The sequence below is a fragment of the Serratia sp. JUb9 genome (genome assembly GCF_014298095.1).
GTDB classification, from domain to species: Bacteria; Pseudomonadota; Gammaproteobacteria; order Enterobacterales; family Enterobacteriaceae; genus Serratia_B; species Serratia_B rhizosphaerae.
Genome location: NZ_CP060416.1, coordinates 4247026 through 4304696, shown reverse-complemented (window position 1 = coordinate 4304696; position 57671 = coordinate 4247026). Strand labels below are relative to the sequence as shown.

The following is a 57671-nucleotide window of genomic DNA, read 5'->3' as shown; positions in this document are numbered from 1 at the left end:
CCGGCGCTATCCAGCGGCCTGACGATCTGGCCGAAGATGATTTCCGCCGCAGCAATCCGCGTTTTCAGGGGGATAATTTCGCCCGTAACCTGGCGCTGGTGGAGAAGGTTAGTGAACTGGCGCAGGCTAAAGGCGTCACGCCGTCGCAGCTGGCATTAGCCTGGGTGATGGCGCAGGGCGAACATATTGTGCCGATTCCGGGCACCAAACGCCGGCGCTATCTGGAGGAGAACGTGGCGGCAGCGTCGCTGGCGCTGAGCGCGCAGGAGCTGGCGGCGATTGAGGCGGTATTCCCGCAGCAGGCAGCGGCCGGAGCGCGTTACGGGCAGGAATCAATGGGCTACGTTAACCGTTGATGCGTGTTATCCCTGACGCCGTGGCGTCAGGGAGATCGGTTGAAGACTTATTTCTTCTTCGGCGCGCGCGGCGGACGACCGACGGTAGCCTGATACACCTTGAAGCGGCCGTTTTGCGCCAGCACTTCGTGGCTGCCGAAGACGGCGTCGAGAATGTCCGGATACGGCAGGAAGGCGTTGGCGACAATGCGCAGCTTACCGCCGATCGGCAGGTGCTTCACCGCGCCGCGGATCAGCGTTTCCGCCGCGGTGAGGCTGGTGGCCAGCCCGTCGTGGAACGGCGGGTTGGAGATGATCATATCGAAACGGCCGTTGATATCGGAGTAGACGTTGCTGACCAGTACCTCGCCCTCGATGCCGTTGGCCGCCAGCGTCGCCCGGCTGGCGGCGACCGCCGCCGCGTTGACGTCGCTCAGCGTCAGTTTCACCTTCGGTGACATCTTCGACATCACGCTGGCGAGTACGCCGGCGCCGCAGCCGATATCCAGCACCTTGCCTTTCATATGCGGTTCCAGCGTGGACAGCAGCAGCGAACTGCCGACGTCCAGACCGTCGCGGCTGAATACGCCCGGCAGCGTTTTCACTTCCAGATCGTGCAGCGCGTAGCTCTGCCACCAGTCGTCGAGGTTAAAGGCCGGCCGGCTGTCGATACGGCCGTGGTACAGACCACAGCGGCGCGCGCTGTCGATTTTAACCAGTTGCACGTGATCGGCGACGGTTTGCTCCGCGCTGCGCACGCCGCTGCGGTTTTCACCGACCACAAACACTTCTGCGCCCACCGGCAGCAGCGCCAGCAGATTGCACAGCTGGAACTGCGCTTCCTGTTTGCTCTTCGGCCAGTAATAAACCAGCGTATCGCAGTCGGCCACGAACCCGGCGTCGACCGTCAGGCCGAACTGCACATTGTCGCCCATCGCCCGGTTTAATAACTGCCAATGATGATATTGCTGGGTATGCACCCGTACGTCTGCGGCCTCGAACTGGGCAGGCAGGCTATCTTGCAGATCGCCGGCAAACAGTACGCGGCGTTCGGTAAATTCATCACTGTGGCGCAGCATTACTTCGCTGGCGGGGGTTAATGCAGACATCAGGTTTCGGCTCCTCAAGATTAAGCGGGGGATTATAGAGCGTTGTGCAGCGATGTTCGATGAATTTATACCCGTTACCCGTCATACTTCGAGCTGCAGATGCGTTGGCTGCGCTCAGTCACCCGAATCACTGACCAGAGTCAGCTCATCGGGATTCCTTCCCTTGCCGCCTTCCTGCAACTCGAATTATTTAGGGTATCTACCCGTCATACTTTAAACAGCAGAGGCGTTGGCTGCGCTCAGTCACCCGAATCACTGACCAGAGTCAGCTCATCGGGATTCCTTCCCTTGCCGCCTTCCTGCAACTCGAATTATTTAGGGTATCTACCCGTCATACTTTAAACAGCAGAGGCGTTGGCTGCGCTCAGTCACCCGAATCACTGACCAGAGTCAGCTCATCGGGATTCTTTCCCTGCCGCCTTCCCGCAACTTGAATTTACCCGTCATGCTGCAAGCTGCAGGTGCGTTGGCCGCGTGGGTTTGTTAGCATAACGCGCTTACGGTAGCTCCTGACAGGAATCGGCATGGCATCTCAACGCGACTGGCTGTTACAACAACTGGGTATTACGCAGTGGACATTGCGCCGCCCGGCCGTGTTGCAGGGCGAAGTGGCGATCGGTCTGCCGGCGGAAACGCGCCTGTTGGTGGTGGCTGCGGCGTTGCCCGCGCCGGATGATGCGCTGTTTTGCGACGTGCTGCGCAGCCTGGGGCTGACGCCGGCGCAAACCTATGGTCTGACGCCGGAACAGGCGGCGATGCTGCCGGAAGACACGGAATGCAACAGTTGGCGGCTGGGCGTCACGGAGCCGCTTGCGGTGGCCGGCGCGCAGCTATACAGCCCGGCGCTGGCCGAGCTTTCTCTCGATGCGGGTGCGAAACGCGCACTCTGGCAGCAGATTTGTCATCATGAACAACATTTCCACCCTGACGGCGGCCGACCTGGCCACCGCCTTCAAGATTGAACAGGCCAGCCACGCCTTTCCCTGGACGCAGGCCACCTTTGCAAGCAACCAGGGCGAACGCTACCTCAACCTGAAACTGGACGCCGACGGTCAGATGGCCGGCTTTGCCATTACCCAGATCGTGCTGGATGAGGCGACGCTGTTCAATATCGCCATCGATCCGCAGCAGCAGCGCCGTGGTTACGGCCGCGCGCTGCTGAGTGCGCTGATCGCCGAGCTGGAAACGCGCGGCGTGGTTACGCTGTGGCTGGAGGTGCGCGCCTCGAACCGCAGCGCGCTGGCGCTGTATAACGATCTGGGCTTCAATGAAGTCACGGTGCGCCGCAACTATTACCCTGCCGCCGGCGGGCGTGAGGATGCGATCGTGATGGCGCTGCTGCTGGGCTGAGCCGTAAATAACTTATTTATTGTTCCCCTCCCTATTTACAACCAATTGATTGTTTTTTGTGACATATACAATAAATAGGTTGTTTTTAACCAGAATTACAACTAATTTGTTGTTTATAGATGAGTAATACAATTAATTCGTTGTTTTGAGGTGAGGGATGCGACAATTATCAGATATATCAAGGATTCTGAAAGAAAAGCGCACCGAGTTGGGCTGGAGTCAAAAAGACTTTTTGATGAAGATTGGTATGACGCAGCAGCAATATCAGCGTATTGAATCCGGCAGTGATATTAGGATGAGCACTCTGCTACGGATATTGGCGGCGATGGATTTGGAATATGTTATCGTGCCGAAAAGGCATGCCGGTGACGTAGAGACGTTACTGCAACAGGAAATGGGTATAACGTCGAAAGCGGATGTGTTGCAGGGGTTTGAAAAAAAGCTGAAAGATCTCGAGGACTAGCGGATGAAGGGGCAACGGCAGGTTGAATCGGTGCAGGCATTAGCTTTGATTTTGCATGGCGTGCGTGTTGGCGTGCTGGCGCATTATAGCGGAGGAAGAAATATCCTCACCTTCGATCCGCAATATATTGCTTTGCCGGAGGATAGTCGTCCGTTGTTTACCCTGAGGCAGCGGGCGCACCCGGGGTATCTTGAACAGGTTTTGCAGTCATCTCAGCGTCTTCCTCCCGTTTTATCCAATTTGTTGCCCGAAGGGGCACTGCGCAGTTGGTTGGCGCAATCGTTGAAAGTGCATGTTGATGAAGAATTTCCTTTGCTGGCATGGGCCGGCGACAACTTGCCGGGCGCGTTGGAAGCACGCGCGCTTGCCGCTAATGCGATCCCTGCCTGGTCGCTGGCGTCGCGCGGCGAGCTGGAAGCGGTACACATTGAAGTGGGACCGGATGCGCAAAAATTTTCTCTGGCAGGCGTGCAGATGAAATTTTCCTCTGTGCGTCAGGATGGTCGCTTCAATATCTCTTCTCAGGTGGGCGCAGACAGCTGGATCATCAAAACGCCCTCTACCGTTCACCGTAACGTTCCGGAAAACGAATATACGGCGATGCGGCTAGCGCAGGCGATAGGCGTGGATATTCCTGATATTGAGCTGGTTGCGTTGGGACAGTTGGATAATTTACCTGATATCCGCCTGGCTGATGAATCTTATGCTTATGCTATCCGTCGTTTCGATCGTAGTGAAAGCGGACGGGTGCATACGGAGGATTTTGCCCAAATCTTCGACCTTTATGCGCACGATAAATATCGTGGAAAAAATTACGAGCAGATAGCGGCCTATCTCTATGCGTGGAGTAGTGAACCCTTACCTGATGTGCAGCAGATGGCGCGACGACTGTTGGCAAACGTTATGCTCGCTAATGGCGATGCCCACCTCAAAAACTGGTCAATTTTTTATCCTCACCAAACCGACGTGCGGCTTTCCCCGGCTTATGACATTGTCAGCACGCGGGTTTATCTCCCGGATGAGTCAGCATCTGCGCTTAATATGGCGAGGGAAAAGCGTTGGCCAATGATTTCAATGCAAACTTTTGAGCGGTGGGCCGAGCGTATCGGTATTCCCTGGCCGGCGATACGGGTGCATCTGGTGGATGCCACCGACAAGGCGCGCACTTTATGGCCGGCGTTATTGAAAGACTTACCGATGGCGGACGGTCACAAAGCGGTGTTGCGCCAGCATTGGACCACGTTGTCGCCAGATTTCCGGCTATAGGCAGAAGGTTTAATCTTGCCGCATCGTATCCATTGATTGTCACCGGTTGGCAAATCAGCGAAAATAACCCGCTATTATATTCATTTCACCGCTTTGCTTTGACGCCCTCAACGGCGTATGACGATGACGCAGGGCGGACTAACCGTAGAAACGTGAAAACATGTCTCCTAGTGAATTTGCCCGCGAAGTGTCGAAAAGAAGAACCTTCGCCATCATCTCGCACCCCGATGCCGGTAAAACCACCATCACCGAAAAGGTGCTGCTGTTCGGACAGGCGATCCAGACCGCCGGTACGGTAAAAGGCCGCGGCTCCAGCCAGCATGCCAAATCCGACTGGATGGAAATGGAAAAGCAGCGCGGCATCTCCATCACCACCTCGGTGATGCAGTTCCCGTACCGCGACAGCCTGGTCAATCTGCTGGATACCCCGGGGCACGAAGACTTCTCCGAGGATACCTACCGCACCCTGACCGCGGTGGACTGCTGCCTGATGGTGATCGACGCCGCGAAAGGCGTTGAGGATCGTACCCGCAAGCTGATGGAAGTCACCCGTCTGCGCGATACGCCGATCCTGACCTTTATGAACAAACTGGACCGCGATATCCGCGATCCGATGGAAGTAATGGATGAAGTCGAGCGCGAACTGAAAATCGCCTGCTCGCCAATCACCTGGCCAATCGGCTGCGGCAAGCTGTTTAAAGGGGTTTACCATCTGTACAAGGATGAAACCTACCTCTATCAGAGCGGCATGGGCCACACCATTCAGGACGTGCGGGTGGTAAAAGGGCTGGATAACCCGGAGCTGGACGAAGCGGTGGGCGAAGAGCTGGCCGCGCAGCTGCGTGAAGAACTGGAGCTGGTGCAGGGCGCGTCGCACGAGTTTGAGCAGGAAGCGTTCCTGGCCGGCGAACTGACCCCGGTGTTCTTCGGTACCGCACTGGGCAACTTCGGCGTCGACCATATGCTCGACGGGCTGGTGTCCTGGGCGCCGACGCCGATGCCGCGTCAGTCCGACAGCCGCGAAGTGAAGGCAACGGAAGAGAAGTTCAGCGGTTTTGTGTTCAAGATTCAGGCCAATATGGACCCGAAACACCGCGACCGCGTGGCGTTTATGCGCGTGGTGTCCGGCCGCTATGAAAAAGGCATGAAGCTGCGTCAGGTGCGCACCGGCAAGGACGTGGTGATTTCGGACGCGCTGACCTTTATGGCCGGCGACCGCTCCCACGTGGAAGAAGCCTACCCGGGCGATATCATCGGCCTGCATAACCACGGCACCATTCAGATCGGCGACACCTTTACTCAGGGTGAAAGCATGAAGTTCACCGGTATTCCGAACTTTGCGCCGGAGCTGTTCCGCCGTATCCGCCTGCGCGATCCGCTGAAGCAAAAGCAACTGCTGAAGGGGTTGGTGCAGCTGTCGGAAGAGGGCGCGGTGCAGGTGTTCCGACCGATCGCCAATAACGATCTGATCGTCGGCGCGGTCGGTGTGCTGCAGTTCGATGTGGTGGTGGCGCGTCTGAAGACCGAATACAACGTGGAAGCGGTGTATGAATCGGTCAACGTTTCTACCGCCCGCTGGGTGGAGTGCGACGACGTGAAGAAGTTCGAAGAGTTCAAGCGTAAGAATGAGCAGAACCTGGCGCTGGACGGCGGCGATAACCTGTCGTATATCGCGCCGACCATGGTAAACCTCAACCTGACGCAGGAGCGTTACCCGGACGTCACCTTCCGCAAAACCCGCGAGCACTGATGTTCGTCGCGGCCCGGCATCCCATCGGTGCCGGGCCGTTGCTATTTATTAACGTCCTTCATCCTTTCCCGTTTTCTCTGTCCCTCAGATTGCTCCGTTTCGTCCGCCGAATTTTATGCGATGCGCTATATTTAGCAGGGCGTAATTGCGCAATGAATAGTCCAAATCTCTGTGATTAGTTAAAAAACCAGCGCCTTATGCGGCAGTGTTGCCAATCGGAGACAATCTGTATTATTTAAAATCAATGGGTTAGCAAGGGTGTCTCTGATGCGTCTGGATGATGTCGTTGATTAGCGACAGTATTTAGCCTGTTTTTTCAGCGATAAATCATATCTTATTGATTTTTAATGGTTGTTTAAAGTTGGCATGGCGGTTGCAATATTCCTGGCGTGGATGGCCGAACGAACAGATATCGTGAAGTATCCCTGAATCAAAGCCGCGCGAATCGCGGCGACAGAATCCGCAGGTATTCGGGATTCACCAACAAAAGGAAGAGATCGATGAAAAAGACCAAGTTTGCACAATCAATGATGGCTGTCGTATTGGGTTCCGTTCTGGTGAGCGGTAGCGCTCTGGCCGAAGGTTCGTTGCTCGATAAGGCATCCAGCGTGGCTGATAGCACTGGCAGCAAAATCGATAGCTCTATGCAAAAAGTCGACAGCTCAATGAAGAAAGTCGACGGCTATATGGATGACAGCGCGATCACCGCAAAAGTGAAAAGCGCGCTGGTGCAGGACAAGACTATTTCTTCCAGCAACGACATTTCGGTGAAAACGGAAAAAGGCGTTGTGACGCTGAGCGGCTTTGTCGCCAGCCAGGCGCTGGCTGAGCAGGCGGTCGCCGTGGCAGGCAAAGTGGAAGGCGTGAAATCCGTCAGCGATAAGCTGCACGTGAAAGATGAAGCCAAGCAGTCGGTGAAATCCTATGCCGGTGATGCCGCTGCCACCACGGAGCTGAAAGCCAAGCTGCTGGCCGATGACATCGTGCCTTCGCGCAATGTGAAAGTGGAAACCACCGACGGCGTGGTGCAGCTGTCTGGTGAAGTGAAGTCGCAGGAACAGTCTGAGCGTGCGGAAAGCATCGCCAAGGCGATTGACGGCGTGAAGAGCGTGAAGAACGATCTGACCGTTAAGCCATAATCAGCCCATCGCGGCGAACTCTGTCAGCAGGGGGCCGGTATCCGGCCCCCTTGATGCGTTTCATCACGGGCGCGCAGGCTGCGCCTCTACGGTAAGGAGAGGCTTATGTTTCGTTGGGGCATTATCTTTTTGGTGGTTGCGCTGATTGCCGCGGCATTGGGCTTTGGCAGTTTGGCGGGCACCGCCGCCTGGGCGGCAAAAGTGGTGTTTGTGGTCGGGATTATTCTGTTCCTGATCAGTCTGTTTACCGGCCGCCGTCGTCCTTAGCCGGTGGGCAAAGTGTAACAAATCTTGAGTCTTTTTCCGGCAGCAGGGGGGCAGATCATGAACAGCGACATTATCCTCGGACGTTGGAAACAGCTCAGAGGCCAGCTGTGGCAGGCCTGGGCTGAACTTTCCGGCAGCGACTGTGCATGGCTGACCGGCAGTAATGACTGCCTCTCCGGCATACTGCAAGAAGATTACGGAAGAGAGCAAGAAGAGGTATCCTCAGAAAAAACACCTTACTGAGGATCCCGGGTTGGGCTACAGAATACCCATCACGCTCGGCAATATTGAGCCGCTGGCGTATAAACCATACCGGCCTGGCAAACTGGCGCTGGTGTGCGAAGGGGGCGGGCAGCGCGGTATTTTCACCGCCGGCGTACTGGATGAGTTCCAGCGTGCCCGCTTCAACCCTTTTGAACTGATGATTGGCACCTCCGCCGGTGCGCAGAACCTTTCCGCCTTTATCTGCGGACAGATGGGTTACGCGCGTCGGGTGATCACCCGCTATACCACCACCGCCGATTTCTTTAATCCCTTGCGCTTTGTGCGCGGTGGCCACCTGATCGACCTCGACTGGCTGGTGAATATCACCTCGCAGCAGCTGCCGCTGGCGATGGACACGGCGGAACAACAGTTCCACGACGGGCGTGAGTTTCTGATGTGCGCCTGCCGCAGCGACGACTTCGAACCGACCTATTTCCCCGCCCGGCGCGCCAGCTGGCTGCCGACGATTAAAGCCTCCAGCGCCATTCCGGGTTTTTACCGTATGGGCGTCGATCTGGACGGCGTCAGCTATCAGGACGGTGGCATCAGCGACGCGATTCCGGTGGAGGAAGCCTACCGTCGCGGCGCGGATACCATCGTGGTGATCCGCACCGTGCCGTCACAGATGTACTATACGCCGCAGTGGATGAAGCGGATGGAGCAGTGGCTGAGCGAAAGCAGCCTGCAGCAGATGGTGCGCATCATGCGTCAGCATGAGCAGAGCTACCACCGTATTCAGCAGTTTATTGAGAAGCCGCCGGGCGACCTGCGTATCTTTGAAATCTTCCCGCCGAAGCCGCTGGCGAGCAATGCGCTTGGCAGTCGCCTGTCGTCGCTTAATCGCGACTATCATCTGGGCCGGCGCTGCGGTCGCTATTTTCTGGCGACCGTCGGCCACTGGCTGCAGGCGGCGGAAGAGGGCGACGGCGTTATGGTGAAACGGCCGCTGTCGCGGCGTTTGCTGCAGCCGGAAAGCCTGAGTATGCCGTCGCCGATCGTCAGTGAAGTGACACAGCCGGCCGCGGCGGCGCCCGCCGAGATGCGTCTGCCGCCGGACGAACTGCCGGGCGGCAAGGGAGAGGCGCTATGAGTCTGCGTTTTACCGATACCCACTGCCACTTTGATTTCCCGCCCTTCAGCGGCCACGAGGCGGAGAGCCTGCGGCGCGCGGCGGCGGCCGGCGTGGAGCGGATTATTGTGCCGTCGGTCACTGCCGATCGCTTTGCGGGCGTGGCGGGACTGGCGGAGAAGTACCCACCGTTGTACGCCGCGCTGGGGCTGCACCCGCTGTATATCGCACAGCACCATGACGCGCAGCTGGAGCAACTGGCCGACTGGCTGGCCGCACGGCCGCCCAAACTGGCGGCGGTGGGGGAAATCGGCCTGGATCTGTATATGGACGAACCGCAGTTTGCGCGTCAGCAGACGCTGCTGCGCGCCCAGCTGCAGCTGGCGAAACGCCATGACTTGCCGGTGATTCTGCATTCACGCCGCAGCCACGATCCGCTGGCCGCCATACTGCGGCGCGCCGACCTGCCGCGTCGCGGCGTGGTGCACGGCTTTGCCGGCAGTCTGTCGCAGGCGCAGGCGTTTGTACGTCTGGGCTATTTTATCGGCGTCGGCGGCACCATCAGCTATCAGCGGGCGCAGAAAACCCGCGCGGTGATGGCGCAGCTGCCGCTCAGCGCGCTGCTGCTGGAAACCGATGCGCCGGATATGCCGCTGGCCGGCCATCAGGGCGAGCCTAACAGGCCGGAACGCGCTGCCGAGGTGTTTCAGGTGCTGTGTCAGCTGCGTTCAGAACCGCCCGAGCAAATTGCCGCTCAACTTCAGCAAAATACCCAATCCCTGTTTGCGCTATAGCCGCCGTTCTGACGGCTAAAGTGTGATTTGAGTCACGTTATAAGATTTTCGTTTGCGCCTGTTTGTATACATTTGTGATGTAAGACGAGTCTGGCGCAATATTGCTCAGTATAATCCCGCCCCGTTACCAATAGTTAGCCCACAATAATGCCGGGCAGAATCTGTTTATTTTTCACCACAGGGATACTTTGCATGCAACTCATCATGAGCCTGATTGGGATGGCGGTGTTAATTGCGATCGCGGTGCTGCTTTCCAGCAACCGGCGGGCGATCAACCTGCGCACCGTGCTCGGCGCCTTTATTATTCAAATCGCGATCGGCGCGCTGGTGCTGTACGTACCGCTGGGCCAGCGCATTCTGGGCGGGATGTCGGAAGGGGTGGCCAATGTGATCGCCTACGGCAACCAGGGTATTTCGTTTATTTTCGGCGGGCTGGTGTCCGACAAGATGTTCGAACTGTTCGGCGGCGGCGGCTTTATCTTTGCGCTGCGCGTGCTGCCGGTGATTGTGTTCTTCTCGTCGCTGATCGCCGTATTGTATTACCTCGGCATTATGCAGCTGGTGATCCGCGTGCTGGGCGGCGGCCTGCAGAAGGTGTTGGGTACTTCTCGCACCGAGTCGCTGTCGGCGACCGCGAATATTTTCGTCGGGCAGACCGAAGCGCCGCTGGTGGTGCGGCCGTATATCGCCACCATGACGCAGTCCGAGCTGTTTGCCGTGATGTGCGGCGGCCTGGCGTCGGTGGCGGGTTCGGTGCTGGCCGGCTACGCGCAGATGGGCGTGCCGCTGGAATACCTGATCGCCGCTTCCTTTATGGCCGCGCCGGGCGGTTTGCTGTTCGCCAAGCTGATGGTGCCGGAAACGGAAAAAACCCATGATACGGACGATGCGACCAAACTGATCGCCGAGGAAGAGCGCCCGGCAAACGTGATTGACGCGGCGGCGTCCGGCGCGGCGTCCGGTATGCAGCTGGCGCTGAACGTCGGCGCGATGCTGCTGGCGTTTATCGCCCTGATCGCGCTGCTGAACGGCATGTTGGGCGGCATCGGCGGCTGGTTCAACTATCCGCAGCTGTCGCTGGAGCTGCTGCTGGGCTGGATCTTCTCGCCAATTGCCTTCCTGATCGGCGTGCCGTGGAGCGAGGCAATGACCGCCGGCTCCTTTATCGGCCAGAAGATTATCGTCAATGAGTTTGTCGCCTTTATGAACTTCGGCGCCTATCTGCGCCCGGATGAGGCGGTGACGGCCGACGGCTTGCAGGTGCTGTCCGCCCACACTAAGGCGATTATTTCGTTTGCGCTGTGTGGTTTCGCTAACCTTTCTTCGGTGGCGATTCTGCTGGGCGGTTTGGGCAGTATGGCGCCGAACCGTCGTCATGATATTGCGCGTCTGGGTCTGAAGGCGGTGGTGGCCGGCACCCTGTCAAACCTGATGAGTGCGACCATCGCCGGGTTCTTCCTGGCGCTGTAAACTATACTTGCGGGGCGCTGTTCTGCTTCTCCGTCGCCACGTTGGCGGCGGGGAAGCAAGCCCGTTAGACAAGGCCAGGAACGCCGCGCCGTGAGGCTTTTGTTATTCTGTGAACAATATCGCGTTATTTTGTGATTATTTTCACATATAATCTCTGACTGTTAGAGCGTTACCCCATTGGATTTTTACACCTGAACGCGGTCGGCGTATTACCGGCGTGTTCTAATCGTTACTACAGGCTGTTTGCACGTCTAGCCTAATGTGCGGTGAGAAGGACCTCAGTTGCCCTCGGGGAAGTGATTACCCCGCGCTATCTTCACGGAACCAAGTCCGCTCGCCAACAGCAAGCAGCTCAAGTTGGAGAGTTTTATGACCGAATTAACCGCCGCAGCGCAACGCGCGCTGAGCCTGATGGATTTAACCACCCTGAACGACGACGACACCGACGAGAAGGTGATCGCCTTGTGCCGTCAGGCGAACAGCCCGGCGGGCCATACCGCCGCCATCTGCATTTATCCGCGCTTTATCCCCATCGCCCGCAAAACGCTGCGCGAGCAGGGCACGCCGGATATCCGCATCGCCACCGTCACCAACTTCCCGCACGGTAACGATGATATCGACATTGCGCTGGCGGAAACCCGCGCGGCGATCGCCTACGGCGCCGACGAAGTCGACGTGGTGTTTCCATACCGCGCGCTGATGGCCGGCAATGAGCAGGTCGGTTTTGAGCTGGTGAAGCAGTGCAAGCAGGCCTGCGCCGAAGCGGATGTGTTGCTGAAAGTGATTATCGAAACCGGCGAACTGAAAGACGCGGCGCTGATCCGCAAGGCGTCTGAAATCTCCATCAACGCCGGGGCGGACTTTATTAAAACCTCCACCGGCAAAGTACCGGTGAACGCCACGTTGGAAAGCGCCGAGCTGATGATGTCGGTGATCCGCGATATGGGCGTCGGCGAGAAGGTGGGCTTCAAGCCGGCCGGCGGCGTGCGCACCGCAGAAGAGGCGCAGCATTATCTGCAACTTGCCGCGCGTATCATGGGCGCAGACTGGGCGGATGCACGGCATTTCCGCTTCGGGGCTTCCAGCCTGTTGGCCAGCCTGCTGACCACGCTGGGCTACAGCGCGCAGACGTCCGGCAGCGGCTACTGATTCTCGCTTTCGTCCCGGCGCGTCCGGGGCGTCTTTGATAACTCTACACACGCAGATTGCAGGAGGATATTTTGTTCCTGGCACAAGAAATTATTCGTAAGAAACGCGACGGTCAGCCGCTGAGCGAAGAAGAGATTCGCTTCTTTATTAACGGTATCCGCGATAACGTCGTCTCCGAAGGGCAGATTGCCGCGCTGGCGATGACCATCTATTTTCATGATATGACCATGCCTGAGCGCGTGGCGCTGACCATGGCGATGCGCGATTCCGGCACGGTGCTGGATTGGAAGAGCCTGGATCTCAACGGCCCGGTGGTGGACAAGCACTCCACCGGCGGCGTGGGCGACGTGACGTCGCTGATGCTCGGCCCGATGGTGGCGGCCTGCGGCGGCTACGTGCCGATGATCTCCGGCCGCGGCCTGGGCCATACCGGCGGCACCCTGGATAAACTGGAGGCCATTCCCGGCTTTAATATCTTCCCGGATGACAGCGCTTTCCGTAAAATCATCAAAGAGGTCGGCGTTGCGATTATCGGCCAGACCAGCTCGCTGGCGCCGGCGGACAAACGCTTCTATGCCACACGCGATATTACCGCCACCGTGGACTCTATTCCGCTGATTACCGGTTCGATCCTGGCCAAGAAACTGGCGGAAGGGCTGGATGCGTTGGTGATGGACGTCAAGGTGGGTTCCGGCGCCTTTATGCCGACCTATGCGCTGTCGGAAGATTTGGCGCAGGCTATCGTCGGCGTCGCCAACGGCGCCGGCTGCAAAACCACGGCGCTGCTGACCGACATGAACCAAGTGCTGGCTTCCAGCGCCGGTAATGCGGTGGAAGTGCGCGAAGCGGTGCGCTTCCTGACCGGCGAGTACCGCAACCCGCGCCTGCTGGAAGTCACCATGGCGCTGTGCGTGGAGATGCTGCTTTCCGGCGGCCTGGCGCAGGATGACGCTGATGCACGCGCCAAACTGCAGGCGGTGCTGGATAACGGCAAAGCGGCGGAAATCTTCGGCCGTATGGTGGCGGCGCAGCAGGGGCCGAGCGACTTTGTCGAGCGTTATGACAGCTATCTGCCGACGGCGACGCTGAGCAAGCCGGTGTACGCTGAGCGTGAAGGTATCGTCAGCGCCATGGATACCCGTGAACTGGGCATGGCGGTGGTGACCCTCGGCGGCGGCCGTCGCCGCGCCACCGACAGCATCGACTACAGCGTTGGCCTGACCGATATGGCGCGTCTGGGCGACCGCATTGACGCCAAACAGCCGCTGGCGGTGATCCATGCCAACGACGAAGAGAGCTGGCAGCAGGCGGCCGAAGCGGTACGCGGTGCGATGACGCTGAGCGACCAGGCGCCGGAAGCTACGCCGGTGGTGTATAAACGCATCACCCAGTAAGGCCATTTATTAATCGAGGCGGCGCGCATTGCGCCGTCAGAGCGTGGAATCACGCGGGAGAAGACAATGAAACGTACATTTATCATGGTTCTGGACTCATTCGGCATCGGCGCCAGCGCCGACGCTGAACGTTTTGGCGACAAAGGCTCGGATACCCTGGGCCACATTGCCGAAATGTGCGCGCGTGGCGAAGCAGACACCGGCCGTAGCGGCCCGTTGACCCTGCCGAACCTCAGCCGCCTTGGTCTGGGCAAAGCGGCGCAGGAGTCCACCGGCACCTTCCCGCCGGGGCTGGACGAAAATGCCGACATCATTGGCGCTTACGGCTATGCCAGCGAACTTTCTTCCGGTAAGGACACGCCATCGGGCCACTGGGAGATCGCCGGGGTGCCGGTACTGTTCGACTGGGGCTACTTTAAAGACGAACACAACAGCTTCCCGCAGGCACTGCTGGACAAGCTGGTGGAGCGCGCCAAGCTGCCGGGCTACCTCGGCAACTGCCATTCCTCCGGTACGGTGATCCTCGATCAGCTCGGCGAAGAACACATGAAGACCGGCAAGCCGATTTTCTACACCTCGGCGGACTCGGTGTTCCAGATTGCCTGTCATGAAGAAACCTTCGGCCTGGAGCGTCTGTATGAGCTGTGCGAAATCGCCCGCGAAGAACTGACCGAAGGCGGCTACAACATCGGCCGCGTGATCGCCCGTCCGTTCGTCGGCGATAAGCCGGGCAACTTCCAGCGCACCGGCAACCGCCACGATCTGGCGGTCGAGCCGCCGGCGCCGACGGTACTGAAAAAACTGGTGGATGAGAAGGGCGGCGACGTGGTGTCCATCGGCAAGATTGCCGATATCTACGCCAACGTTGGCATTACCAAAAAGGTTAAGGCGACCGGGATTGACGCGCTGTTTGACGCCACCGTCAAAGAGATGGCGCAGGCCGGCGACAATACCATCGTGTTCACCAACTTTGTCGATTTCGACTCCTCTTACGGCCACCGCCGCGACGTGGCGGGCTACGCCGCCGCGCTGGAGCTGTTTGACCGCCGTCTGCCGGAGCTGCTGAAGCTGGTGAAAGACGACGATATGATCATCTTCACCGCCGACCACGGCTGCGACCCGACCTGGGGCGGCACCGACCATACGCGCGAGCACATTCCGGTGCTGGTCTACGGCCCGAATGTGAAACCGGGCTCGTTGGGCCACCGCGAAACCTTTGCCGATATTGGCCAGACCGTCGCGAATTATTTTGGTCTGTCGCCAATGGAATATGGCAAGACTATGTTCTAATACGCAGTTGGCGCCGGGGGAATACCCCGGCGCATTTTTATTCATGACGATAGTATAAGGAAAATAATTATGGCAACTCCGCACATTAACGCCGAAATGGGTGATTTCGCAGACGTCGTTCTGATGCCGGGCGACCCGTTACGCGCGAAATATATCGCGGAAACCTTCCTGGAAGATGCGGTGGAAGTGAACAACGTGCGCGGCATGTTGGGCTTCACCGGCACTTACAAAGGCCGCAAAATTTCCGTTATGGGTCATGGCATGGGCATCCCGTCCTGCTCCATCTACGCGCGTGAACTGATTGCGGAGTTCGGCGTGAAGAAACTGATCCGCGTGGGTTCCTGCGGCGCGGTGCGCGACGATATTAAACTGCGCGACGTGGTGATCGGTATGGGCGCCTGCACCGACTCCAAAGTGAACCGTCTGCGTTTTAAAGATCACGACTACGCGGCGATCGCGGATTTCGACATGGTGCGCAACGCGGTTGACGCTGCCGCTGCTCAGAACATCCCGGCGCGCGTCGGCAACATCTTCTCCGCCGATCTGTTCTATACGCCGGATCCGGACATGTTCCAGGTGATGAAAAAGTACGGCATTCTGGGTGTGGAAATGGAAGCGGCCGGCATTTACGGCGTGGTGGCGGAACTGCAGGAAGAGTACGGCTGTAAAGCGCTGACCATCTGCACCGTATCCGACCATATTCTGCGTCATGAGCAGACTACTTCCGCAGAGCGCCAGACCACCTTTAACGAAATGATCGTTATCGCGCTGGAATCTGTGCTGCTGGGCGACAAAGAGTAAGGCGGCCCGTCGGCGGCGTTATTGCCGCCGTGGTGACAATCACGCCGGCGGGTGCGAACCTGGCCGGCGTTTTTTATGCGCGGCAGACGCTATGGCTTGCGCGTCTCGTCGTCGCCGGATGCCGGCGCGGCGCTTTCCTGTTTTTCGTCGTCGTTTTCCGCCAGCGGCGTGTTGGCGGTCAGCAGATAGGGCGACTGCTGCCAGCGGCTGCGGCGGCCCTGCAGCAGGCAGCGCGCCAGAATAATGCCGATGGCCAGCGACAGCAGCATCATCAGCCGCAGCAGGTTGGTGGTGTTATCCACCTGTTTGGCCTCGGTCGCCAGCACGTGGGTGTCCAGGGTGATGCGGATAAAGCCGCACGGGCCGTCTTTACCTTTAATGGCTTCAACCAGTTGATTGTTGAAGTAGCCGCCGGCGCGTTTGCCGTCGAGGGACAGGCGGTCGCGTACGCTGATGGTTTCCCCGGCGTGGGCGATCAGCGTACCGTCCAGTTGGTAGACGCTGGCGTCCAGAATACGGCTGTGGTCGGTCATCTGTGTGAGGATGGCGTCGATGCGCTGATTATCAATATCGCTGTCGTCGTCAAGCAGCGGCGCCAGGCTGAAGGCGACCTGTTTCGTCAGGGTTTGCGCCAGATCCTCCACCTGCTCGGAGCGCGCCAGCTGATGGCTCAGGCTAAAATAGGAGGCGCCCTGCATCAACAGCACCAATAACGCCAGGCAAATCAGAATGATGGCGGTGCGGTGCAGACGAAATTTCAGTTTGGCTGTAGCCATACGGCTTCCTTAATCTCAGAGAGAGTTTATGTTGCCAGAAGCCGGCCCGATAGGATAGCTTGATGGGTTGTTTTGTACCCGTCATATTTCACGTTGCAGGCGTGTTGGCTACGCGCAGCCACCCGAATCACTTACCTGGGTAAGCCCAGCGGGATTCCTTCCCTTGCCGCCTTCCTGCAACGCGAACTATTTAGGGTATATCACGTGTGTTGCCTGTCTTTGCCCGCCGTTGCCGCTTTGGTTTCACGCTGCCGCAACGTAGAATCAGGCGGGTATACCTTATAGCTGCCCCTTCAGGAGTTAATGATGTCGAATAGTCTGACCTATTGTGACCTCCCGGCCGAGATCTCCCAATGGCCGGGTCTTCCCCTTTCACTGAGCGGTGACGAAGTGATGCCGCTGGATTATTGGGCGGGCCACACCGGTTGGCTACTCTACGGCAGAAAACTGGATAAAGAGCGTATCACGCAGTTCCAGCGTCGGCTCGGCGCGGCGATGGTGATCGTCACCGCCTGGCGCGTGGAGGATTACCAGGTGGTGCGTCTGGCCGGTTCGCTGACGGCACGCGCCAAAACGCTGGCGGCGGAGAGCGGGCTGGACGTGGCGCCGCTCGGCAAGATCCCGCATCTGCGTACGCCGGGCCTGCTGGTGATGGATATGGACTCCACCGCGATTGAGATTGAGTGCATTGATGAAATCGCCAAGCTGGCGGGCGTGGGCGAGCAGGTGTCCGAAGTGACCGAGCGGGCGATGCGCGGCGAGCTGGATTTTTCCGCCAGCCTGCGGCAGCGGGTCGGTACGCTGAAGGGCGCCGACGCCAATATCCTCAAACAGGTGCGCGATAACCTGCCGCTGATGCCGGGGCTGGTCAATCTGGTGCGGAAGCTGCAGGCGCTGGACTGGCACGTTGCCATCGCGTCCGGCGGCTTCACCTATTATGCCGAGCACCTGCGCGATACGCTGAAGCTGGTGGCGGTGGCTGCCAATGAGCTGGAAATCCGCGACGGTAAGCTGACCGGCGAAGTGGTGGGACCGATTGTCGATGCTCAGTACAAGGCCGATACGCTGACGCAGCTGGCAGAAAAGCTGGGCATTGAGCCGCAGCAGACCGTGGCGATCGGCGACGGCGCCAACGATGTGAAAATGATGCAGGCGGCGGGGCTGGGCATTGCCTATCACGCCAAGCCGACGGTGTATGACAAGGCTCAGGTGGCGATTCGTCATGCCGATCTGATCGGCGTATTATGCGTGCTGAGCGGCAGCCTGAAACACGAAGTGCGCTAATCGTTGCCCGCCGGCGCGGGCCGAATCATCAGCAAATCAGTATTCTCCAAGAGGTAACACGTGGCAAAAGCAGCGAAACGGGCGTTTGTATGTAATGAGTGCGGGGCGGATTATCCGCGCTGGCAGGGGCAGTGCAGCGCGTGCCAGGCCTGGAATACCATTACCGAGGTCCGTCTGGCCGCCTCGCCTGCGGCGGCGCGCAACGAGCGTTTCAGCGGCTATGCCGGCGAGAACGGCGTCAGCAAGGTGCAGCGGCTGTCGGAGATCAGCCTGGAAGAGCTGCCGCGTTTTTCTACCGGCTTTCTGGAGTTTGACCGCGTGCTCGGCGGCGGCGTGGTGCCGGGCAGCGCGATCCTTATCGGCGGCAGCCCCGGCGCCGGCAAGAGTACCCTGCTGCTGCAAACGCTGTGCAAGCTGTCAGAGCAGATGAAAACGCTGTACGTCACCGGCGAAGAGTCGCTGCAGCAGGTGGCGATGCGCGCGCACCGCCTAGGGCTGCCGACCGGCAACCTGAATATGCTGTCGGAAACCAGCATTGAGCAAATCTGCCTGATCGCCGAGCAGGAACAGCCGAAACTGATGGTGATCGACTCGATTCAGGTGATGCATATGGCGGATATCCAGTCCTCGCCGGGCAGCGTAGCGCAGGTGCGTGAAACCGCCGCTTACCTGACGCGCTTTGCCAAAACCCGCGGCGTGGCGATCGTGATGGTCGGCCACGTCACCAAAGACGGCTCGCTGGCCGGGCCGAAGGTGCTGGAGCACTGCATCGACTGCTCGATTCTGCTCGACGGCGACGCCGATTCCCGCTTCCGCACCCTGCGTAGCCACAAGAACCGCTTCGGCGCGGTCAATGAACTGGGCGTATTCGCCATGACCGAGCAGGGCCTGCGCGAGGTCAGCAACCCGTCGGCGATTTTCCTCAGCCGCGGCGAGGTGACCTCCGGCAGCTCGGTGATGGTGGTGTGGGAAGGTACGCGGCCGCTGCTGGTGGAGATCCAGGCGCTGGTGGATCACTCGATGATGTCCAACCCGCGCCGCGTGGCGGTGGGGCTGGAGCAGAACCGTCTGGCGATTCTGCTGGCGGTGCTGCACCGTCACGGCGGGTTGCAGATGGCGGATCAGGACGTGTTCGTCAACGTAGTCGGCGGTGTGAAGGTGGCGGAAACCAGCGCCGATCTGGCGCTGCTGCTGTCGCTGGTCTCCAGCCTGCGTGACCGCCCGCTGCCGCAGGATTTGGTGGTGTTCGGCGAGGTGGGCCTCGCCGGCGAGATCCGCCCGGTGCCGAGCGGTCAGGAGCGTATTTCGGAAGCGGCCAAACACGGTTTTAAACGCGCCATCGTGCCGCACGCCAACGTGCCGAAAAAAATGCCGGCCAATATGCAGGTGTTCGGCGTGAAAAAGCTGGCGGATGCGCTGGCGGTGCTGGATGAGTTTTAATGGCCGTCAGCGGAAGGAATCTGTGCTAACGTGTTTAGCATATTGAACAGGAGGCGTGATGCGGCAATTTGATTATCTGAAGGCGGCGATTAAGCAGCAGGGGTGCACCCTGCAACAGGTGGCGGACGCCAGCGGCATGACCAAAGGCTATCTCAGCCAGCTGCTTAATGACAAAATCAAGAGTCCCAGCGCGCAGAAACTGGAGGCGCTGCACCGCTTTCTCGGTCTGGAATTTCCGCGTCGGGAGAAAAAGGTCGGCGTGGTGTTTGGTAAATTTTACCCGTTGCACACCGGCCATATTTATCTGATCCAGCGCGCCTGCAGCCAGGTGGATGAGCTGCATGTGATTTTGTGTTACGACGAACCGCGCGATCGCGAGCTGTTCGATAACAGTTCGATGTCGCAGCAGCCGACGGTCAGCGACCGCCTGCGCTGGCTGCTGCAAACCTTCAAATACCAGAAGAATATCCATATCCATGCGTTCGACGAACAGGGCATCGAGCCGTATCCGCACGGCTGGGGCGTGTGGAGCAACGGCATGAAGCAGTTTATGGAACAGCAGGGCATTATGCCGAGCGTGATTTATTCCAGTGAAACGCAGGATGCGCCGCGCTACCGCGAATATCTGGCGACGGAAACCATCCTGATCGATCCTGAACGTTCGTTTATGAAGATCAGCGGCCGGCAGATCCGCCAGGACCCGTTCCGCTACTGGGAATATATTCCCACCGAAGTGAAGCCGTTCTTTGTGCGCACCGTGGCGATACTGGGCGGCGAGTCCAGCGGCAAGTCGACGCTGGTCAACAAGCTGGCCAATATCTTCAATACCACCAGCGCCTGGGAGTACGGCCGCGACTATGTGTTCTCCCATCTGGGCGGCGACGAAATGGCGCTGCAATATTCCGACTACGACAAGATTGCCCTGGGCCAGGCGCAGTACGTGGATTTTGCGGTGAAGTACGCCAACAAGGTGGCGTTTATCGATACCGATTTTGTGACCACGCAGGCGTTCTGCAAAAAGTACGAAGGGCGGGAACACCCCTTTGTGCAGGCGCTGATCGATGAGTATCGCTTCGATCTGGTGATCCTGCTGGAGAACAACACGCCGTGGGTGGCGGACGGTTTGCGCAGCCTGGGCAGCCCCGGCGAGCGCAAGGCGTTCCAGAACCTGCTTGAAGAGATGCTGCACGCCAATAACATTGAGTATGTACGTGTCGAGTCCAGCGACTACGATGAGCGCTTCCTGCGCTGTGTGGAGCTGGTGCAGCAACTGATGGCGGCGGACGTCGGCCGGGTGAAAGACGTGCCGCAGGCGGGCTGATTAGCTGATTGTGCGCTCGCCGCAACGCCGGGCCGCGATATGCGCCGCTGTTTACGTAATGTTCACGCTGTGCTGATTACGTTAGGTTTTTGTCACGATAAAGACAGTAAAAACCATGACGTATCGTTTACTTATTCTGTGGTTACTGGGCTATGCGGCGGCGTGGACGCTGCTCAGCGTTCAGCTCGATCCTACACTGCCCTACGACGCCGTCGAGGCGCTGAACTGGGGCCTGAATGCCGAATGGGGCTCGCCGAAAAATCCCTGGCTGGTGGGCGCGGCCATGTGTCCGGCGATCTGGCTGCCGGGCATACCGTTGAACGTTTACTGGTACGCCGGGCACTTTGCGGCGATCGCTATCGGTATGCTGGGCGTGTGGCTGCTGGCGCGGCGGCTGAGCGGCAGCAGGCGTCTGGCCTGGCTGGCGATGCTGACGCTCAACCTGTCCGGCATTATCAATTTCGACATTATCCCCTATAACGACAACTATCTGCTGGTGATGCTGTGGCCGTGGATGCTGCTGTTTTTCCACCTGGCGATTAGCCGCTCCGCCAACTGGTGGCCGGCCTTTGGCGTCGCAGCCGGTCTGGCGATGATGGCGAAATACTCCACCTTCGCCTTTGTTTATTTCATTGTGTTGTCGACGCTGATGGTGCCGCAGATTCGCCGCTGCTATCGCCAGCCGCAGTTTTATCTGGCGGTGGCGATCTGGCTGGCGCTGGTGCTGCCGAATGTGCTCTGGCTCTGGCACCATGATTTTGCCGCGTTCCGATGGGTGGGCTCACAGACCCGTATGCAGCTTAACGTCGGTGTTCTGCGTTCGTTGTTGCTGGTGTTTTACCCGCTGTTGGTGCTGTGGTGGATCCTGCGGCGCGCCGGCGCGGAGTTGGGCTGTCCGGACACTCGGCCGACGCGGGTGCTGCTGTGGGTGTACCTTTTGCCGCTGGGGATTATCGCCTTCTGGTTCTTCTTCCGCGTCGGCGGCCGGCTGACCGAATGGCTGCAGCCGTTCTTTATCGTGGCGCCGGCGCTGCTGGCCGGTTGCGTACGTCAGCTGCCGACGCGTTCGCTGCGGGCGGCGACGATCGGGCTGCTGTGTGCCGCGCTGGCGGTATACCTGGGCTACGCGGCGGTGATGCTGGGCAATGTGCGCAACGCCGGGCAGAAGATGGTGGGTATCAAGGCGTTCAGCGCCGCGGTGGAGCAGCACTGGCGGCAGCGCTACGGCACCGGACTGCGCTATGTCGGCGGCGCCTATTTATCTCAGTGGATGACGCTATATGCCGATTCTCGCCCGCAGGTCATTACCCGCTGGTCCAATGATCTCCAGCCGAATATCTATAATGCTCACCTTGATGCCGCACAGCTGGCGCGGCACGGCGTGGCGCTGTTCGGGCGGCTGGGGGAGACGTGCGCGCAGAACGATTTTGACGGTGCGCTGGCGCAGTGGCCGTCGCTGCATATCGACCGGCGGCAGGAGATGTCGTTCCGGGCCGATCCGCAGGAGGAGGCCCAGACGCTGTGCGTGGCGTTTGTCCGGCCGAACGGCTGAACGGCAGCACCAATAAAAAGGCCCGCGAGCGCGGGCCTTGGCAAAGAGAAGCGCGCTTATTTGGCGATCTTCTTGTACTTGATGCGGTGCGGCTCCAGCGCGTCGGCGCCCAGCGTACGCTTCTTGTACTCTTCGTATTCGGTAAAGTTGCCTTCGAAGAACTCCACCTTACCCTCATCCTGATAGTCGATGATGTGGGTGGCGATGCGGTCGAGGAACCAACGGTCGTGCGAGATAACCAGCGCACAGCCCGGGAACTCCAGCAGGGCGTTTTCCAGCGCGCGCAGGGTTTCGATATCCAGGTCGTTGGTCGGTTCATCGAGCAGCAGAACGTTGCCGCCAACCTGCAGCAGCTTGGCCAGGTGCAGACGGCCGCGTTCGCCGCCGGACAGTTCGCCGACGCGTTTGCCCTGATCGACGCCTTTGAAGTTAAAGCGGCCGACGTAGGCGCGGCTTGGCATTTCGGTGTTGCCGATGCGCATGATGTCCTGACCGCCGGAGACTTCTTCCCACACGGTTTTCTTGTCGTCCATGCTGTCGCGGAACTGATCGACCGAGGCCAGCTTGACGGTGTCGCCCAGCGTGATGCTGCCGCCGTCCGGCTGTTCCGCGCCGGAAAGCATGCGGAACAGGGTGGATTTACCGGCGCCGTTCGGGCCGATAATGCCGACGATGGCACCCTTCGGCAGTGAGAACGACAGATCGTCGATCAGCACGCGGTCGCCGTAGGATTTATGCAGATTGCTGACTTCGACCACTTTGTCGCCCAGTCGCGCGCCAGGCGGAATGAACAGTTCGTTGGTCTCGTTGCGTTTCTGGTATTCGGTGCTGTTCAGTTCTTCAAAGCGGGCCAGACGGGCCTTGCCTTTTGACTGACGGCCTTTGGCGCCCTGACGCACCCACTCCAGCTCTTTCTCGATCGATTTGCGGCGTGCGGCTTCGGCAGAGGCTTCCTGCGCCAGACGCGCGTCTTTCTGCTCCAGCCAGGAAGAGTAGTTGCCTTCCCACGGGATGCCTTCGCCACGGTCCAGCTCGAGGATCCAGCCGGCGACGTTGTCGAGGAAGTAACGGTCGTGGGTAATCGCCACTACGGTGCCTTCGAAGTCGTGCAGGAAGCGCTCCAGCCAGGCGACGGATTCGGCGTCCAGGTGGTTGGTCGGTTCATCCAGCAGCAGCATGTCCGGCTTTTCCAACAGCAGACGGCACAGCGCCACGCGGCGGCGTTCACCCCCGGACAGGTGCTCAATCTTGGCGTCCCACTCCGGCAGGCGCAGCGCATCGGCGGCGCGCTCCAGCTGGGCGTTGAGGTTGTGACCGTCATGCGCCTGGATGATCTCTTCCAGCCGGCCCTGTTCGGCGGCCAGTTTGTCGAAGTCGGCGTCTTCTTCCGCGTACAGCGCGTACACTTCGTCCAGGCGCTTCAGCGCGCCGACCACTTCCGCCAGCGCCTCTTCCACCGACTCGCGCACGGTGTGCTGCAGATTAAGCTGCGGCTCCTGCGGCAGATAGCCGATTTTGATGCCTGGCTGCGGGCGCGCTTCGCCTTCGATGTCTTTATCGATGCCGGCCATAATGCGCAGCAGGGTAGACTTACCGGCGCCGTTCAGGCCCAGTACGCCGATTTTTGCCCCAGGGAAGAAGCTGAGGGAGATGTTTTTCAGTATATGACGCTTCGGCGGTACTACTTTGCCGACGCGGTGCATGGTATAGACGTATTGAGCCACGTTGCTCGAGCCTCTTAAGTTACAGAAGTTTACGATGTCTCATGCCTGTAATAACACAGCAGATGAGACAGGTAGTTGTGATGGCAAAGTTTAGCTGGTTTTGCTGCGTTATCCCAGCCATCGCTACGTGATCTCATCTTCTCTGGCTCCTTTGCATGTTCTGGTGCGTTGAACATGCTGTGAGAGTGCAAGGTACCAGGTGATTTGGCGTTTTTCCCTCGTATAGAGGTATTGTTAATGGATTTTATTTAATGTTTTTTGTGTTTTTATTATGGACGTTAATGTTGTGAGTGAGGGGTAAACAAGTACTCTGACTTCCTTGAATGACGCGTAATGTTCAACAGACTGATTGACCTATTTATGGTGTTGTAGGGGCAGTGAAGAGAACCAACCGAGTAAACAATGGACTGGCAACCACATACCAGTCTGGCCAAGTATCGTGTTAATGCCCAACAGATACTCGGATGTTGTGCCTTGCCTATTACGTCTATCGCTCCTCCTCTTGGTACTTTGAGAACACTACACTTCTGAATATGTCGAGTCATCAGGAGAATAAAAATGTTTAGTCAGAATACTGATAAAGTAAATCAAGATAATAATCATAATGTTATGTCGGATGTTATTAGCGAATTACGTTCTAATTTTTATACGGCGGAGGAGTTTGGTGCGGTTGGTGACGGTAAAACTGACGATTATACGGCGTTTCAACGTATGTTAGATCAGGTTCCTGCGGGAGCAACCATTATTTTGGATGGAACGAAAACTTATTACAATGCTTTTACTACCTCAGGGCTGAGTGGTTCATGGAAAATAACGAAACCCGTGACTATGTATTGTAACGGTGCAACATTGACTCGTAGAAAAACACAATCATCAGCGGATAACCAATCAGCTATATTTATACTCGAACGTGTCGATGGTGTGAGAATATTTGATGTGTCTATTGATGGCGGGAACCCTATTGGGCAACCGGTAAATAGTACCGGCACGATTGTTAGCACCAAAAAAACGGCATTGTGTCAAGCTATAGATTATGGGGTATATGTTGTCAGTTCATCCAATGTTGTTATTACTGGGGTAATTGAGCGATGTGCTTTTCCCGTGTGGGTAAAATCATCAAATACCTTTCGGTTTTCCGGTAGCGTAAATTATGCCGGTCAGGTGGTGCCTAATGTAACAGTCTCAGATCTTGCATATGGAGCCGGTATTAAATTATCTGAATCTTATAACTTCGATATAAATGTTGATGGTAAAGGGAATGCAAACGCTACTGTTGAGGTTGAACCTGCAAGTTTTAATGGAAGTATTGTTTGTCGGAGTTGGGAGAATATATCTAGCGGAATGACGATTACCGACAGTAGAAGTATTACTTTTAAATCATACGCATTTAACTCCAATACGGGGGTGCAAATCATCCAAACCGCCAGTAAGGATGCGGAGAGACATACACGAAGTATTGTGGGGGAGGCTGTAAATGAAGGTGGTACATGGGGGGCGTCTATCAGCCAACGTTCTGGTGCGGCTCAGAAATTGACAGGGGTGACACTGCGTGTACAGAGTTATCAATGTAAAACTCACGGCCTCTATTTATTGAATCAATCATCAATAGAAATGCGAAATATTGTTATCGATTATAATGGTGTTGATACAGCAAGTGAGTCGTATTTATCGTCGGGTAATGATGTCATCATTACAGGGGATGTCCGGGTTGATCTTAAGATGAAAACGACGGGCTGCTATAATGGACTGGTGATTAATGGCCTACAACACGCTGATTTTCCTCCCCGTGTTGTAGGCGATTTTCGTGAGGCGAATTTTGTCCCGGGTTATGTATTGGGTAAATCTTCAATGGTTGATTTGTCAGGGTCAATTACGCGGGACGATTATATGTTGACAAGCTCGGCTACAAATACAAAAGTTGCCAAAATACTTCCGGGCGGTAACCTTGGGCCATACTCTGGAGTTACCATGGAAACTAATCATTTATATATTCCTGGAGTTCCTGATTCTATGGGATTAAATCATGAGATGTATGCTGGGCAACGGCCAGAGGGGGCTGCTGGGCAAAATTACCTTATGGTAAGAAAAGATAATTAGTTATTCATGTGGATAAGATCTTGCCATGCGGAAACTTTCTATTTTTTACCATCAGGAGTTTCGCGTGAGGCGTGGAGAAAACCACAGGCTTTTATCGGGCTATAGCCGCACTCTGTATTCGATCCCAGCTATCGTATGACGATCGCTAAGTATAATGGGAAATGCGCCAGTAAAGGCGCATTTTACGGCGGTTATGGCGTAACGATGATCGACACGCGGCGGTTTTCGGCGCGGCCTTTGGACGTGCGGTTATCGGCGACCGGGTCGCGTTTGCCCATGCCGCGGGTCTCGATATCGGAGCGCGGAATGCCGACGCTGGCCAACTGATCGGCGACGGTGTTGGCGCGGCGCAGCGACAGCCGATCGTTGTAGCTGTCTTCGCCATAGTTGTCGGTATGACCGTCAAGACGGAATTTAACGATGTTGACGCTCAGCAGCGCCTGCCCCATTTTTTTGACCGTTTCTGCGCTTTCCGGGCTGAGTTTGCCGACGTTATTACCGAACAGCACTTTATCGGACATGCCGAACTCCCAGCCTTTATTGGTCAGCTTGAACCCTTGCGCCTGCAGCAGCGCTATCTGCTCTGCCGTGAGTCCCTGCTTGCTCTGGCAGCCGGCCAGCGCCAATACGGCGATAAACATCATCGCCAGCAGTGAAAAAGGTCGTGTGAAGCGTTGCTTGATCATAATGATTCCCTGTTTTCCTCTTGATCGGTTGGGGGGGCTATTTTTGAATCGCCAGCCGCCAACCTCCGTGATAACGATGCTTCGCCTGGTACATGGCGTCATCGGCTTCGTGCAGCAATCCCTGAGGCGTTGCCGCATGATCGGGGTAGAAGGCAATGCCGATACTGAGTGAGGCGATAACCTGTTGCTGGTTCGGCAATTCCACCGGCTGCGCCATACAGCCGATAATTTTATCGGCGATGTGCGTGACGTCTGACTGCCGGCGCACCGGCGACAGCAGCACGGCGAACTCATCGCCGCCCATACGCGCCACCACGTCGCCGTCGCGCAGCTGCGAGCGGATGCGGCCGGCGATGGTGGTCAGCACCGCGTCGCCCGCGGCGTGGCCGTGGCTGTCGTTGACCTCTTTGAAACGGTCTCCGTCGATAAACAGCACCGCCAGTTTTTCTTCGGGGGAAATATGACTCAGAGCATGGCTGAGCTGGCCTTCAAAAAAGGCGCGGTTCGGCAGACCGGTCAGGCTATCGTGCGTGGCGCGGTGGGTCAGCGAATCATTTTCCTGCTTAAGATGCGCCTGCCAGGCCTCAAGTTCTTCCAGCAGGCCGTTAAAATCTTTGCTCAGCGTGTGCAGCTCGGCTATCGGCGCCGACGGTACGCGCTGGCCGAAGCTGCGATCGCTGCGCACCACGTGGGCGACGTTGGCGATATCATTCAGCGAGCGTACGATGCCGTGTAGCATACGCCGCGACAGAATCAGGGCGCACAGGGTGCTGAGCGCCAGGCAGGCGATAATGCCGGCCAGTCCGCGTAATAAAAAGCGCAGCAGGGTGCCGCCGTGGCCTCTCAGCCAGACTTTACCGACCTGTTTTCCTTCGTGATTGATCGGCAGCTCGATGGCCTCCGGCATCACCCAGCGCGCAACCAACTGCTCCAGCCCGTGCAGCGGGCCGTCTTTGGGGTGGTGCCAGTAGGCCAGCAGTTTGCCGTCCTTGTTCAGTATTTTGGCTTCCGAGACCTCTTCATTGGAGGCGATCAGCATCAGCACTTCGCGCGCGGCGCTGCGATCGTCGAATACCACCGCAGCCTCCACCGTGTAGCTGATAGAGCGGGCAATCAGATGCAGGTTGTGGTTGGCATAGGCGCGCAGCGCAAACAGAGCGACCAGCGTCAGGAAAATGCCGGCGGTGCCGACGGCGATCAGCGCCAGGCTCAGGTTCATGCGCTGCAGCACCTGGCCCAGCGTCGGCCGCGAATGAGCGGCGCGCTTTCTGCGAAACAGCCCGATCATGACGACCCCAGCTTACGCGCCAGTTGCAGGACGTTGGGGTGTACGCGCACGCCGCTGCGCGCCAGCGCATCCAGATTGACTTTAAAACCGATCTGCTCGCCCCGGGGCTGCAGGCAGAAGGCGCTGCCCGCACTGCATTCCGTATCATTTTCGCTGATGACGAGGATTGAATGGCCGGCGATGCGCGGGATCAGCGCCCGGCGCTGTGTATTGCTGATGTCTCCGAGATAGATCACGTCGCACTGCTGCGACAGTTTGCCGCTATCAAGCGGCAGTCGCTGCGTTTTAATCGGATGCGGGGCTTCCAGCAGCAGCGGGCTAAACAGGCCGTCGGCATAGCGCGTTTGCGCGGTAACGCACAGGCGAACAGGGTTAGGCGGCGTAGACCAGCGGGTATAGCTGATAATACCCAGCACCACGGTGGTGACGGCCTGAGTACGCGACTGCGTCAGTTCGCTGCTTTCGGTTGCGGCCTGCGAGCAAAACGGCATCAGCAGGAGCAGCCCGAGGAATAAGGGGCGAGAGAAAAATAAGCTCCGGAAGGAACCCTTGGCGGTGTTGGTTGAGCTGCTGGCGTATTCAGATCTCTTCATGGCTCATTTCGCCTGTTCCTGCAGCTTTACCTGAAAAAATTAATAAAAATCATTGCGAAAAGCGAACAATCGTCAAGCCCTGCGGACATTATCTAACCTATAATTTGCGCGGATTGTATTATAATCAGCCGCCGTTGTGCGGTTTATATGACAGTTTATAAGAATTATCTTACTTGTTTTTGCAAGAAGAAAAAACGCAGCCTGCCGCGCAGGTGCTTTTTCCCGATATGAAAGCTGTACACCGGGCGTGACGGTGGGCAGGAAGCGGGGAGATTCAGAATAATCAGGTGGTTTCCGGTGCCGTGAACGGACAGGGTAGGAGAATGTTTTGGTTGCGGCGCATCGGCAATTTTTGGTGAATGGATAGCGTTTTATGCTGTCTATGATGAGACAACAGCGCTCGGCGCAGCGCCATTCGCCCGCGGTAAGCGGCTTAAGACAAGACAACCAGCGAGGAAAGAATCAGTATGGTCAAGGTGGACAAGTGGCGGCTTCTGGCAATTGGCGTGTGTCTGACGGCTTTCTCGGGCGCGGCGTTGGCTGATTCGCTGGATACCCAGCGCGAGCGTTATCAGCAGATCAAACAGGCATGGGACAATAAGCAAATGGATGTGGTGGCTCAGCTGATGCCGACGCTGCGCGACTACCCGCTTTACCCCTATCTGGAATACCGTCAGCTGACGCAGGATCTCGGCAGCGTCAGCTATCAGCAGGTCGGCGAATTTATTCGCCAGCATCCGACGCTGCCGCCGGCGAAATCGCTGTCGTCGCGTTTCGTTAATGAGCTGGCGCGTCGTGAAGACTGGCGTGGCCTGCTGGCCTTCAGTCCGCAGCCGCCGAAACCTGTTGCCGCGCGTTGCAACTACTATTACGCCGAGTGGGCGACCGGCGAGCGACAGGCCGCCTGGCGCGGGGTGAAAGAGATTTGGCGGTCGGGGAAATCGCTGCCGAACGCCTGCGATAAACTGTTCAGCGTCTGGCAGTCGTCCGGCGAGCAAACGCCGCTGGCGACGCTGGAACGGATGAAGCTGGCGCTGAAAGAGGGCAACGGCGGGCTGGTGACGCACCTGTCACGGCAGCTGCCGGCGGACTATCAGACCATGGGCGATGCGCTGGTAAGCCTGCAAAACGATCCGACCAGCGTGGAAGGGTTTGCGCGCAGCGTCGGCCCGACCGATTTTACCCGCTCGGTCACCCAGATTGCCTTCACCCGCCTGGCGCGTCAGGATGCGGAGAACGCGCGCGCGATGATCCCGACGCTGGCGCGCCTGCAAAAAATGAGTGAAAGCGACCGCCTTGAGCTGGAAGAAACGGTGGCGTGGCGCCTGATGGGCAATGACGCAACCAGCGAGCAGGCGCAGTGGCGCGATAGCGTGATCCTACGCAGCCAGTCGCCGTCGCTGCTGGAGCGGCGGGTGCGCATGGCGCTCGGCACCGGCGACCGCGCCGGGCTGAAAACCTGGCTGGCGCGCCTGCCGGAAGAGTCGCGCAATAAAGACGAATGGCGCTACTGGCGCGCCAGTATGCTGATGGATGAAGGCAACCGTCAGGAAGGCGAAGAGATGCTGCGCCGACTGATGAATGAACGTGGCTTCTATCCGATGGTGGCCGCGCAGAAGCTGAATGAAACTTACCCTATCATGGTGGCGGTGGCCGCCAAGCCGCGCACTTCGCTGGTGAGCGGGCCGGAAGTCGCGCGGGTGCGCGAGCTGATGTACTGGAATATGGACAACCTGGCGCGCGGCGAGTGGAACGCCTATGTGGCCAGCCGCAGCCAGCCGGAACAGGAAGCGCTGGCGCGTTACGCGTTCGAACAGAAATGGGCCGATCTGAGCGTGCAGGCAACCATCGTCGGTAAAATGTGGAACCACCTGGAGGAGCGTTTCCCTATTGCCTGGCCGGATGAATATCGCCGCGCCACCGAGGGGAAAGGCATCACGCAGAGCTATGCGATGGCGATTTCCCGTCAGGAGAGCGCCTGGAACCCGAAGGCGCAGTCGCCGGTCGGGGCCGCGGGGCTGATGCAGGTGATGCCGCGCACCGCGCAGCATACGGTGCAGAAGTTCGGCATTCCGGGTTACAGCAGCGCCAGCCAGCTGTTCGATCCGCAGACCAATATCACCATCGGCACCAGCTATCTGGAGTCGGTGTATCAGCAGTTTGACCGCAACCGCATTCTGTCGTCGGCGGCTTACAACGCCGGCCCGTCGCGGGTGAACACCTGGCTGAACAACAGCGGCGGCCGGATTGATGCGGTGGCGTTTATCGAGAGCATTCCGTTCTCGGAAACGCGCGGTTATGTGAAGAACGTGCTGGCTTATGACGCGTTTTACCGTCATTTCATGCATCAACCGGAAAAAGTGCTGACCGATGCGGAATGGCAGCGGCGTTATTGATTTGTGGAGCGTTATGGTATGCTGCTGTACTAGTTAAATAGTATGGTGGCCGCCATGACGCAATTATCACTGCACGATCCTGCTCTTTCAGAACAAGGCAATGAAGACTGGCAGCGTTTTGTCGCGCTGCTGCAGGGTTCCTTCGATCGGGATCTGCATCAGCCGCTGATGCAGCTGCTGTTGACGCCGGACGAGCGAGCGGCCCTTGGCACGCGCGTTCGGATTATCCAGGAGCTGATGCGTGGCGAGATGAGCCAGCGCGAGCTGAAGAATGAATTGGGCGCCGGGATTGCGACCATTACCCGCGGCTCCAACAGCCTGAAGGCGGCGCCGCCGGCGCTGAAGCAGTGGCTGGAGCAACAGCTGCTGAACGGCGCGCCATAGCGCCGTCCGCAGACGGTTCAGCGTGGCTGATGATGCTGATAAATCGGGTTGAGGAACGGCGCCAGCGCCAGTATCAGCGCCTGATGGTAAACGCTGGTGCGGCTCAGCCGCCCGTTGGTGAAGATAGCGATGGCGCCGCCCTGGCGCTTGATATCGGCGTTGCCGGTAATGGCCGCCATCTCACTGCCCAGCTCACGCCCGGCGTGAACTCCCTGCAGTACGGCTTCCGGCAGCATCAGGCTGGCGGAACGCGATTCGCCGCGGATGTGCGGATTTTCGATAGTCATCCAGGCGAAGGTCATATTGTCTTCGATTCCCGCTTCCACGCCGACCCAAAAGTCGGCTTCCGGCCGTGCCTGACGCGCTTCCGTCACGCGTTGGCGCGCGCCGGTGCGGGTTTCAGCATTGCCGATGGGTTGCGGAGAAACGCCGCTGGCGACGTCGACGGGTTCGACATGGCACCGGCCGGCGCCGTAGGTCTCGTCAAAGGCCAGCTGAATAGCCTTGATCTTTGCCGGGTTGGTAGTTGCAGCAACAACATGGTACATAAACGGGTCTGGCATCCTTATGCTAAGAGCCTATCCAACGTATGGGCGGGCGTCCGCCCTGAAAGATAAACTCAAGTTTCACGCAGTATAACGGAAAAGAAAAATGTTACAGGTATACCTTGTTCGTCACGGCGAAACGGAATGGAATGCGGAACGCCGCATTCAGGGTCAGTCCGACAGCCCGTTAACCGCCATGGGTGAACACCAGGCGCAGCTGGTCGCTAGGCGCGTCAGCCGCGAAGGCATCACGCATGTGATTACCAGTGATTTGGGCCGGACACGCCGCACCGCACAGATTATCGCTGACGCCTGCGGCTGCGAAGTGATTGCTGAGCCGCGCCTGCGCGAGCTGCATATGGGCGTGTTGGAAGAGCGTCTTATCGACGGTCTGACGCCGCAGGAAGAGCAGTGGCGCAAACAGATGGTTGATGGTACGCCCGACGCCCGTATCCCTCAAGGCGAATCAATGAGCGAACTGGCGGAGCGGATGCGCGCGGCGCTGGAGAGCTGTCTGATGCTGCCGGAAGGCAGTAAGCCGCTGATCGTCAGCCACGGTATCGCGCTTGGCTGCCTGATGGGCACCATTCTGGGGCTGCCGGCACATGCCGAGCGTCGTCTACGGCTGCGCAACTGTTCGCTGTCGCGCGTCGATCACCAGCAGAGCCCATGGCTGGCCTCCGGCTGGATCGTCGAAACGGCGGGCGATGTATCGCACCTCGACATGCCCGCGTTGGATGAACTGCAGCGTTAACGGCGAATCGGGATCAGGTATTCGCAGCTGATCTCGGTCGGCGGCTGTGGCGGCAGGCGGCTGCCTTTCGGGTGGAAACGCTCAATGTCGTAGCCTCTGCGGCGCGTCAGCTCCAGCAATGGCAGGCAGGTGCCGTACAGCGTCAGGATAAAATCCTGCAGGCCGGCGCCCGGGCCTTCATAGCGGAACAGCGCGTATTCGCCGCCTTGCAGCGTGATCGGCTGCCCTTCGCTGACGGTATCGGGCACGTGGTGCGGCTCCAGCGCGGTGGTGTACAGCACCTCCTGCTCGTCGTCCTTTTCCTGGCTCGGTCGGGAGTGGTGCAGGCCGTACAACACCGGCGGCAGCGTGGTTGCTTCGCCCAGATAGTGACGCCAGAACTGTGAGCGCAGTTCGGTACGGAAGTTGGAAATCTGCTCCAGCGTGCAGGAGTAGCTCTGTGTCAGGCCGATCATCTGCTGCTCCGGCAGGGTGACAAACTCCGGCTGCGGCAGGGTGAAGGCGCCCAGGCGGATCGGCGGACAGATGCCGAACGCGTTCCAGTCCTCGGCCCGGCGGTACAGCGCAGGCGTCTGGGCAAACTGTTTTTTGAATGCTCGGGTGAAGGTCTGTTGCGAGTCAAAGCGGTATTGCAGGGCGATATCCAGTATTGGGCGGCTGGTCAAACGCAGCGCGACCGCCGCTTTAGACAGTCTCCTTGCCCGGATATAAGCGCCGATGGCGTTACCGGTAATATCTTTGAACATCCGTTGCAGATGCCATTTCGAATATCCCGCCTTGGCCGCCACGTTATCCAGCGCCAAAGGTTGGTCCAAATGGCTTTCCAGCCAGCTAAGCAGATCACGAATGATACCGGCTTGATCCATAGATCGTCCTCGTAGAGCTTTGGGGTCGGAACCCGACTATGTTAATTCATTACGCGGGTGCTGGTGATCAACGGCGAGTTCCCTGCCGTTTAATCCCGGTCTACTTCAAGCTGCATCATGACGGCGTTTGGTCACGCATTCTCACTCGTTTGGCGCTGTGCCGGCGAGCGGGGCGCTGCCTGATACAAGTCGAATTATTTCGGCATGCGTTGCGCGCCTGGCCTCTGGAATAGCGTATTACATGAAACGTTGAGGCTGAGGGCGTCTTTGCAGGCGCAAAGGAATAACGCCGCCGCATAATAACAATTTTTTTCCTCCGAGACTCTCAAAGATTTTTTTCACGCTCTGTGCTACAAAGGCGAAGCGTGACGGAAGGGGCTTATTTTTTTCTTCCAAATCATAAATAAAACTAATAATAATAGTTGGTTTATCGTTCGGGATTTGTTGGAGTTAACTAGATGAAAAAATTATGGATATTATTGTTCTGTCTGGCCGGCGCAACGGCCAATAGCGTACAGGCTGAGCAGATTGGTTCGGTGGATACCGTGTTTAAACTGTTTGGTCCGGACCATAAGATTGTGGTCGAAGCGTTCGACGATCCGGACGTTAAAAATGTAACTTGTTATATCAGCCGCGCCAAAACCGGCGGTATCAAAGGCGGGTTGGGGCTGGCGGAAGATACCGCAGACGCGGCGATTTCCTGCTCCCAGGTCGGGCCGATTGAGCTGAGCGAGAAGATTAAAAACGGCAAGAACAAAGGCAGCGTGGTGTTTCAGAAACGCACGTCGCTGGTGTTCAAAAAACTGCAGGTGGTGCGCTTTTATGACGCCACGCGCAACGCGCTGGTCTACCTGACCTATTCAGACAAAGTGGTGGATGGTTCACCGAAGAATGCGCTGAGCGCCGTGCCGATTATTCCCTGGAATACCGCGCGCTAATCATGTGAAAAAGGGGACAGCTTGCTGTCCCCTTTCATTTGCGTCCGGTAAGAATTACTCTTCCAGCTCGCCGCAGAAGCGGTAGCCTTCGCCGTGGATGGTGGCGATGATTTCCGGCGTATCCGGCGTCGATTCAAAGTGCTTGCGGATGCGGCGGATGGTCACATCGACGGTGCGGTCATGCGGCTTCAGCTCGCGGCCGGTCATTTTCTTCAGCAGTTCGCCGCGCGACTGGATCTTGCCCGGGTTTTCGCAGAAGTGCAGCATGGCGCGGAATTCGCTGCGCGGCAGCTTGTACTGTTCGCCGTTCGGGCCGATCAGCGAGCGGCTGTTGATATCCAGCTCCCAGCCGTTGAATTTGTAGCTTTCAACCTGCTTGCGTTCTTCGCCGACGCTGCCCAGGTTCATGGTGCGTGACAGCAGATTACGTGCACGAATGGTCAGTTCGCGTGGGTTGAACGGCTTGGTGATATAGTCGTCAGCGCCGATTTCGAGGCCAAGGATCTTGTCCACTTCGTTATCGCGCCCGGTCAGGAACATCAACGCGACGCTGACCTGTTCGCGCAGTTCGCGCGCCAGCAGCAGGCCGTTTTTACCCGGCAGGTTGATATCCATAATGACCAGATTAATGTCGTTTTCGGACAGGATGTTGTGCATCTCTGCACCATCATTGGCTTCATGCACGATGTAGCCTTCCGCCTCGAAGATGCTCTTCAGGGTGTTACGAGTGACTAACTCGTCTTCGACAATCAGAATTTGCGGGGTCTGCATATTTGCTACCTAAAATTGCCAACAAAATAGAAAACAGGAAGTACAGAAGCCTTTGTTTTCTCAGAGGAGGGCGGAGATATCGCCACGTTCCCTCATGCCAAATGACTAAAGTACGGAAACTCGTTCTTGATGCACTTTCCATCTTAATGTCAACAAGATCGCTAGCTTGGTGGGGATGCTATTCCCTTTAACCCCAAGGGTGCCAAAACGGCGCATATCCTAACCCTATTAACAGCAATATAACAGTACATGCCGAATTCATCACCCAACAAAACTACGCTTTGTTGACATATATCAAATTCAATTGTAGCACGTTAACAGATTTGTGAAAAACACTTACAGAACTGCCAGCTTAAGTCTCAGCAGGGGAAATTCTGTGAACGATTCAGCATTGCTAACCTCAATAGGTTACAATTTCCGAATGACTGGCAGTGAGACGGCAATAACGCCTTGATAATTAAGTTCGCCAAGAAATAAATTATATTTATATAGATTACATTAAATTTATTTACTCAATCGTCCGTTTTGTTATCTCACAATTAAATGTTGGCGTTTTTGTTGCTGGATTGTAAACATTTTAGTGGTGAGCAAAACAAAACGCGTGATGCAGTTTAACGCCGTGGAGTACTATGCAGTTACATATCATTTTAGTAGCGCCGGCGCGGCCGGAAAACGTCGGCGCCGCAGCGCGTGCAATGAAAACCATGGGCTTTAGCTCGCTGCGCATCGTCGACAGCGATGCGCACTTACAGCCGGCGGCACGCTGGGTGGCGCACGGCGCCGGCGAGATCCTGGACGCGGCGCAGCACTTTGCCACGCTGGAGCAGGCGCTGGCGGATGTCGATTTCACCGTCGCCACCACCGCGCGCAGCCGCGCGCGTTTTCACTATTACAGCACGCCGCAGGAGCTGCTCGGTCAGTTAGAGGAGCGCCGGCAGTGGGCCTCGCAGGCGGCGCTGGTGTTTGGCCGGGAAGATTCCGGGCTGACTAACGAAGAACTGGCGCTGGCCGATCTGCTGACGGGCGTGCCGATGCAGGCCGATTACCCTTCGTTAAACCTGGGGCAGGCGGTGATGGTGTACTGCTATCAGCTCTCCGCTTTGATGAACGTAGCGGCACCGGCGCCGGAAGCGGCCGCCGATACAGGCCAGCTGCAGGCGTTGCGTCAACGCGCCGAGCGGTTGTTGCACCATCTGGAGGTTGAGGACGATCAAAAGCTGCGCGACTGGCTGCAGCAGCGGCTGGGGTCGCTGCCGCGGCGCGACACGATGATGCTGCATACGTTGTTACACGATATTGAAAAAAAATTAACGAAGTGAAGGCCGGCTTATGGCCGGTATATTCAGCGCGATCGTCTGCAATATTGCCGTATGACTGTTTTTTTATGCTGCAGTTTTGCCTTTTTGTCCGTTTCATCCCCCAATTCGCTGCTTGAACGGAAAATGAGCAAAAACAAGAAATAATTTGACTTGGGGTAGGGATTGCTTTAACCAATAGAGGGGACAGAGGATTAAATGAGACAGACAGACGTTATGCGACACATCAGCCTGAACACCACAATTATTACCACCACCGATACCACAGGTAACGGGGCGGGCTGACGCGTACAGGAAACAAGAAGAAAAAAGCCCGCACCTTAGCAGTGCGGGCTTTTTTTTGGCTTAAATTCGGGAGATAACAGAGATGCGAGTGCTGAAATTTGGCGGAACCTCGGTAGCGAATGCGGAACGTTTTCTGCGCGTTGCCGATATTATGGAAAGCAATGCCCGTCAGGGACAGGTAGCGGCGGTATTGTCCGCGCCGGCGAAGATCACCAACCACTTGGTGGCGATGGTTGAAAAAACGCTGGCCGGGCAAGACATTCTGCCAAATATGAGCGACGCGGAGCGTATTTTCGCCGAGCTGCTGCACGGCCTGGCGCAGGCGCTGCCGGGCTTTGCCCACGAACGCCTCAAGGCGCGCGTCGAGCATGAGTTTGCGCAGCTCAAGCAGGTGCTGCACGGCGTGGCGCTGCTGGGTAAATGCCCGGACAGCGTGAACGCCGGCATTATCTGCCGCGGTGAAAAACTGTCGATAGCCATTATGGAAGCGGTATTCCAGGCGAAAGGTTTCCCGGTGACCGTGATCAATCCGGTGGAGAAGCTGCTGGCGCAGGGGCACTATCTGGAATCCACCGTCGATATCGCCGAATCCACACTGCGCATCGCCGCAATGGGCATTCCGGCTGACCATATCGTGCTGATGGCCGGCTTCACCGCCGGGAATGACAAGGGCGAGCTGGTAGTGCTGGGACGCAACGGTTCCGACTACTCCGCCGCGGTGCTGGCGGCCTGCCTGCGCGCCGACTGCTGTGAGATCTGGACCGATGTTGACGGGGTATATACCTGCGATCCGCGCACCGTGCCGGACGCCAGGCTGCTGAAGTCGATGTCGTATCAGGAGGCGATGGAGCTGTCCTATTTCGGCGCCAAAGTTCTCCACCCCCGCACCATTACCCCCATCGCCCAGTTCCAGATCCCCTGCCTGATTAAAAATACCTCCAACCCGCAGGCGCCCGGTACGCTGATCGGCGCCGAGTGCGCGGATGAAGATTCACCGGTGAAAGGTATCACCAACCTGAATAATATGGCGATGATCAACGTCTCCGGCCCGGGCATGAAAGGCATGGTCGGCATGGCGGCGCGGGTGTTTGCCGTGATGTCACGCGCCGGTATCTCGGTGGTGCTGATCACCCAGTCCTCCTCTGAATACAGCATCAGCTTCTGCGTGCCGCAGGGCGAGCTGCTGCGCGCGCGCCGCGCGCTGGGCGACGAGTTTTATCTGGAGCTGAAAGACGGCCTGCTGGAGCCGCTGGATGTGACGGAAAATCTGGCGATTATCTCGGTGGTTGGCGACGGCATGCGCACCCTGCGCGGTATTTCGGCGCGTTTCTTCTCCGCGCTGGCCCGCGCCAATATCAATATCGTCGCTATCGCCCAGGGATCGTCCGAACGCTCCATCTCGGTGGTGGTCAGCAACGATGATGCCACCACCGGCGTACGCGTCAGTCATCAGATGCTGTTCAACACCGACCAGGTGCTGGAAGTCTTTGTTATCGGCACCGGCGGCGTCGGCGGCGCGCTGATCGAGCAGATTCACCGCCAGCAGCAGTGGCTGAAGCAAAAGCATATCGATCTGCGGGTGTGCGGCATTGCCAACTCGCGTGCCATGCTGACCAATGTGCACGGCATTGCGCTGGACAGCTGGCGTGAAGGGCTGGCGGAAGCACAGGAGACCTTCAACCTTGGGCGACTGATTCGTCTGGTGAAGGAGTATCACCTGCTGAACCCGGTGATTGTCGACTGTACTTCCAGCCAGGCGGTGGCCGATCAGTATGTCGACTTCCTGGCCGACGGCTTCCACGTGGTGACGCCGAACAAGAAGGCCAACACCTCGTCGATGAATTTCTATCATCAGCTGCGCGCCGCCGCCGCGGGCTCGCGCCGCAAATTCCTCTATGACACCAACGTTGGCGCCGGGCTGCCGGTGATTGAAAACCTGCAGAACCTGCTGAACGCAGGCGATGAACTGACGCGTTTCTCCGGTATTTTGTCTGGTTCACTGTCGTTTATCTTCGGCAAGCTGGATGAGGGCATGTCGCTGTCGGCGGCGACGCTGCAGGCGAAGAGCAACGGCTATACCGAACCGGACCCGCGCGACGATCTGTCCGGGATGGATGTCGCCCGTAAATTGTTGATTCTGGCGCGTGAAGCGGGTTACAACCTGGAGCTGAGCGATATCGAGGTGCAATCGGTGCTGCCGCCGGAGTTTGATGCCAGCGGCGATACCGACAGCTTCCTGGCGCGTCTGCCGGAGCTGGACGCGGCGTTTAGCCGTCGGGTGGCCGATGCGGCGGAGCAGGGTAAAGTATTGCGCTATGTCGGGGTGATTGAAGAGGGGCGTTGCCAGGTGCGTATTGACGCTGTTGATGGCAACGATCCATTGTATAAAGTGAAAAACGGCGAGAACGCGCTGGCGTTCTACAGCCGCTATTATCAGCCGCTGCCGCTGGTGCTGCGCGGCTATGGCGCCGGTAATGATGTGACGGCAGCGGGGGTATTCGCCGATCTGCTGCGCACGCTGTCATGGAAGTTGGGAGTTTAATATGGTTAAGGTGTATGCGCCGGCTTCGATCGGCAACGTCAGCGTCGGTTTCGACGTGCTGGGCGCCGCCGTTTCGCCGGTTGATGGCACGCTGCTGGGTGATTGCGTCAGCGTCGAGGCCGCGAAGCAATTCAGCCTGGAAAACGCCGGCCGTTTTGTCGGCAAACTGCCGGCCGATCCTAAGGACAATATCGTCTATCAGTGCTGGCAGCGCTTTTGTCAGGCGATCGGCCGCGAGGTGCCGGTGGCGATGCGACTGGAAAAAAACATGCCTATCGGCTCGGGTCTCGGTTCCAGCGCCTGTTCGGTGGTTGCCGGCCTGATGGCGATGAATGAATTTTGCGAGCGTCCGCTGGATGACATGCAGCTGCTGGCGCTGATGGGCGAGCTGGAAGGACGCATCTCCGGCAGCGTGCATTATGACAACGTCGCGCCGTGCTACCTCGGCGGCCTGCAGCTGATGCTGGAGGAAGAGGGGAGCATCAGCCAGCAAGTCCCCTGCTTTGACGAGTGGCTGTGGGTGATGGCGTATCCGGGAATCAAGGTTTCTACCGCTGAAGCGCGCGCCATTCTGCCGGCGCAGTACCGCCGTCAGGACTGCATCAGCCACGGACGCTATCTGGCCGGCTTTATTCATGCCTGCCACACCCAGCAGCCGAAGCTGGCCGCCAAGCTGATGCAGGACGTGATTGCCGAGCCGTACCGCACCCGCCTGCTGCCGGGCTTTGCCGAAGCGCGTAAGGCGGCGCAGGATATCGGCGCCCTGGCCTGCGGCATTTCCGGCTCCGGCCCGACGCTGTTCGCCGTGTGCGACGACGGCGACACCGCCCGGCGGATGGCCGACTGGCTGAAGAATCACTATCTGCAAAACGATGAAGGTTTTGTTCATATTTGCCGTCTGGATACCGCAGGCGCTCGACAACTGGGATAACGCATGAAACTGTACAACCTTAAAGATCACAATGAGCAGGTTAGCTTTGCACAGGCGATCAAGCAGGGGCTGGGTAAACAGCAGGGGCTGTTTTTCCCGCTGGATCTGCCGGAATTTGAACTGACCGAGATTGACCAACTGCTGAAGCTGGATTTCGTGACCCGCAGCGCGCGTATTCTGTCGGCGTTTATTGGTGAGGAAATCAACGAAGAGGCGCTGTACAAGCGCGTGAAGGCGGCGTTTGAGTTCCCGGCGCCGGTAGCGAAGGTTGAGGACGACATCGCCTGCCTGGAGCTGTTCCACGGCCCGACGCTGGCGTTCAAAGACTTCGGCGGCCGCTTTATGGCGCAGATGCTGGCGGAAGTGGCCGGCGATCAGCCGGTCACCATTCTGACGGCGACCTCCGGCGATACCGGCGCGGCGGTGGCGCACGCGTTCTACGGCCTGAAAAACGTGCGCGTGGTGATCCTCTATCCGCAGGGGAAAATCAGCCCGCTGCAGGAAAAACTGTTCTGCACGCTGGGCGGCAATATCCATACCGTGGCGGTAGACGGCGATTTTGACGCCTGCCAGGCGCTGGTGAAGCAGGCGTTTGACGATCGCGAGCTGAAAGAGGCGCTGCATCTGAACTCGGCCAACTCGATCAATATCAGCCGCCTGCTGGCGCAGATCTGCTACTACTTCGAGGCGGTGGCGCAGCTGCCGCAGGAAGCACGCAATCAGCTGGTGATTTCGGTGCCGAGCGGCAACTTCGGCGATCTGACCGCCGGCCTGCTGGCCAAGTCGCTGGGACTGCCGGTGAAACGCTTTATTGCCGCCACCAACGCCAACGATACGGTGCCGCGTTTCCTCGACGACGGTAAATGGCAGCCGCACGCAACGGTGGCGACGCTCTCCAACGCGATGGACGTCAGTCAGCCGAATAACTGGCCGCGGGTGGAAGAGCTGTTCCGCCGCAAAATTTGGCAGTTGAAAGAGTTGGGGCACGGGGCGGTCAGCGATGAAACCACCAAAGAGACGATGAAGGAGCTGGCGGCGTTAGGCTACCTCTCCGAGCCGCATGCGGCTATCGCCTACCGCTTGCTGCGCGATCAGCTGCAGGACGGCGAGTTTGGTCTGTTCCTCGGCACCGCGCATCCGGCGAAGTTTAAAGAGAGCGTGGAGGAGATTTTACAGCAGGAGCTGCCGTTGCCGAAAGCGCTGGCGGTGCGTGCCGAGCTGCCGTTGCTGTCGCACTCGCTGCCGGCTGACTTCGCGCAGCTGCGTCAGTTTATGATGGCGCTGCCCGCCTGATTAACGTGATGTGATGGTTAGGGGCCGGTTATCACCGGCCCTTTTTTCTTACTGTTCGGGACGCTTGAATACCAGTTCGCCCGCCTTGGACGCCGCCTCATCAAAGGCATATCCTTCCAGATTGAAATCAGCCAACTGTTCTGCTTTGGTCAGGCGATTTTTGATAATAAAGCGGCTCATCAGGCCACGCGCTTTTTTCGCGTAGAAGCTGATGACCTTATATTTACCGTTTTTCTCATCCAGGAACACCGGCTTGATCAGCTGCCCGTGCAGCCCGGCCGGCTTCACCGCTTTGAAGTATTCATCCGATGCCAGATTGACCACCACATCGTCCGTCTGTTGCTTCAGCACTTCATTGAGTTTGTCGGTGATGCGATCGCCCCAGAAGCTGTACAAATCTTTGCCGCGCGGGTTGGCCAGCTTGATGCCCATTTCCAGACGGTAAGGCATCATCAGGTCGAGCGGACGCAACACGCCGTATAAGCCGGACAGCATACGCAAATGCTGCTGGGCAAAGTCAAAATCCGCTTCGCTGAAGTCCTGCGCCTGCAGGCCGGTATACACGTCGCCCTTAAAGGCCAGCAGGGCCTGGCGCGCATTATCCGGGGTAAATTGCGGGGTCCATTCGGCAAAGCGGGCGGCGTTCAGTCCGGCCAGCTTGTCGCTGATCTTCATCAGACTGGCGATTTGCGCCGGCGTCAGCTGGCGGCTGATGTTGATAAGTTCTGCAGATTGCTCCAGCAGCTCAGGCTGCGTAAAGCGAGCCGTCGCCAGAGGACTTTCGTAATCAAGCGTTTTGGCAGGTGAGATAATAACGAGCATGGCGCGACATCCTGTTGATCAAAGTGGAGATACTTTAGCAAAAAACGTGAGAAAAAGCGGCGATGGGTCTGATAGGTGCGGGGTAAAAGGCCAAGGCGCGTAGGGATGCGCCTTGGCGGGGAGTACGGGTCAGTCTGGCTTTTGCGGGTTATCCCACACGCCGGGCTCCAGCTGGGATTTCAGCTCAGGGTATTGACTGGCGTCGAAGGTCGGCAGTTTGCCGAGCGCCCGTTGCCGGTTGTAGTCGCGGGCCAGTTTAAAGGCGACGCGTGACAGCAGCAGGATGGCCGTCAGGTTGGTGATCGCCATCAGCGCCATGGCGGTGTCGGCCATTTTCCATACCAGCGGCAGCTCCGCCAGCGCGCCGAACATCACCATGCCCAGCGCAACACAGCGGAAGATTGCCAGCCGCGCCGGATGATTGTGCTCCAGGAAGATCAGGTTGTTTTCGGCGTAGGCGTAGTTGGCGATGATGGAGGTAAAGGCGAAGAAGAAAATCGCCAGCGCCACAAACGGCGAACCCCAGCTGCCGACGGCGCTGGACAGCGCGCGCTGGGTCAGTTCAATGCCGCTGATCTCGCCGGTGGGGTTATCCATCACGCCGGAGGCCAGAATAATGGCGGCGGTGGCGCTGCAGATCACCAGCGTATCGACAAATACGCCGAGCATCTGTACGTAGCCCTGCGACGCCGGGTGAGGCGGATACGGCGAGGCGGAGGCTGCGGCGTTCGGCGCCGAACCCATGCCGGCCTCATTGGAGAACAGCCCGCGCTGGACGCCCTGGGTCATCGCCTGCGAGATGCCGTAGCCGACTGCGCCGGCGGCCGCTTCTTGTAAACCGAACGCGCTTTTGACAATCAGCAGCAAAATGGCCGGCAACTGCTCAATATTCATCGCCAGCACCCAGAAGGCCAGCAGCAGGTAGGCCGCCGCCATGACCGGCACCACCCATTCCGCCACGCGGGCGATGGAGCGGATGCCGCCGAAGATTACGGTGCCGCTCAGCAGCACCAGGCCGATGCCGACGTACAGCGGGTTGAAGTTGAACGCCGCAGCGCTGGCCTGGGCGATGGAGTTGGCCTGCACCGCGTTGAACACCAGGCCGAAGGCGAGGATCAGGAACATGGAGAACAGTACGCCCATCCAGCGCATGCCGAGGCCCTTTTCCATGTAGTAGGCCGGGCCGCCGCGGTAGTTACCCTGATCGTCTTTGGTTTTATACAGCTGGGCCAGGGTGCTTTCGATAAATGACGTGGCCATGCCGATAAATGCCACCACCCACATCCAGAAGATGGCGCCGGGGCCGCCGGCGGTCAGCGCGATGGCGACGCCGGTCAGGTTGCCGGTGCCGACCCGCGCCGCCAGCGTTGTGCATAAAGCCTGAAATGAGGAGATGCCGGAACTGTCGCTTTTATTGCTGTTTTTCAGCACCGAAAACATATGGGTGAAGTGGCGTAACTGGATAAAGCGGGTGCGGATGGTGAAGTAGATGCCGGCACCGATCAGTAAATAAATGAGTACCGATCCCCACAGGATATTGTTAATGAAATTAATCAGATCCGTCACGGATCCCTCCTTGTCAAACAGGCGTAAATACCCGGAGCGATCCTCCGCCCGGAAAATGATTTTGCTCTAATTATTACCAGCGCTTAACGAAAGTCATACGGGGTGAATAAATTAAGATTTTTCGCATTTTATGGCGTTGCCAGCGCTTGGCGTGCTGGGAAGTTAGCACAATTACTTGTTGTTAACTTTCGTTAATGTCTCATTTTCATTTCGGAAATATCGATTGATATGGCGGAAGTGAGGGAAAATTACGCCGAAAAATCGGCGGCGACTTAGGGCCATTTTCGTGCCTTGCGCCGCGCCTTGCGCGTGTTATTATCAAGGCAAGGCAAGATCGAACGATGCCAAAAGTTCATGCACAAACGATGAGACAATGCCAACATGACCGACAAATTAACTTCCCTGCGCCAGCTGACCACGGTGGTTGCGGATACCGGTGATATTGCTGCCATGAAGCTGTATCAGCCGCAAGATGCGACAACCAACCCTTCGCTGATCCTCAATGCAGCCCAGATCCCTGAATATCGCAAGCTGATTGACGAAGCTATCGCATGGGCGCGCGAGCAGAGCGGCGATCGCGAGCAGCAGATCGCCGATGCGGCGGACAAACTGGCGGTGAACATTGGTCTGGAAATTCTGAAGCTGGTGCCGGGCCGCATCTCCACCGAAGTCGATGCGCGCCTCTCTTACGACACCGAAGCCAGCGTCGCCAAGGCCAAGCGTCTGATCAAGCTGTACAACGAGGCCGGCATCAGCAACGATCGTATCCTGATCAAACTGGCCTCTACCTGGCAAGGCATCCGCGCGGCGGAACGCCTGGAGAAAGAGGGCATCAACTGTAACCTGACCCTGCTGTTCTCCTTCGCTCAGGCACGCGCCTGCGCCGAAGCCGGCGTGTACCTGATTTCTCCTTTCGTCGGCCGTATCCTTGACTGGTACAAAGCCAATGGCGACAAGAAAGAGTTCGCGCCGCACGAAGATCCGGGCGTGGTTTCCGTAAGCGAAATCTACCAGTACTACAAACAGCACGGCTATGAAACCGTGGTGATGGGCGCCAGCTTCCGCAACGTCGGCGAGATCATCGAACTGGCGGGCTGTGACCGTCTGACCATCGCGCCGGCGCTGCTGAAAGAGCTGGCGGAAAGCGAAGGCGCGGTTGAGCGTAAGCTCGCCTACAGCGGCGAAGTGAAAGCACGCCCTGCGGCGCTGACCGAACCTGAATTCTACTGGCAGCACAACCAGGATCCGATGGCGGTGGAAAAACTGACCGACGGTATCCGCAAGTTTGCCGTTGACCAGGGCAAGCTGGAAAAAATGATCGCCGATCTGCTGTAAGTTACACAGGTGCAGGATGACAAAAAGGTGGCTCAGGCCACCTTTTTTTATGCCTGTTGCTTCCTGCGACGGGCGGAGGCCGTATACTCTCGGCATTGATAACGGGGCGGGAGATGACGCCGCCCGCATTTCGTCAGGTTGTAGAGGTTAAGCATGGACACATTACGTATTGGTTTGGTTTCGATTTCCGATCGCGCTTCCGGCGGCGTTTACCAGGACAAGGGCATTCCGGCGCTGGAAGCGTGGCTGAGCAGCGCCCTGACGACGCCGTACAAGCTGGAGACGCGCCTGATCCCGGATGAACAAACTCTGATCGAACATACCCTGTGCGAACTGGTGGATGAAACGGGCTGCCACCTGGTGCTGACCACCGGCGGCACCGGCCCGTCACGCCGCGATGTGACGCCGGACGCAACGCTGGCGATTGCCGACCGCGTGATGCCGGGCTTCGGCGAGCAAATGCGCCAAATCAGCCTACACTATGTGCCAACGGCGATTCTTTCACGTCAGATCGGGGCGATTCGCAAGCAGGCGCTGATTATCAACCTGCCGGGCCAGCCGAAGTCGATCAAGGAGACGCTGGAAGGGGTGAAGGACGAGCAGGGTAAGGTGGTGGTGCACGGCATTTTCGCCAGCGTACCGTACTGTATCCAGTTGCTTGAAGGGCCGTATGTGGAAACGGACGATGCGGTGGTCACCGCCTTCCGGCCGAAAAGCGCGCGTCGTGACGCGAACGATTAACGCCAGGCGGCCTCTTGTCAGGCTGGTGTGAAATAAAATTGCCGTTATATACCCTAAATAATTCGAGTTGCAGGAAGGCGGCAAGGGAGGGAATCCCGATGAGCTTACTCAGGTCAGTGATTCGGGTGACTGAGCGTAGCCAACACACCTGCAGCTTGAAGTATGGCGGGTATAGTAAGGATTCATTTACAGCGCGCCACCGAGCGCGCGTGATTTTATCTGCTTCCTCTGACGGTAACCTATGCATCATGACACGCAACGCCGGCTGAACCGGCAAGACTATAAGACTCTGACGCTGGCAGCGCTGGGCGGGGCATTGGAGTTTTATGACTTCATCATTTTCGTCTTCTTCGCCGCCGTAGTCGGCGAGCTGTTCTTCCCGGCTGAGATGCCGGAATGGCTGCGTTTGGTGCAGACCTTCGGCATTTTCGCTGCCGGCTATCTGGCCCGTCCGCTGGGTGGGATCGTGATGGCGCACTTCGGCGACCGGGTCGGGCGCAAGAAAATGTTCAGCCTGAGTATTCTGCTGATGGCGCTGCCCACGCTGGGCATGGGCCTGCTGCCGACTTACGCCAGCATCGGTATCGCCGCACCGCTGTTGCTGTTGCTGATGCGTCTGCTACAGGGCGCCGCCATCGGCGGCGAAGTGCCGGGCGCCTGGGTATTTGTGGCGGAGCATGTGCCGCGTAAACGCGTCGGCCTGGCCTGCGGCACGCTGACCGCCGGCCTTACCGTCGGCATCTTGCTGGGTTCTCTGGTCGCTACCGTCATCAACACCACGCTGAGCGCGCAAAGTATTACAGACGGCGGCTGGCGCGTGCCCTTCCTGCTGGGCGGCATTTTCGGGTTGATCGCCATGTATCTGCGCCGCTGGCTGCAGGAAACGCCGGTGTTTGTCGAAATGCAGGCGCGTAAGGCGCTGGCGGAGGAGCTGCCGCTGAAAACGGTGGTGAAGCAGTATAAGAAAGAGGTGGTGGTTTCGATGCTGCTGACCTGGCTGCTGTCCGCCGGCGTGGTGGTGGTGATCCTGATGACGCCGACCTACCTGCAAAAGCAGTTCGGCATTGCGCCGGCGTTGACGCTGCAGGCCAACAGCATCGCCACCATTATGCTGATTTTCGGCTGTCTGGCCGCCGGGCTGGCGGCCGATCGCTTTGGCGCCAGCAAAACCTTTATCGTCGGCAGCCTGCTGCTGGCCGGCTGCAGCTGGCTGTTTTATCAGACCGTGGCGCAGCATGCGGAAATGCTGTTCGCCTGTTATGCGCTGGTGGGATTCAGCGTCGGCGTCGTGGGGGCGGTACCGTTTGTGATGGTGCGCGCATTTCCACCGGCGGTGCGCTTCAGCGGCATTTCGTTCTCTTATAACCTGTCATACGCCATTTTCGGCGGTCTGACGCCGATTTTCGTCACCTTAATGATGAAGGTGACGCCGCTGGCGCCCGCCTACTATGTGCTGGCGCTGTCGGCGCTCGGGCTGGCGCTGGGGATCTATCTGCACCGCGATCTGGACGGCGACCGTGTGGCGCCGCACGCCGATTCGCTGGCCGATCTGTAACGTATCGCCGGCCAGGGACGGCCGGCCGAACGCGCGATCGCCACGCCGCAAAGAAATTTTTTTACTTTACCCCTTGATGCCGGGCCAGATGCCCCCATCTTATTCTCAACCGCAGTTGCTGATCGTGGTATCACCTTCGCCTTTCACCCGCAACCTCGTGGTTTGAGCGTTGAAACGCGTGGGATACAAGGCGGAAAAATCGGGCAGTTGAAAAGTAAAAAAATGTCCGCATATAGGTTAGCAACTTGACCGAAATCGAATTTATTAGTGGAGATGTTTAGATGGGCAAAATTATTGGTATCGACCTGGGTACTACCAACTCTTGTGTAGCTATTATGGATGGCAACAAGGCACGCGTGCTGGAAAACGCCGAAGGCGACCGCACCACGCCGTCAATCATTGCCTATACCCAGGATGGTGAAACTCTGGTTGGCCAGCCGGCTAAACGTCAGGCTGTCACTAACCCACAAAACACCCTGTTTGCGATCAAGCGCCTGATCGGCCGTCGCTTCCAGGACGAAGAAGCACAGCGTGATAAAGACATCATGCCGTACAAAATCATCGGCGCTGATAACGGCGACGCATGGCTGGAAGTGAAAGGCCAGAAAATGGCACCGCCGCAGATCTCTGCCGAAGTGCTGAAGAAAATGAAGAAAACGGCTGAAGATTACCTGGGCGAACCGGTAACTGAAGCGGTTATCACCGTACCGGCTTACTTCAACGATGCGCAGCGTCAGGCGACCAAAGACGCCGGCCGTATCGCCGGTCTGGAAGTAAAACGTATCATCAACGAACCAACGGCTGCGGCCCTGGCTTACGGCCTGGACAAAGAAGTCGGCAACCGCACCATCGCGGTTTATGACCTGGGCGGCGGTACTTTCGATATCTCCATCATCGAAATCGACGAAGTTGACGGCGAAAAAACCTTCGAAGTTCTGGCGACCAACGGTGACACCCACCTGGGCGGCGAAGACTTCGACAGCCGTCTGATCAACTACCTGGTGGAAGAGTTCAAGAAAGAGCAGGGCATTGACCTGCGTAACGATCCGCTGGCGATGCAGCGTCTGAAAGAAGCCGCTGAGAAAGCGAAGATCGAGCTGTCTTCCGCACAGCAGACCGACGTCAACCTGCCGTACATCACTGCAGATGCGACCGGTCCGAAACACATGAACATCAAAGTGACCCGTGCGAAACTCGAGTCGCTGGTTGAAGATCTGGTGGCGCGTTCCATCGAGCCGCTGAAAGTGGCGCTGACCGATGCAGGCCTGTCCGTATCCGACATCCAGGACGTAATCCTGGTTGGTGGCCAGACCCGTATGCCAATGGTTCAGAAGAAAGTTGCTGACTTCTTCGGTAAAGAACCGCGTAAAGACGTGAACCCGGACGAAGCGGTTGCCATCGGCGCTGCGGTTCAGGGCGGCGTATTGGCCGGTGATGTGAAAGACGTGCTGCTGCTGGACGTTACCCCGTTGTCTCTGGGTATCGAAACCATGGGCGGCGTGATGACTTCGCTGATCAGCAAAAACACCACGATCCCGACCAAGCACAGCCAGGTGTTCTCTACCGCTGAAGACAACCAGTCTGCGGTAACCATCCACGTGCTGCAGGGCGAGCGTAAGCGTTCCAGCGATAACAAGTCTCTGGGCCAGTTCAACCTGGACGGCATCCAGCCGGCACCGCGCGGTATGGCGCAGATCGAAGTGACCTTCGATATCGATGCCGACGGCATCCTGCACGTGTCTGCCAAAGACAAGAATACCGGTAAAGAGCAGAAAATCACCATTAAGGCCTCTTCTGGCCTGGACGAAGATGAAATCCAGAAAATGGTGAACGACGCGGAAGCCAACGCTGAAGCTGACCGTAAGTTCGAAGAGCTGGTGCAGACGCGCAACCAGGCGGATCACCTGATCCACGGCACGCGTAAGCAACTGGAAGAAGCCGGCGAGCAGCTGCCAGCGGAAGATAAAACCGCTATCGAAAGCGCGCTGAGCGAGCTGGAAACCGCGGCGAAAGGCGAAGACAAAGCCGAGATCGACGCGAAGACCCAGGCGCTGGTGCAGGTTTCCGGCAAGCTGATGGAAATGGCGCAGGCTCAGGCGCAGGCACAGGGTGCTGACGCGGGTGCGGCAGACAACGCGGCGAAGAAAGAAGACGACGTTGTCGACGCTGAGTTCGAAGAAGTGAAAGACAAAAAATAATCGCCCTTAAGCGGGCACGGTAACGCCGCTAACGCGTTACTGGAAACCAGCACGGGCGTCGAGGCAACTCTGCGCCCGTGCACGCATGTTAGGGCTAATAAAGACAATGGCGAAGAAAGACTATTACGAGGTTCTCGGCGTCGCCAAAACGGCGGATGAGCGCGAAATCAAAAAGGCGTATAAGCGCCTGGCGATGAAGTTCCACCCGGACCGTAACCAGGAACAAGATGCCGAAAGCCGCTTTAAAGAGATCAAGGAAGCTTACGAAATCCTGGGCGACGAGCAGAAGCGCGCCGCTTACGATCAGTACGGCCATGCCGCGTTTGAGCAGGGCGGTATGGGCGGCGGCGGCTTTGGCGGCGGCGGTGCCGACTTTAGCGATATCTTTGGTGACGTCTTCGGCGATATTTTCGGCGGTGGCCGTCGTCAGCGCGCCAGCCGTGGCTCCGATCTGCGTTACAACATGGAGCTGACGCTGGAAGAAGCGGTACGCGGCGTCACCAAAGAGATTCGTATCCCGACGCTGGAAGAGTGTGACGTTTGCCATGGCAGCGGCGCCAAACCGGGCAGCTCGCCGGTCACCTGTCCAACTTGTCACGGTCAGGGCCAGGTGCAGATGCGTCAGGGCTTCTTCACCGTGCAGCAGGCATGTCCGCACTGCCACGGCCGCGGCCAGATTATCAAAGATCCGTGCAACAGCTGCCACGGCCATGGCCGGGTAGAAAAATCCAAAACGCTGTCGGTGAAAATTCCTGCCGGCGTGGATACCGGCGACCGCATCCGCCTGGCGGGTGAAGGTGAAGCCGGCGAGCACGGTGCACCGGCCGGCGATCTGTACGTGCAGGTGCAGGTAAAAGCCCACCCGATCTTTGAACGTGAAGGCAATAACCTGTATTGCGAAGTGCCGATTAACTTTGCCATGGCGGCGCTGGGCGGCGAGATTGAAGTTCCGACGCTCGACGGCCGCGTGAAGCTGAAGGTGCCTTCAGAAACGCAAACCGGCAAGCTGTTCCGCATGCGCGGCAAAGGCGTGAAATCCGTGCGCGGCGGCAGCCAGGGCGACCTGCTGTGCCGTGTGGTGGTGGAAACGCCGGTCAAGCTCAACGAAAAACAGAAGCAGCTGTTGAAAGAGCTGGAAGAGAGCCTTGGCGGTCCTTCCGGCGATAAAAACAGCCCGCGCTCGAAGAGCTTCTTCGACGGGGTGAAAAAGTTCTTTGATGACTTGACCCGTTAACGCTAACGCTGCATTAACTGTCTTAAAACCCCGGCCCTGGCGCCGGGGTTTTCTTTTGGGGACGGCAGCGGCGTGTTGGTTTGCGTGATTAATCTCTCAGTTGAGTCGGTTTTTACGAATAATTTCGCACTAATAATCTTGTTTTTACGAATCATCGTGCAAGCTATACTCACTCTATACGTGGTTGATGCAAGGCGGAGACGTTTTGTATTTTTGTCGGGAGTGACAGTGCATGACCAATATTATTCGTCAGTTTTTACGTCAGGAAGCGGCAGGCGGCATCATTTTGATTGTGGCGGCAGTGATCGCCCTGATGATGGCCAACTCGCCGCTGCAGGGCGTGTATCAGGGATTCCTTAACCTGCCGGTGATGGTGAAGATTGCCTCACTGGAAATTGCCAAGCCGCTGCTGCTGTGGATTAACGATGGCCTGATGGCGATCTTCTTCCTGGTGGTCGGGTTGGAAGTAAAACGCGAGCTGATGCAGGGCTCGCTGGCCGGGCGCGATAAAGCGGTGTTCCCGGCGATTGCCGCGCTGGGCGGCATGTTGGCGCCGGCGCTGATTTACCTGCTGTTCAACGGCGCCGATGACATTGCACGGCAGGGGTGGGCGATTCCGGCTGCGACCGATATTGCCTTTGCCTTGGGGGTGATGGCGCTGCTGGGCAACCGCGTGCCGACCAGCCTGAAAGTGTTCCTGCTGGCGCTGGCGATTATCGATGACCTTGGGGTTATCGTGATTATTGCCCTGTTCTATACCCATGAAGTATCGCTGGTGGCGCTGGGGGTTGCGGCGGCGGCCGTTGCGGTACTGGCGCTGATGAACTGGCGCGGGGTGAGCAAAACCTCTATCTATATGATCGTCGGTTTGGTGCTGTGGGTGGCGATCCTCAAATCCGGCGTGCATGCGACGTTGGCCGGGGTGATTGTCGGCTTTATGATTCCGCTGAAGGTCAAAAAGGGGCCGTCGCCGTCCGAAACGCTGGAGCATGAGATGCACCCTTGGGTTGCGTTCCTGATTCTGCCGCTGTTCGCCTTTGCCAACGCCGGGGTGTCGCTGGAGGGCGTTTCCCTCAACGGTCTGGCTTCCTTGCTGCCGATGGGCATTGCCGCCGGTCTGTTTATCGGCAAGCCGCTGGGGATCTTTATCTTCAGCTGGCTGGCGGTGAAGTCCGGCATTGCCCGTCTGCCGGAGGATATCGGCTTCAAACAGGTGTTTGCCGTTTCGGTTCTGTGTGGTATTGGTTTTACCATGTCGATCTTTATCGCATCGCTGGCCTTCAGCGGGGCGGATGAAGCGTTCAGCACCTACTCGCGTCTGGGGATTCTGTTAGGCTCCACCGCGGCGGCGCTGGTGGGTTATGCGCTGCTGCGCCTGTCGCTGGCGCACAGAGGCAAATAGGCAATAACCTTGCCGCAAGATGGGCTACAATTGTGGTCGGAGCTGTGTATCGTGATGGCGGCTCCGGCCTTGAATCAGAGGTAGGAAATATGTCGCCAGGAAGAAAAGGGAGTTTGTCGCTCAATACGGCAGACCGTTTGCCGCAGCGAAGCGTAAGGAGAACAACGTCGTGAGAATGTCGCATATCAACTTTAATCATCTGTATTACTTCTGGCAGGTCTGCAAGGAAGGCTCGGTAGTGGGCGCGGCGGAAGCGCTGTTCCTGACCCCGCAGACGATTACCGGCCAGATCAAGGCGCTGGAAGAGCGTTTGAACGGCAAACTGTTCAAGCGTCAGGGGCGCGGTCTGGTGCCGTCCGAGCTGGGGCAACTGGTATTTCGCTACGCCGACAAGATGTTTATGCTCAGCCAGGAAATGCTGGATATCGTCAATTATCGCAAAGAGTCCAACCTGCTGTTTGACGTCGGCGTGGCGGACGCATTGTCCAAACGTCTGGTCAGCCAGGTGCTGGAAACGGCGGTGGTGGAAAACGAGCAAATTCATCTTCGCTGCTTCGAGTCGACGCATGAGATGCTGCTGGAGCAGCTCAGCCAGCATAAGCTGGATATGATCCTGTCGGACTGCCCGGTGGACTCCAGCCAGCAGGAAGGGCTGTTTTCGCTGAAGCTGGGTGAGTGCGGCATCAGTTTTTTCTGCCGTCAGCCGGCGCCGGAGCTGCCGTTTCCCGCCTGCCTGCAGCAACGTAAACTGCTGATCCCTGGCCGGCGCTCGATGCTGGGCCGCAAACTGCTTAACTGGTTCAACAGCCAGGGCATTCAGGTTGAAGTGCTGGGGGAGTTTGACGACGCGGCGCTGATGAAGGCGTTCGGCATGTACCACAACGCCATTTTTGTCGCCCCGACGTTGTATGCGCAGGATACCTACAATGATGATGACGTGGTGGAGATCGGCCGTATCGATAACGTGCAGGAAGAATACTACGTGATTTTTGCCGAACGTATGATTCAGCATCCGGCGGTGCAGCGGGTGTGCAACAAGGATTTTTCAGCGCTATTTTCCATCTGAGGCTGAACGCAGACGTAAAAAAACCGGCCAAAGCCGGTTTTTTTAACAAGCAGACAACGTAATGCTTACTGCATTGCGTTGATTTGCGCAGTCAGGTTTGACTTATGACGCGCTGCTTTGTTTTTGTGGATCAGGCCTTTAGCAGCCTGGCGATCCACAAGTGGTTGCATTTCGTTGAATGCGTTTTGTGCTGCAGTTTTGTCGCCGGCTGCGATAGCGGCATATACCTTCTTGATGAAGGTACGCACCATTGAGCGACGGCTAGCATTGTGCTTGCGGCGTTTCTCAGACTGTACGGCGCGTTTCTTAGCTGATTTGATATTAGCCAAGGTCCAACTCCCAAATATATTCTATTGAGGACAATTCAAAGGCCGAGGAATATGCCCTTTTAGCCTTCGTTTGTCAATGGATTTGTGCAAATAAGCGCCGTTTGTACGGTCGGCACTCGCTACGTTGTGATGGCGCAGGATTTTACCAGCTTCGGTCATGGGAATACAGTGTTTCGCGATAAAATTCGCCCGCTTTTACGCCATGGCGACGACAAGGCGACGCGTGCCCGGCTGTGGGCGCTTCTCTATTGCCGGATAAACTGCGCTTTAGGCGTTTCTCCCGCCGACGATCTTCGGTATGGTGTGACTATTACATCCAAGGAAGCAATCGCGGGTTAACCTTAACCGCTGTACAAGGTATAATCCGCCGATTTCCACTGTTTTGAGCCAGCTATGGAGCTAATTCGCGGCATTCACAACATTCGGGCGCGCCACCATGGTTGCGTGCTCACCATCGGCAATTTTGACGGCGTGCATCGCGGTCACAAGGCGCTGTTGGAGCAGCTAAAGCAAGAAGGCAAACGCCTTGGGCTGCCGGTGATCGTCATGATTTTTGAGCCGCAGCCGCTGGAGCTGTTTGCGGCGGACAAGGCACCGGCCCGCCTGACGCGCTTGCGCGACAAGGCGAAGTATCTGGCGCAGGCCGGGGTTGATTACCTGCTGTGCGTCAAGTTCGATCCGCGTTTTGCCGCCAATACCGCACAGTCCTTTGTTGCCGAGCTGCTGGTGCAAAAACTGGGGGTGAAGTTCCTGATGGTAGGGGACGATTTTCGCTTTGGCGCCAACCGCCTCGGCGATTTCCCGCTATTGCAGAAAGCCGGTGCGGAATACGGTTTTGAGGTGGTCAGCACCCCGACCTTCCGTGAAAGCGGGCAGCGCATCAGCAGCACGGCAATCCGCAATGCGCTGCGTGATGATGATCTGCCGCTGGCGGAAACGCTGCTGGGCCATCCTTACAGCATTTCCGGGCGCGTGGTGCACGGCGATGAGCTGGGGCGCACCATCGGCTTCCCGACCGCCAATCTGCCGCTGAAGCGGCTGGTTGCGCCGGTGAAAGGCGTGTATGCCGTCGAGGTATACGGCCTTGGCCCGCAACCGTTGCCGGGCGTCGCCAATATCGGCACGCGCCCGACCGTCGCCGGCGTGCGCCAGCAGCTGGAAGTCCATCTGCTGGACGTCACAATGGATCTTTATGGGCGCCATATTGACGTGGTGCTCCGCGCAAAACTGCGCAATGAACAGCGTTTTGCTTCGCTCGACGCGCTGAAGCAGCAAATCGCCAATGATGTGGTGAGCGCCCGGGAATTCTTCGGGCCAAAGACACTGGTTTAATCGCTCTACCTAAATAGCCGAAAACGGAAACGAGAATCTCATGAGTGACTATAAGAACACCCTGAACCTGCCGGAAACAGGGTTCCCGATGCGCGGCGATCTCGCCAAGCGCGAACCTGGCATGCTGCAACGTTGGTATGAACAGGATCTGTACGGGATTATTCGTGCTGCCAAAAAGGGCAAAAAAACCTTTATTCTGCATGACGGCCCTCCGTATGCGAACGGCAACATTCACATTGGTCACTCGGTTAACAAGATTCTCAAAGACATTATTATCAAGTCGAAAGGGATGGCCGGTTACGACTCGCCGTATGTGCCGGGCTGGGACTGCCACGGTCTGCCGATCGAACTGAAAGTCGAGCAGCTGTACGGCAAGCCGGGCGAAAAGCTGAGCGCCGCCGAGTTCCGTCAGAAGTGCCGTGAATACGCCAAAGAGCAGGTTGAAGGCCAGAAGAAGGACTTTATCCGCCTGGGCGTGCTGGGCGACTGGGATCGCCCGTACCTGACGATGGACTTTAAAACCGAAGCCAACATCATTCGTGCGCTGGGTAAAATCATCGACAACGGCCACCTGCTGAAGGGCGCCAAGCCGGTTCACTGGTGTACCGACTGCGGTTCTTCCCTGGCGGAAGCGGAAGTCGAGTATTACGACAAAACCTCGCCGTCGATCGACGTGGCCTTCCACGCCAGCGATGCGGCGGCGGTGGCGGCCAAGTTCGGCGTCAGCAACTTCAGCGGCGCGATTTCGCTGGTGATCTGGACCACCACGCCGTGGACTCTGCCGGCCAACCGGGCGATCTCGCTGAACCCGGAATTCACCTACCAATTGGTGCAGGTTGACGGCCAGAGCCTGATTCTGGCCGAAGATCTGGTGAGCAGCGTGATGAAACGCGCCGGCATCACCGACTGGACGGTGCTGGGCAGTTGCCAGGGCGCCGATCTGGAGCTGCTGCGTTTCCAGCATCCGTTTATGGGCTTCGACGTGCCGGCGATCATGGGCGACCATGTGACGTTGGACGCAGGTACCGGCGCGGTGCATACCGCCGGCGGCCACGGCCCGGACGACTTCGTCATCAGCCAGAAATACGGTTTGGAGATCGCCAACCCGGTCGGCCCGAACGGCTGCTACCTGACCGGCACCCATCCGCAACTGGACGGCAAATTTGTCTTCAAGGCCAACGATCTGATCGTGGAAATGCTGCGCGAGCAAGGCGCGCTGCTGCATGTGGAAAAACTGCAGCACAGCTATCCGTGCTGCTGGCGTCACAAAACGCCGATCATCTTCCGCGCCACGCCGCAGTGGTTTATCAGCATGGATCAGAAAGGTCTGCGTCAGCAGTCGCTGGAAGAGATCAAAGGCGTGAAGTGGATCCCGGACTGGGGCCAGGCGCGTATCGAAACCATGGTCGCCAACCGTCCTGACTGGTGTATTTCGCGTCAGCGCACCTGGGGCGTACCGATGTCGCTGTTCGTGCATAAAGAGACCGAGCAGCTGCACCCGCGCAGCGTTGAGCTGATGGAAGAGGTCGCCAAGCGCGTGGAGCAGGACGGCATCCAGGCGTGGTGGGATCTGAACCCGGCGGACATCCTCGGCGCAGATGCCGACAACTACATGAAAGTGCCGGACACGCTGGACGTCTGGTTCGACTCCGGCTCGACCCATGCGTCAGTGGTTGACGTGCGTCCTGAATTCCAGGGCCACGGCGCGGATATGTATCTGGAAGGTTCCGACCAACACCGCGGCTGGTTTATGTCATCGTTGATGATCTCCACCGCGATGAAGGGCAAGGCGCCGTACAAAGAGGTGCTGACCCATGGCTTCACCGTTGACGGTCAGGGCCGCAAGATGTCCAAGTCGATCGGCAACACCGTCAGTCCGCAGGACGTGATGAACAAGCTGGGCGGCGATATTCTGCGCCTGTGGGTGGCTTCCACCGACTACACCGGCGAGATTGCGGTGTCTGATGAAATCCTCAAGCGTGCCGCCGACTCTTATCGTCGTATTCGTAACACCGCACGCTTCCTGCTGGCGAACCTGAGCGGTTTCGACCCGAGCACCGACTGTCTGGATCCGGAAGACATGGTGGTGCTGGATCGCTGGGCGGTCGGCCGCGCGATGGCGGCGCAAAAAGACATTGAGCACGCCTACGCCAACTACGACTTCCACGAAGTGGTGCAGCGTCTGATGCAGTTCTGCTCGGTTGAGATGGGTTCCTTCTATCTGGACATCATCAAAGACCGCCAGTACACCGCCAAGAGCGACAGCAACGCACGCCGCAGCTGCCAGACCGCGCTGTTCCACATTGCGGAAGCGCTGGTGCGCTGGATGGCGCCGATCATGTCGTTCACCGCTGATGAAATCTGGGGCTTCCTGCCGGGCGATCGCGCGCAGTTCGTCT

Annotated in this window: 51 protein-coding genes and 1 other annotated feature (2 of these 52 only partly in view); of the genes, 39 read left to right on the top strand and 12 right to left on the bottom strand. The window is 57.9% G+C overall.

All coding sequences use genetic code 11. The annotated features are described in order from the left end of the window. A protein-coding gene (locus tag HF675_RS20310) for an aldo/keto reductase (protein ID WP_187043656.1) crosses the window boundary here: on the top strand, positions 1 to 356 show its final stretch. Its footprint begins 640 nt before the window's first position; the window shows 356 of its 996 coding nt (coding positions 641–996); its start codon lies beyond the left edge, outside the window; it ends in the stop codon at positions 354 to 356. A 47-nt stretch (positions 357 to 403) separates the two neighbouring features. Here HF675_RS20310 and rsmC read toward each other — a convergent pair whose 3' ends face one another. Then, on the bottom strand, positions 404 to 1444 hold the full coding sequence (rsmC, locus tag HF675_RS20305) for a 16S rRNA (guanine(1207)-N(2))-methyltransferase RsmC (RefSeq protein WP_187043655.1): 1041 nt from the start codon (positions 1442 to 1444) through the stop codon (positions 404 to 406). 524 nt (positions 1445 to 1968) lie between these two features. Between rsmC and HF675_RS20300 the strand changes: the two genes are divergently transcribed. The 15 genes from HF675_RS20300 to deoD all read left to right on the top strand — a co-directional run bounded on the left by HF675_RS20300 (position 1969) and on the right by deoD (position 15910). After that, positions 1969 to 2406 carry a DNA polymerase III subunit psi gene (locus HF675_RS20300; RefSeq protein ID WP_105229674.1) on the top strand — a complete coding sequence of 146 codons (438 nt, stop codon included), beginning with the start codon at positions 1969 to 1971 and terminating at the stop codon, positions 2404 to 2406. Further along, positions 2351 to 2794: a ribosomal protein S18-alanine N-acetyltransferase gene (rimI, locus tag HF675_RS20295; RefSeq protein ID WP_187043654.1), complete on the top strand. Its 444-nt coding sequence runs from the start codon at positions 2351 to 2353 to the stop codon at positions 2792 to 2794. The genes HF675_RS20300 and rimI overlap by 56 nt, the downstream gene beginning before the upstream one ends. Before the next feature lie 157 nt (positions 2795 to 2951). Then, complete coding sequence (locus tag HF675_RS20290) at positions 2952 to 3257, top strand: helix-turn-helix domain-containing protein (protein ID WP_105229676.1); 306 nt, start codon at positions 2952 to 2954, stop codon at positions 3255 to 3257. A 3-nt stretch (positions 3258 to 3260) separates the two neighbouring features. Next, positions 3261 to 4523, top strand: coding sequence for a type II toxin-antitoxin system HipA family toxin (locus HF675_RS20285; protein WP_187043653.1), 1263 nt, complete (start codon positions 3261 to 3263; stop codon positions 4521 to 4523). 160 nt (positions 4524 to 4683) lie between these two features. Further along, positions 4684 to 6273 (top strand): peptide chain release factor 3, encoded by a 1590-nt coding sequence (prfC, locus tag HF675_RS20280; protein WP_105229678.1) that lies wholly within the window; start codon positions 4684 to 4686, stop codon positions 6271 to 6273. Between the two features lie 500 nt (positions 6274 to 6773). Then, the gene (osmY, locus tag HF675_RS20275) at positions 6774 to 7412 is read left to right on the top strand and encodes a molecular chaperone OsmY (protein WP_105229679.1); all 639 of its coding nucleotides are present in this window, start codon (positions 6774 to 6776) and stop codon (positions 7410 to 7412) included. Positions 7413 to 7517: 105 nt separating this feature from the next. Beyond that, entirely contained in the window at positions 7518 to 7679 is a 162-nt protein-coding gene (locus HF675_RS20270) for a DUF1328 domain-containing protein (RefSeq protein ID WP_015670813.1), read from the top strand. A gap of 57 nt (positions 7680 to 7736) precedes the next feature. Continuing rightward, on the top strand, positions 7737 to 7922 hold the full coding sequence (locus tag HF675_RS20265) for a stress-response protein (RefSeq protein WP_105229680.1): 186 nt from the start codon (positions 7737 to 7739) through the stop codon (positions 7920 to 7922). 10 nt (positions 7923 to 7932) lie between these two features. Further along, positions 7933 to 9033, top strand: coding sequence for a patatin family protein (locus tag HF675_RS20260; RefSeq protein WP_187043652.1), 1101 nt, complete (start codon positions 7933 to 7935; stop codon positions 9031 to 9033). After that, a complete protein-coding gene (locus tag HF675_RS20255) occupies positions 9030 to 9806 on the top strand; it encodes a TatD family hydrolase (RefSeq protein ID WP_105229682.1) in 777 nt (258 codons plus the stop codon). The genes HF675_RS20260 and HF675_RS20255 overlap by 4 nt, the downstream gene beginning before the upstream one ends. A gap of 204 nt (positions 9807 to 10010) precedes the next feature. Next, complete coding sequence (locus HF675_RS20250; RefSeq protein WP_172606352.1) at positions 10011 to 11276, top strand: NupC/NupG family nucleoside CNT transporter; 1266 nt, start codon at positions 10011 to 10013, stop codon at positions 11274 to 11276. Positions 11277 to 11645: 369 nt separating this feature from the next. Continuing rightward, positions 11646 to 12425: a deoxyribose-phosphate aldolase gene (gene deoC / locus HF675_RS20245; protein WP_105229684.1), complete on the top strand. Its 780-nt coding sequence runs from the start codon at positions 11646 to 11648 to the stop codon at positions 12423 to 12425. A gap of 71 nt (positions 12426 to 12496) precedes the next feature. Beyond that, positions 12497 to 13819 (top strand): thymidine phosphorylase, encoded by a 1323-nt coding sequence (gene deoA / locus HF675_RS20240; protein WP_105229685.1) that lies wholly within the window; start codon positions 12497 to 12499, stop codon positions 13817 to 13819. Between the two features lie 66 nt (positions 13820 to 13885). Then, positions 13886 to 15109 (top strand): phosphopentomutase, encoded by a 1224-nt coding sequence (deoB, locus tag HF675_RS20235; RefSeq protein WP_105229686.1) that lies wholly within the window; start codon positions 13886 to 13888, stop codon positions 15107 to 15109. Between the two features lie 69 nt (positions 15110 to 15178). After that, positions 15179 to 15910, top strand: coding sequence for a purine-nucleoside phosphorylase (gene deoD / locus HF675_RS20230; RefSeq protein WP_105229687.1), 732 nt, complete (start codon positions 15179 to 15181; stop codon positions 15908 to 15910). An 89-nt stretch (positions 15911 to 15999) separates the two neighbouring features. On the opposite strand, the gene HF675_RS20225 is transcribed toward deoD, so the two are convergent. Then, positions 16000 to 16686, bottom strand: a complete 687-nt coding sequence (locus HF675_RS20225; RefSeq protein ID WP_105229688.1) for a YtjB family periplasmic protein — start codon at positions 16684 to 16686, stop codon at positions 16000 to 16002. A gap of 306 nt (positions 16687 to 16992) precedes the next feature. Here HF675_RS20225 and serB point away from each other — a divergent pair, with 306 nt between their 5' ends. The 4 genes from serB to HF675_RS20205 all read left to right on the top strand — a co-directional run bounded on the left by serB (position 16993) and on the right by HF675_RS20205 (position 22283). Continuing rightward, positions 16993 to 17970: a phosphoserine phosphatase gene (gene serB, locus HF675_RS20220; RefSeq protein ID WP_105229689.1), complete on the top strand. Its 978-nt coding sequence runs from the start codon at positions 16993 to 16995 to the stop codon at positions 17968 to 17970. Between the two features lie 60 nt (positions 17971 to 18030). Next, entirely contained in the window at positions 18031 to 19410 is a 1380-nt protein-coding gene (gene radA / locus HF675_RS20215; protein ID WP_105229690.1) for a DNA repair protein RadA, read from the top strand. Positions 19411 to 19468: 58 nt separating this feature from the next. After that, the gene (nadR, locus tag HF675_RS20210; protein ID WP_160028503.1) at positions 19469 to 20731 is read left to right on the top strand and encodes a multifunctional transcriptional regulator/nicotinamide-nucleotide adenylyltransferase/ribosylnicotinamide kinase NadR; all 1263 of its coding nucleotides are present in this window, start codon (positions 19469 to 19471) and stop codon (positions 20729 to 20731) included. A 115-nt stretch (positions 20732 to 20846) separates the two neighbouring features. Then, complete coding sequence (locus tag HF675_RS20205) at positions 20847 to 22283, top strand: glycosyltransferase family 39 protein (protein WP_187043651.1); 1437 nt, start codon at positions 20847 to 20849, stop codon at positions 22281 to 22283. Positions 22284 to 22339: 56 nt separating this feature from the next. Here HF675_RS20205 and ettA read toward each other — a convergent pair whose 3' ends face one another. After that, on the bottom strand, positions 22340 to 24007 hold the full coding sequence (ettA, locus tag HF675_RS20200; RefSeq protein ID WP_105229693.1) for an energy-dependent translational throttle protein EttA: 1668 nt from the start codon (positions 24005 to 24007) through the stop codon (positions 22340 to 22342). Between the two features lie 558 nt (positions 24008 to 24565). Between ettA and HF675_RS20195 the strand changes: the two genes are divergently transcribed. Continuing rightward, on the top strand, positions 24566 to 26104 hold the full coding sequence (locus HF675_RS20195) for a hypothetical protein (RefSeq protein WP_187043650.1): 1539 nt from the start codon (positions 24566 to 24568) through the stop codon (positions 26102 to 26104). A gap of 191 nt (positions 26105 to 26295) precedes the next feature. On the opposite strand, the gene HF675_RS20190 is transcribed toward HF675_RS20195, so the two are convergent. From HF675_RS20190 to HF675_RS20180, 3 genes are read right to left on the bottom strand one after another with little or no spacing between them, the layout of a single operon-like run. Beyond that, a complete protein-coding gene (locus tag HF675_RS20190) occupies positions 26296 to 26790 on the bottom strand; it encodes an OmpA family protein (RefSeq protein ID WP_187043649.1) in 495 nt (164 codons plus the stop codon). 37 nt (positions 26791 to 26827) lie between these two features. Then, positions 26828 to 28078: a diguanylate cyclase domain-containing protein gene (locus HF675_RS20185; RefSeq protein ID WP_105229695.1), complete on the bottom strand. Its 1251-nt coding sequence runs from the start codon at positions 28076 to 28078 to the stop codon at positions 26828 to 26830. Next, a complete protein-coding gene (locus HF675_RS20180) occupies positions 28075 to 28671 on the bottom strand; it encodes a YfiR family protein (RefSeq protein WP_187043648.1) in 597 nt (198 codons plus the stop codon). The genes HF675_RS20185 and HF675_RS20180 overlap by 4 nt, the downstream gene beginning before the upstream one ends. A gap of 476 nt (positions 28672 to 29147) precedes the next feature. On the opposite strand from HF675_RS20180, the gene sltY reads away from it, so the two are divergent. Both sltY and trpR read left to right on the top strand, forming a co-directional pair. Next, entirely contained in the window at positions 29148 to 31067 is a 1920-nt protein-coding gene (gene sltY / locus HF675_RS20175) for a murein transglycosylase (protein ID WP_187044775.1), read from the top strand. Between the two features lie 54 nt (positions 31068 to 31121). Further along, complete coding sequence (gene trpR / locus HF675_RS20170; protein WP_105233207.1) at positions 31122 to 31451, top strand: trp operon repressor; 330 nt, start codon at positions 31122 to 31124, stop codon at positions 31449 to 31451. 17 nt (positions 31452 to 31468) lie between these two features. Here trpR and yjjX read toward each other — a convergent pair whose 3' ends face one another. After that, the gene (gene yjjX, locus HF675_RS20165; RefSeq protein WP_105229697.1) at positions 31469 to 31999 is read right to left on the bottom strand and encodes an inosine/xanthosine triphosphatase; all 531 of its coding nucleotides are present in this window, start codon (positions 31997 to 31999) and stop codon (positions 31469 to 31471) included. A 103-nt stretch (positions 32000 to 32102) separates the two neighbouring features. Here yjjX and gpmB point away from each other — a divergent pair, with 103 nt between their 5' ends. After that, on the top strand, positions 32103 to 32750 hold the full coding sequence (gpmB, locus tag HF675_RS20160) for a 2,3-diphosphoglycerate-dependent phosphoglycerate mutase GpmB (protein ID WP_105229698.1): 648 nt from the start codon (positions 32103 to 32105) through the stop codon (positions 32748 to 32750). Here gpmB and robA read toward each other — a convergent pair. Beyond that, positions 32747 to 33616, bottom strand: coding sequence for an MDR efflux pump AcrAB transcriptional activator RobA (gene robA, locus HF675_RS20155; protein WP_105229699.1), 870 nt, complete (start codon positions 33614 to 33616; stop codon positions 32747 to 32749). The two genes, gpmB and robA, sit on opposite strands and share 4 nt — an antisense overlap. Before the next feature lie 458 nt (positions 33617 to 34074). On the opposite strand from robA, the gene creA reads away from it, so the two are divergent. After that, positions 34075 to 34554, top strand: coding sequence for a protein CreA (gene creA / locus HF675_RS20150; protein ID WP_105229700.1), 480 nt, complete (start codon positions 34075 to 34077; stop codon positions 34552 to 34554). A gap of 54 nt (positions 34555 to 34608) precedes the next feature. Here creA and arcA read toward each other — a convergent pair whose 3' ends face one another. Beyond that, on the bottom strand, positions 34609 to 35325 hold the full coding sequence (arcA, locus tag HF675_RS20145; protein ID WP_105229701.1) for a two-component system response regulator ArcA: 717 nt from the start codon (positions 35323 to 35325) through the stop codon (positions 34609 to 34611). 629 nt (positions 35326 to 35954) lie between these two features. Between arcA and HF675_RS20140 the strand changes: the two genes are divergently transcribed. The 5 genes from HF675_RS20140 to thrC all read left to right on the top strand — a co-directional run bounded on the left by HF675_RS20140 (position 35955) and on the right by thrC (position 41692). After that, positions 35955 to 36644, top strand: coding sequence for a tRNA/rRNA methyltransferase (locus tag HF675_RS20140; RefSeq protein WP_105229702.1), 690 nt, complete (start codon positions 35955 to 35957; stop codon positions 36642 to 36644). A gap of 195 nt (positions 36645 to 36839) precedes the next feature. Continuing rightward, positions 36840 to 36926: a thr operon leader peptide gene (thrL, locus tag HF675_RS20135; RefSeq protein WP_343039582.1), complete on the top strand. Its 87-nt coding sequence runs from the start codon at positions 36840 to 36842 to the stop codon at positions 36924 to 36926. After that, positions 36865 to 36984, top strand: a sequence feature (Thr leader region). It overlaps the preceding gene by 62 nt. 24 nt (positions 36985 to 37008) lie before the next feature. Further along, the gene (thrA, locus tag HF675_RS20130) at positions 37009 to 39468 is read left to right on the top strand and encodes a bifunctional aspartate kinase/homoserine dehydrogenase I (protein WP_105229703.1); all 2460 of its coding nucleotides are present in this window, start codon (positions 37009 to 37011) and stop codon (positions 39466 to 39468) included. A 1-nt stretch (position 39469) separates the two neighbouring features. Next, positions 39470 to 40399, top strand: a complete 930-nt coding sequence (gene thrB, locus HF675_RS20125) for a homoserine kinase (protein WP_105229704.1) — start codon at positions 39470 to 39472, stop codon at positions 40397 to 40399. 3 nt (positions 40400 to 40402) lie between these two features. Continuing rightward, entirely contained in the window at positions 40403 to 41692 is a 1290-nt protein-coding gene (gene thrC / locus HF675_RS20120) for a threonine synthase (RefSeq protein WP_105229705.1), read from the top strand. Positions 41693 to 41740: 48 nt separating this feature from the next. Here the strand turns inward: thrC and yaaA are convergent, their stop codons facing one another. Together yaaA and HF675_RS20110 are read right to left on the bottom strand one after the other, a co-directional pair. Further along, complete coding sequence (gene yaaA, locus HF675_RS20115) at positions 41741 to 42514, bottom strand: peroxide stress protein YaaA (RefSeq protein WP_105229706.1); 774 nt, start codon at positions 42512 to 42514, stop codon at positions 41741 to 41743. 129 nt (positions 42515 to 42643) lie between these two features. Further along, positions 42644 to 44080, bottom strand: a complete 1437-nt coding sequence (locus HF675_RS20110) for a sodium:alanine symporter family protein (RefSeq protein WP_105229707.1) — start codon at positions 44078 to 44080, stop codon at positions 42644 to 42646. A gap of 381 nt (positions 44081 to 44461) precedes the next feature. Here HF675_RS20110 and tal point away from each other — a divergent pair, with 381 nt between their 5' ends. The 7 genes from tal to nhaR all read left to right on the top strand — a co-directional run bounded on the left by tal (position 44462) and on the right by nhaR (position 53611). Further along, on the top strand, positions 44462 to 45415 hold the full coding sequence (gene tal, locus HF675_RS20105) for a transaldolase (protein ID WP_105229708.1): 954 nt from the start codon (positions 44462 to 44464) through the stop codon (positions 45413 to 45415). A gap of 153 nt (positions 45416 to 45568) precedes the next feature. After that, entirely contained in the window at positions 45569 to 46156 is a 588-nt protein-coding gene (gene mog, locus HF675_RS20100; protein ID WP_105229709.1) for a molybdopterin adenylyltransferase, read from the top strand. A gap of 241 nt (positions 46157 to 46397) precedes the next feature. Further along, on the top strand, positions 46398 to 47711 hold the full coding sequence (locus HF675_RS20095; protein ID WP_187043647.1) for an MFS transporter: 1314 nt from the start codon (positions 46398 to 46400) through the stop codon (positions 47709 to 47711). Between the two features lie 281 nt (positions 47712 to 47992). Beyond that, positions 47993 to 49909, top strand: coding sequence for a molecular chaperone DnaK (gene dnaK, locus HF675_RS20090; RefSeq protein WP_105229711.1), 1917 nt, complete (start codon positions 47993 to 47995; stop codon positions 49907 to 49909). A gap of 106 nt (positions 49910 to 50015) precedes the next feature. After that, positions 50016 to 51143, top strand: coding sequence for a molecular chaperone DnaJ (gene dnaJ / locus HF675_RS20085; RefSeq protein WP_105229712.1), 1128 nt, complete (start codon positions 50016 to 50018; stop codon positions 51141 to 51143). A 232-nt stretch (positions 51144 to 51375) separates the two neighbouring features. Beyond that, positions 51376 to 52545, top strand: a complete 1170-nt coding sequence (gene nhaA, locus HF675_RS20080; RefSeq protein ID WP_160028469.1) for a Na+/H+ antiporter NhaA — start codon at positions 51376 to 51378, stop codon at positions 52543 to 52545. A 169-nt stretch (positions 52546 to 52714) separates the two neighbouring features. Next, on the top strand, positions 52715 to 53611 hold the full coding sequence (nhaR, locus tag HF675_RS20075; protein ID WP_105229714.1) for a transcriptional activator NhaR: 897 nt from the start codon (positions 52715 to 52717) through the stop codon (positions 53609 to 53611). Between the two features lie 65 nt (positions 53612 to 53676). Here the strand turns inward: nhaR and rpsT are convergent, their stop codons facing one another. Next, entirely contained in the window at positions 53677 to 53940 is a 264-nt protein-coding gene (gene rpsT / locus HF675_RS20070; RefSeq protein ID WP_015670851.1) for a 30S ribosomal protein S20, read from the bottom strand. A 393-nt stretch (positions 53941 to 54333) separates the two neighbouring features. Between rpsT and ribF the strand changes: the two genes are divergently transcribed. Next, positions 54334 to 55272, top strand: a complete 939-nt coding sequence (gene ribF / locus HF675_RS20065) for a bifunctional riboflavin kinase/FAD synthetase (protein WP_105229715.1) — start codon at positions 54334 to 54336, stop codon at positions 55270 to 55272. 40 nt (positions 55273 to 55312) lie between these two features. Further along, positions 55313 to 57671: the 5' portion of an isoleucine--tRNA ligase gene (gene ileS / locus HF675_RS20060; protein WP_105229716.1), read on the top strand. The gene runs 458 nt beyond the window's last position; the window shows 2359 of its 2817 coding nt (coding positions 1–2359); the start codon lies at positions 55313 to 55315; the stop codon falls past the right edge of the window.

What these genes read in the sequence shown, in the direction of transcription:
- rsmC (WP_187043655.1), bottom strand. Translation starts at nt 1,444, where the DNA reads ATGTCTGCATTAACCCCCGCCAGCGAAGTAATGCTGCGCCACAGTGAT.
- HF675_RS20300 (WP_105229674.1), top strand. Translation starts at nt 1,969, where the DNA reads ATGGCATCTCAACGCGACTGGCTGTTACAACAACTGGGTATTACGCAG.
- rimI (WP_187043654.1), top strand. Translation starts at nt 2,351, where the DNA reads ATGAACAACATTTCCACCCTGACGGCGGCCGACCTGGCCACCGCCTTC.
- HF675_RS20290 (WP_105229676.1), top strand. Translation starts at nt 2,952, where the DNA reads ATGCGACAATTATCAGATATATCAAGGATTCTGAAAGAAAAGCGCACC.
- HF675_RS20285 (WP_187043653.1), top strand. Translation starts at nt 3,261, where the DNA reads ATGAAGGGGCAACGGCAGGTTGAATCGGTGCAGGCATTAGCTTTGATT.
- prfC (WP_105229678.1), top strand. Translation starts at nt 4,684, where the DNA reads ATGTCTCCTAGTGAATTTGCCCGCGAAGTGTCGAAAAGAAGAACCTTC.
- osmY (WP_105229679.1), top strand. Translation starts at nt 6,774, where the DNA reads ATGAAAAAGACCAAGTTTGCACAATCAATGATGGCTGTCGTATTGGGT.
- HF675_RS20270 (WP_015670813.1), top strand. Translation starts at nt 7,518, where the DNA reads ATGTTTCGTTGGGGCATTATCTTTTTGGTGGTTGCGCTGATTGCCGCG.
- HF675_RS20265 (WP_105229680.1), top strand. Translation starts at nt 7,737, where the DNA reads ATGAACAGCGACATTATCCTCGGACGTTGGAAACAGCTCAGAGGCCAG.
- HF675_RS20255 (WP_105229682.1), top strand. Translation starts at nt 9,030, where the DNA reads ATGAGTCTGCGTTTTACCGATACCCACTGCCACTTTGATTTCCCGCCC.
- HF675_RS20250 (WP_172606352.1), top strand. Translation starts at nt 10,011, where the DNA reads ATGAGCCTGATTGGGATGGCGGTGTTAATTGCGATCGCGGTGCTGCTT.
- deoC (WP_105229684.1), top strand. Translation starts at nt 11,646, where the DNA reads ATGACCGAATTAACCGCCGCAGCGCAACGCGCGCTGAGCCTGATGGAT.
- deoB (WP_105229686.1), top strand. Translation starts at nt 13,886, where the DNA reads ATGAAACGTACATTTATCATGGTTCTGGACTCATTCGGCATCGGCGCC.
- deoD (WP_105229687.1), top strand. Translation starts at nt 15,179, where the DNA reads ATGGCAACTCCGCACATTAACGCCGAAATGGGTGATTTCGCAGACGTC.
- HF675_RS20225 (WP_105229688.1), bottom strand. Translation starts at nt 16,686, where the DNA reads ATGGCTACAGCCAAACTGAAATTTCGTCTGCACCGCACCGCCATCATT.
- serB (WP_105229689.1), top strand. Translation starts at nt 16,993, where the DNA reads ATGTCGAATAGTCTGACCTATTGTGACCTCCCGGCCGAGATCTCCCAA.
- nadR (WP_160028503.1), top strand. Translation starts at nt 19,469, where the DNA reads ATGCGGCAATTTGATTATCTGAAGGCGGCGATTAAGCAGCAGGGGTGC.
- HF675_RS20205 (WP_187043651.1), top strand. Translation starts at nt 20,847, where the DNA reads ATGACGTATCGTTTACTTATTCTGTGGTTACTGGGCTATGCGGCGGCG.
- HF675_RS20195 (WP_187043650.1), top strand. Translation starts at nt 24,566, where the DNA reads ATGTTTAGTCAGAATACTGATAAAGTAAATCAAGATAATAATCATAAT.
- HF675_RS20190 (WP_187043649.1), bottom strand. Translation starts at nt 26,790, where the DNA reads ATGATCAAGCAACGCTTCACACGACCTTTTTCACTGCTGGCGATGATG.
- HF675_RS20185 (WP_105229695.1), bottom strand. Translation starts at nt 28,078, where the DNA reads ATGATCGGGCTGTTTCGCAGAAAGCGCGCCGCTCATTCGCGGCCGACG.
- HF675_RS20180 (WP_187043648.1), bottom strand. Translation starts at nt 28,671, where the DNA reads ATGAAGAGATCTGAATACGCCAGCAGCTCAACCAACACCGCCAAGGGT.
- trpR (WP_105233207.1), top strand. Translation starts at nt 31,122, where the DNA reads ATGACGCAATTATCACTGCACGATCCTGCTCTTTCAGAACAAGGCAAT.
- yjjX (WP_105229697.1), bottom strand. Translation starts at nt 31,999, where the DNA reads ATGTACCATGTTGTTGCTGCAACTACCAACCCGGCAAAGATCAAGGCT.
- gpmB (WP_105229698.1), top strand. Translation starts at nt 32,103, where the DNA reads ATGTTACAGGTATACCTTGTTCGTCACGGCGAAACGGAATGGAATGCG.
- robA (WP_105229699.1), bottom strand. Translation starts at nt 33,616, where the DNA reads ATGGATCAAGCCGGTATCATTCGTGATCTGCTTAGCTGGCTGGAAAGC.
- creA (WP_105229700.1), top strand. Translation starts at nt 34,075, where the DNA reads ATGAAAAAATTATGGATATTATTGTTCTGTCTGGCCGGCGCAACGGCC.
- arcA (WP_105229701.1), bottom strand. Translation starts at nt 35,325, where the DNA reads ATGCAGACCCCGCAAATTCTGATTGTCGAAGACGAGTTAGTCACTCGT.
- HF675_RS20140 (WP_105229702.1), top strand. Translation starts at nt 35,955, where the DNA reads ATGCAGTTACATATCATTTTAGTAGCGCCGGCGCGGCCGGAAAACGTC.
- thrL (WP_343039582.1), top strand. Translation starts at nt 36,840, where the DNA reads ATGAGACAGACAGACGTTATGCGACACATCAGCCTGAACACCACAATT.
- thrA (WP_105229703.1), top strand. Translation starts at nt 37,009, where the DNA reads ATGCGAGTGCTGAAATTTGGCGGAACCTCGGTAGCGAATGCGGAACGT.
- thrB (WP_105229704.1), top strand. Translation starts at nt 39,470, where the DNA reads ATGGTTAAGGTGTATGCGCCGGCTTCGATCGGCAACGTCAGCGTCGGT.
- thrC (WP_105229705.1), top strand. Translation starts at nt 40,403, where the DNA reads ATGAAACTGTACAACCTTAAAGATCACAATGAGCAGGTTAGCTTTGCA.
- yaaA (WP_105229706.1), bottom strand. Translation starts at nt 42,514, where the DNA reads ATGCTCGTTATTATCTCACCTGCCAAAACGCTTGATTACGAAAGTCCT.
- tal (WP_105229708.1), top strand. Translation starts at nt 44,462, where the DNA reads ATGACCGACAAATTAACTTCCCTGCGCCAGCTGACCACGGTGGTTGCG.
- mog (WP_105229709.1), top strand. Translation starts at nt 45,569, where the DNA reads ATGGACACATTACGTATTGGTTTGGTTTCGATTTCCGATCGCGCTTCC.
- HF675_RS20095 (WP_187043647.1), top strand. Translation starts at nt 46,398, where the DNA reads ATGCATCATGACACGCAACGCCGGCTGAACCGGCAAGACTATAAGACT.
- dnaK (WP_105229711.1), top strand. Translation starts at nt 47,993, where the DNA reads ATGGGCAAAATTATTGGTATCGACCTGGGTACTACCAACTCTTGTGTA.
- dnaJ (WP_105229712.1), top strand. Translation starts at nt 50,016, where the DNA reads ATGGCGAAGAAAGACTATTACGAGGTTCTCGGCGTCGCCAAAACGGCG.
- nhaA (WP_160028469.1), top strand. Translation starts at nt 51,376, where the DNA reads ATGACCAATATTATTCGTCAGTTTTTACGTCAGGAAGCGGCAGGCGGC.
- ribF (WP_105229715.1), top strand. Translation starts at nt 54,334, where the DNA reads ATGGAGCTAATTCGCGGCATTCACAACATTCGGGCGCGCCACCATGGT.